This window comes from Nocardioides oleivorans (assembly GCF_004137255.1).
GTDB classification, from domain to species: Bacteria; Actinomycetota; Actinomycetes; order Propionibacteriales; family Nocardioidaceae; genus Nocardioides; species Nocardioides oleivorans.
Genome location: NZ_SDWT01000003.1, coordinates 107613 through 164609 on the forward strand (window position 1 = coordinate 107613; position 56997 = coordinate 164609).

Here is a 56997-nt window from a genome sequence, read left to right on the forward strand (position 1 = left end):
GGCTGAGCGGCACCGCGTCGACGACGGCCGAGCGGTTGATCGGTCCGTAGACGTGCGGGTAGGTGTCCTCGCCCACCGGGTCGACCCGCACCTCCGAGGTGAGGAGCGCCGGATCGATGGTGAGCAGCACGAGGTCCTCGCGCAGTGAGCGGTAGTAGCGGTCGAACACACCCTGCACCTGGTCGCGACGGCTCGCGTGGATGAAGCCCTCCTCGGCGAGCGTCCGCCCGACGGTCGAGGTGGTGTAGGTGCCGGTCTCCAGCGTCGTACGCCACTCGGACGCGGTGGCGATGTGGAAGATGCGCTCGGGCACGGCGTTGCTCATCGGGCGATGGTAGGTGGCGACTGCGAGGCCGCTCCTGCTGGCACATGGCGACGTCCCTCGGCGTGTTGCTGACCGGACGCCGCGTGTCGCGCTGGATCCTGCCTCGGAACGGCCCCCGTACCTCCCTGCCAGCCGCGTCCTCTCGGCCGCCGGTCGAGGTGCCTGAACTTCCGCTCGTAGGAGTGACCAGCTGGACCGGGCTCAGAAGAGCCGGTGCTCGGCGTCGTCCATCCCGCGGAGCGCGTCGTAGTCGACGAGGGCGCAGGCGATCCCGCGGTCGGTGGCCAGGACGCGGGCCTGCGGCTTGATCTCCTGGGCGGCGAAGATGCCGCGGACCGGGCCCCGGGTGGTGAGGAGGGAGTCGCGGTTGAGCAGCTCGAGGTAGCGGGTGAGCTGCTCGACGCCGTCGATCTCGCCTCGCCGCTTGATCTCCACGGCGACCGACAGGCCGTCGGCGTCGCGGCACATCAGGTCGACCGGACCGATGGCGGTCATGAACTCGCGGCGGACCAGGGTCAGCCCCTCGGCCAGCGTCGAGGGGTGCTCGGCCAGCAGCTCCTGGAGGTGCTTCTCCACGCCGTCCTTCTGCAGGCCCGGGTCGACGCCGAGGTCGTGCGAGGTGTCGTGGAGGACCTCGTCGATGAGGATGCGCAGGGTGTCGTCGGACTTGGTCGCCGAGACCAGCCACTCGGCGCGTCCGTCCTCGGCCACGCCCTCCCTGAACGTGCACGGCGGCGACATCCAGTTCAACGGCTTGTAGGAGCCGCCATCGGAGTGGATCAGCACGGAGCCGTCCGACTTGAGCATCAGGACCCGGGTGGCGAGCGGCAGGTGTGCCGACAACCGACCTGCGTAGTCCACCTGGCAGCGCGCGACGACCAACCTCATGAATGCAGCCTCACGCCGGGCGAATCTACAGTGGTGCCGTGACCGACCGTGCCACCCGCCACGACGTACGCCCTGCGCGGGCGCGCGACCTGCCCCTGCTGGCCGCGATCGAGGACTCCGGTGTGCCGATGTTCGAGGCCGTCCTCGGCGACCTGACCGGCGACCCGCTCTCGTCACCGGCGCCGAGCGGAGAGGAGCGCGCCGCGGAGCCGGGGTTCGTCCTCGTGGCGGGCGACCCGGTGGTCGGGTTCGCCCACGTGCGGTTCCTCGAGTCGCACGCGCACCTCGAGCAGATCTCGGTGCACCCCGACCACGGCCGGCGGGGCGTGGGCGCCGCGCTGCTGGAGGCCGCGGCCGCACGAGCGACGCTCAAGGGACATGGCTCGCTCACCCTGACGACGTACGCCGACCTGCCGTGGAACGCACCGTGGTACGCCCGGCACGGCTTCGTGGAGTTCGCCGACGACGACCCGCGCACCACCACCCAGCTGGAGATCACCGCGCAGGAGGAGCAGCTCGGGCTCGGGCGCCACGGTCGGCGGACCTGGATGCGCCGGGTGCTCCGTCCCCACCGCTCGACGTCGGACCTCACCGACTTCCTCCCGGTCCTCGACGCCGCCCCGCAGGACGTCGGCGTGGTTCGCGCCGTCATCAGCCGCCCCGGGCTGGGGGAGCGGGAGGTGCTCGACGTCGGGCACCTCGACGTCGAGCACGGCCTGGTCGGCGACACGTGGGCCGCTCGGGGGAGCCGTCGTACGCCCGACGGGTCGGCGCACCCCGACATGCAGCTCAACGTGATGAGCCACCGCCTGGTGGAGTTCCTCGCCCAGGACCCGGCTCGCGAGCAGCTCGCCGGTGACCAGATGTTCCTGGACCTCGACCTCTCCCACGACAACCTCCCGGCCTGGAGCGAGCTGCACATCGGCGGGCCGGACGGCGCCGTGGTCGTGGTGACCGACCAGCCGCACAACGGGTGCGGCAAGTTCATCGCGCGCTTCGGCAAGGACGCGATGACGTTCGTCAACGGACCGGAGGGAAAGCCCCGCCGGCTGCGCGGACTGTGCGCCAGGGTGGTGCGCCCGGGGCCGGTGCGCCCGGGCGCCGAGGTGGTCGTCGTGCGTGCTTCGGGCGCTGGCGCAACGTGACGGTTCCCACACCCTCCTGACCCGGGGTGCGTGGCAGCATGCCCCCATGACTGACACGGTTACTCGCGAGTTCGGCACCGTCGGCGTGATCGGCCTGGGCACGATGGGCGCCGGCATCACCGAGGTCTTCGCCCGCAACGGCCACCGGGTGATCGGGGTCGAGGTCAACGACGCCGGCGTCGAGCGGGGCCGCCAGCACCTCGAGCACTCGACCGGGCGGGCCGTGAAGCGCGAGAAGATGACCGAGGCGGAGCAGGCCGAGCTGCTCGGCCGGATCACCCTCACCACCGACATGCGCGACCTGGCCGAGGCCGACCTGGTCGTCGAGGCGGTCGTGGAGTCGCTGGAGGTCAAGAAGGCGATCTTCCGGACGCTGGACGACATCGTCCGTCCCGACGCGGTGCTGGCCACCAACACCTCCTCCCTCAGCGTCACCGAGATCTCCACCGCCAACTCCAGCCCCGGTCGGGTCGTCGGCGTGCACTTCTTCAACCCCGCGCCGGTGCAGGACCTCGTCGAGATCATCCGCACGGTCGTGACCGAGCCCGACGTGCTCGCCGACGTGCAGGGGCTGCTCGTCGCGCTGGGCAAGAACCCGGTCGTCTGCGGCGACAAGGCCGGCTTCATCGCCAACACCCTCCTCTTCGGCTACCTCAACCACGCGGTCTCGATGTACGAGGGCAAGTACGCCTCCCGCGAGGACATCGACGCCGCCATGCGCTTCGGCTGCGGCTACCCCATGGGACCGCTCGCCCTGCTCGACCTGATCGGGCTCGACACGGCCTACGAGATCCTCGACACGATGTACAAGCAGGGCCGCGACCGGCTCCACGCACCGGCGCCGATCCTCAAGCAGTACGTCACCGCGGGCCTGCTGGGTCGCAAGTCGGGCCGCGGCTTCTACACCTACGAGACGCCCGACTCACCCGTCGTGGTCGCCGACTCGCTCACCCCGAGCGCCGACGACCAGCCGCGGCTGCGCCACGACATCCGGCTCGTCGGCGTCGTCGGCACCGGCACGATGGCGTCGGGCATCGTCGAGGTCTTCGCCAAGGCCGGCTACGACGTGCTCTTCACCGGTCGTGGCCAGGACAAGCTCGACGGGGTGGTCGCGGCCATCACGAAGAACTTCGACAAGCAGATCCAGCGCGGCCGCGCGACGGAGGAGCAGAAGGTCGAGGTGCTCGGCCGGGTGCGGGGCACCACCTCGCTCGACGACCTCGCGGACGTCGACCTCGTGGTGGAGGCGATCGCCGAGGACCTCGCGATCAAGACGACGCTCTTCGAGAACCTCGACGAGATCTGTCGGGGCGGTCGGGGAGGGGCGGGCGCGATCCTGGCGACCACCACCTCGTCACTCCCGATCATCTCGATGGCCAGGGTGACCTCGCGTCCCCAGGACGTCATCGGCATGCACTTCTTCAACCCGGCCGCGATCATGAAGCTCGTCGAGGTGGTCTCGACCGTGGCCACCGACGACGCCGTCACCGAGACGGTGCTGGCGCTGTGCGACCAGGTCGGCAAGGTGGCCGTGAAGTGCGGCGACCGGGCCGGGTTCATCGTCAACGCGCTGCTGTTCCCCTACCTCAACGACGCGGTGAAGATGCTCGAGGCGCACTACGCGACCGCCGACGACATCGACGTCGCGATGAAGCAGGGCTGTGCCCTCCCGATGGGACCGTTCGAGCTGCTCGACGTGGTCGGCAACGACGTCTCCCTCGCGATCCAGAAGGAGCTCTACCTCGAGTTCCGCGAGCCCGGGTTCTCCCCGGCCCCGCTGCTCGAGCACCTCGTCACCGCGGGCTACCTCGGTCGCAAGACGGGCCGCGGCTTCCGGGACCACGGCGCGCGCTGAGGCCTCACCGGGAGCCGACGAGCGCGGCGGCGACCTGCTGCGCTGCGGTGTCGCCGACGAGCACCGTGTAGTGGTTGGTGTCAGGCACCTCGGCGACGGTGAGCCGCTCCGACTCGGCCCGTGCCGTGGCGACGGCGGCCTCGGGCAGCATGCCGCCGGCCTGGTCGAGCATGCCGCGCGGAGCGACCAGCAGGTGGGCGGGCACCGCCAGGTCGCGCACGGCGGCCGCGATCTCCTCGCCGCGCAGGACGAGCTCTCGCCCCGACGTGCGTACGGCGTCCTCCTGGGCGCGGGCCCGCACCCCGTCGGCGGTGACGAGGGCGTCGTAGCGCGCGTAGGCCTCGAAGTCGTCGGACCAGTACGGACCCATCGCCGGGTGTGCGCGGAAGAACTCGACGTAGGCCTGCTCGTCGGCGTAGGTCGTCCGCAGGCGCTCGATCATCGGCCCGACCGCTGCATCGAGCACGGCGTCGACCTCGACCCCGGGCGGCACCGGGAGCGGGAGACCGCCGTCCACGAGGACGAGCCGTGGGGCGGTGCCGGGGAACAGCCGGTCCACACCGAGCGCGACGTAGGCACCCAGCGAGTGGCCCGCGAGCACCTCGGCCCCGGTCGCGGCGACGACGTCGCGGGCGTCGCGCGCGAGGTCGTCGACGCCGAAGGGGGCCGGGAGGTCACGCGAGCGGCCGCGCCCCCGCAGGTCGAGCGCGACCAGGCGCCAGTCGGCCGGCAGGTGCCGGGCGACCGCCGCCCAGGACATGGCGTTGGCGGTGATGCCGTGCAGGGCGACCGCCACGCGTGGACCGGAACCCCACGTGAGCGCGTGGATCCGGCCGACGTCGACGTCGAAGTGCTCGCTCGTGGAAGAGGTCATGACGCCTGTCTAGCACCGGAGGGGGCAGCCGTCGCTGGTCAGTCGAGGCAGAACTCGTTGCCCTCGGGGTCGGCCATCACGAGGTGGCCGTGCGTCATCGGCGGCTCGGGCTCGCGCCGCTCGACCCGGGTGGCGCCGAGGGCGACCAGGCGCTCGCACTCGGTCTCGAGCGCGGCCATCCGCTCGTTGCCCTGGAGACCCGGGGCTGCGCGGAGGTCGAGGTGGACCCGGTTCTTCGCGGTCTTGCCCTCGGGCACGCGCTGGAAGAACAGGCGGGGCCCGTCGCCGTCGGGGTCCTCGGCCGCGGACGCGGAGTTCCACTCCGACTCCGGCACGCCCACCCGCTCGAGGAACGCGTGCCAGGCGTCGAAGGGGTCCTGGCCCGGCTCCAGCGTCGTCCCGGGTGGTGGCGGGTTGACGTAGCCCATGGCCTCGGCCCAGAAGCGCGAGAGCCCCTGGGGGTCGTGGGCGTCGAAGGTCACCTGGATGGTCCGGCTCATGACCGACATCCTGCCGCTGCCCACCGACAGCGGGTAGGGCGTCGCGGGCCCGGAGCTGCTCAGCGGTTGTCGACGACGAGCGCCGCGAGCCGCGCGCGGGTGTTGATGTCGAGCTTGCGGTAGATGTGGGTGAGGTGCGCGTCGACGGTGCGCGGCGAGACGAAGAGCTCCTCGGCGATCTGCCGGCTGGTCAGCCCGTGCGAGACCCGGTCGGCGACCTGCCGCTCGGCCGCGGTCAGGGTGTCGAGCACCGAGGGCGCACTCGTCGTGGCCCGGTTGAAGATCGCGGTGATGAGCGCGACGGCCTCGGCGGACAAGTCGTCGCCGTTGATCCACTCCTCCGGCGCGCGGTGTGCGGGAGCCACGTCGTAGTCGGCGGAGTAGCCCCACCGGACCGCCAGCCGCGGGGTGCGGAGGGCGAACGCCGCCGCCGCCAGCGAGCGCGCCTCGGAGAGCTCGCGCAGCCGCGCGACCCCGGCGAGGCCGTCGAGCACGTCGGCGGCGCGCAGCGGCAGCTGCATCGTGCGGGCCTGCTCGAGCGCGGTGAGGTACGTCGTGGTGGCCTGGTCGAGGTCGCCGAGGTCCACCAGTGCCCGGCCGAGCAGCAGCCGCGCCTCGACCGCGTCGCGACCCAGGCGGGCGGAGTCGGCGAGCGCGACGACGTCAGCGGCCAGTCCGGCGGCCTGTCGCGCCTCGCCGCGGACGAGCAGGTCGCGGCCGTCCTGCGCGAGCACCGGGAGCCGTACGGCCCACGGCAGCGTCTCGCGCACCACCTCGGTGGCCTGCCAGGCCGGGTCGATGCCACGCAGGAGGGTCTCGGCGAGCAGGCAGACGCGGTCCTCGGCGAGCTCGCGTGCCTCGACGACCACCGCCCGCGCACCGGCGACCGCCTCGGCGACGCGTCCCTGCTCGAGGGCGATCCGCGCCAGCACGGTGCGGGCCGAGAGGTCGATCCAGCGCTCGTCGCGGCTGGAGCGTGCGGGCATCGCGTCCCCCGCGGCCTGGGCCGCCTCGGCGAAACGGCCCTGCGAGGCGTAGACGTCGGCGAGGGTGCGGGTCGCCTGCCGGCGCATCGACCCCTCGGGGTCGAGGTCGATGGCCCGCTTCGCCTCCCGCTCGGCGCTCGCCAGGTCGCCGGCGTCGAGGTGCATCTCGGCGCGGATCGAGGCGGTCTTGGCCAGCTGCTCCTCCGGCCGCGGCGCGGCCGAGGCGTGCTCGTCGGCGCGGTCGAGCAGCCAGAGGCCCTCGTAGGTGCCGCGCATCTCGGAGGCGGCGATCCCGGCACGGCGCGCGATCTGGGCACCGATCTCGGACGGTCCGTCGCCACTGGCGAGCGCGCCCTCGAGCACCTCGAGCGCCTCGCGGGCACGCATGGAGGTGTAGAGGGAGGAGAAGATCCGGTTGGCCACCGAGTAGCCGTCGGCGCGCGTCTCGGGGTTCGCGCACGCGGTGAGCACCGCGTGCCGCATGGCCGGCAGGTCGCGCAGCCACTCGGCGTCCGCGGCGCCGTAGTTGTCGTGCTCCGGGGCGTGGCTCTCGGCCCAGGTGAGCAGCCCGGCGTCGACCGCGACTGAGTCGTCCTCGCGCGCGAGCACGCGGGCGCGTCCGCGGATGGGGGAGAGCATGTCGAACTGCCCGCGGTGGTCGACCTCGACGAGGCTGCGCCGGACGAGGTTGCCGACGAGCTCGGCCGCCTCGGGCACGGAGACCTCCAGGACCTGGGCGAGCACACCGAGGCCGGCCGGGAAGTCGAGCAGGCCGATGCGTCGCAGCGCGGTCGCGCTGGCGTCGTCGAGCAGGTCGTGGGCGGAGTCGACGGCCTGGTCGAGGCTGACGGTCGACATCGCGTTGCTGAGGCCGACCAGCGCCGACTGCACGGCCACCTGCTCGATGAGGAGCGGCAGGCCACCGGTCGCGCTCAGGAGGCGGCGTACCTCGTGGGCCTGGGCGGTGAGGTCGACCGGCTGTCCTCCTGCCGAGCGGATCCGGCGCAGGAAGAGCTCGACCGCGGGACCGTCGAGCGGCGCGCGGGAGTGCGGCACCGGCAACGGCCCGACGCGCACGACGGACTCGTGGGGCTCGCCGGCGGTCGTGCGGGCGGTGACCACCACGCGCGCGTCCGACGTGCTCTCGAGGACGGACTGCAGCACCGGGCCGGCGCCGGTCGCGTCGAGGTCGAGTCCGTCGAGCACGAGCACCAGGTCGTGCCCGTCGACCGCACGACCCAGCGCGCCGAGGAGCGAGTCGCCGGGAGCGGTCTCGGCGTCGAGGCTCGCCAGCGCCGCGACCAGCACCTCGTCGGTGCTGCGCAGGCTGCGCGCGTCGACCCAGCAGGTCGTGCCCTCGGGCGCCACGTGGCGCACGACGAGCGTCTTGCCGCTGCCCGGAGGACCGACGACGGTGACCCAGCGGGACTCCTCCAGGGCCTGCGCCAGCGCGCGCCGGACGTCGTCGCGACCGAGGCACGGGGAGAGCACGGAGATGAATCTATCCCGCTACGTAGGTGAGTTACGTAGTCCTACGGATGCTGGCCCGGACCGATTCGCGGGAGTCTTCTCGTACGCCGGGGGAGACGGGACCGCACGAGGGGATGGCCCCGCAGCCCACCGGTCGTGTCTCAGGGCAGGTCGCACGCCGTCGGGGGGTGGTGTGCGACCTGCTCTTGCACGTCCGGACGGGGTCCCGGGTTGCGGCGCGACCGTACGCTGAGGCCATGGGAATCGTGCTCCTGCTGGTCGTGCTCGGCGGTCTGACGGCGGTCGCCGTGGCCGCTGGGAAGTCCGGCAAGAAGCGCGAGCTGGCCCGGGCCGAGGCCGAGGTCGCGCCCGTGAAGAAGCTCGCCGAGGAGGACGTCACCGCCCTCGGCGTGGAGCTGCAGGACCTCGACATGGACCTCGCGGGCTCTGAGCTCGACGCCGGCGCCAACGCCGACTACCAGCGAGCGCTCGACTCCTACGAGTCGGCGAAGACCGCAGCCGCCGGGCTGACCCGCCCCGAGGACGTCCGCCACGTCACCGAGATCCTCGAGGACGGCCGCTACGCGATGGCGTGCGTCCGGGCGCGCGTCGACGGCCGCCCGCTGCCTCAGCGCCGCCCGCCGTGCTTCTTCGACCCGCGCCACGGGCTGTCCGTCGCCGACGTGCCGTGGACCCCGCCTGGTGGCAGCCAGCGCGACGTCCCGGCCTGCGCCCTCGACGTCGAGCGGGTGCGTGCGGGCGCCGAGCCCGACATCCGCAAGGTCATGGTCGGCTCGCGGCGGGTGCCCTACTGGCAGGGTGGCCGGGCCTACCAGCCCTATGCCCAGGGCTACTTCGGCGCCTTCTCGCCGATGGACTGGATGTTCATGGGCATGCTCTTCGGAGGTGGCTTCGACGGCCTGGGCGAGGGCATCGGCGACATCGGGGAGGGCCTCGGCGACATGTTCGGCGGGATCGGCGACGGCATCGGCGACCTGTTCGACGGCTTCGACTTCTGACCTGCGACCCTCGACCCGCCGGTCGACGCGCGGCTGGGAGGATGTCGCCGTGAGCCTGCACCGCACCGAGCTCGGAGAGTCCGGACCGCTCGTGGTCTTCTGCCACGGCCTGTTCGGCCAGGGCAAGAACTGGACCCGGATCGCCAAGGCGCTCAGCACCGACCACCGGGTGCTGCTGCTCGACATGCCCAACCACGGCCGGTCGCCGTGGACCGAGTCCTTCGACTACCTCGAGCTGGCCGACCTGGTCGCGGCCGAGCTGTCGTCGGGCGCGAGCGACGAGCCGGTCGAGCTGGTCGGGCACTCCATGGGCGGCAAGATCGCGATGTGCGTGGCGCTGCGGCACCCGCAGCTCGTCGAGCGGCTCGCGGTCGTCGACATCGCGCCCGTGGCCTACGACAGCGGCCGCGAGTTCATCGGCTACACGCAGACGATGCGCGCCCTCGACCTCGCCGGCCTGCAACGGCGCAGCGACGCCGACGAGGCGCTCCAGGAGGCCGTGCCCAACCCGGTCGTGCGCAGCTTCCTCCTCCAGAACCTCCGCCGCACCGAGGACGGCTGGCACTGGCAGCCCAACCTCGAGATGCTCGGCGAGCACATGTCCGCTCTGGCGGGCTGGCCCGACGAGGCGCTCGGCGAGTCGTCGTACGGCGGCCCGGTGCTGTGGGTCGGCGGGGCGAGGTCGGACTACATCGACGACGCGCACGCCGGCGAGATGGACCGCAGGTTCCCGCGCAACCGCCGGGTGCTGATCAAGGGCGCCGGGCACTGGGTGCACTCCGAGCAGCCGGCGATCTTCCTCGAGGTGCTGCGCCGGTTCCTGCGCTGAACCAGGCCGGCAGGACCGGGGAGGCCCGGGCGGATCAGGCCTTCTGGCGCGCCCGGTAGGCGGCGACGGCCTCGCGGTTGCCGCAGGTCGTCGAGCAGTAGCGCCGCGAGCGGTTGCGCGACAGGTCGAGCACGACGTCGTCGCAGTCGTCGGCGGCGCAGCGGTCGAGCCGCGACATCTCGTCGGCGCGGATCACGTCGACCATGGCCATCGCGGTCTCGACGACGACGCGCTCGTCGAGCGGGCGGTCGGGGTCGATGGCGTGGAGGTGCCAGTCGAGGGCGTCGTGGCGCTGGAGCTGGGGAAGCGCCTTCGCGCGGGCGAGCATGCCGTTGACGATCTCGACCGCGGTGTCGCGCTCGGCGAGCAGGAGCTCCTTCAGCGCGGGCCGGAGGCGTCGTACGGCCTCGAGCTCGATCGCGTCGGCGTCGATCCGGCCGGAGTAGGACCAGCCGGCCAGGAACGCCGACAGGTCGGCCTCGCTGCCGAGCGGCTCGCCGGGCTCGTCGGAGGAGTTGGCCAGGGCGACGGCCGCTTGGAGCGACGCCTCGGTGTCATGCGCGAAAAGCATGTTGACACATTACACGGCTCGTCCCTAGTGTCATGGGTGTGACGACGTTGACCCATGACACCACCTCGTCGAGGACGGCCGCCGGACTGACCCTCGCCGTGGCGTCCGCCGCCTCGTTCGGCCTCTCCGGCGCCCTCGCCCGCGGTCTGCTCGACACCGGCTGGAGCGCGGGCGCCACCGTCGCCCTCCGGATCGGCATCGCCGCCCTGGTGCTGGTCGTCCCCGGGGCCCTCGCCCTGCGCGGCCAGTGGCACCTGCTGCGCACCAACGCCGGCCTGATCGGCATCTACGGCATCGGGGCCGTGGCCGGGGCGCAGCTGTGCTTCTTCTACGCCGTCACCTACATGCAGGTCAGCGTCGCGCTGCTGCTCGAGTACACCGCTCCGGTCGCCGTCGTGGTGTGGCTGTGGCTGCGCCACGGCCAGCGCCCCTCGCGCCTGACGCTGCTCGGCGGCGCCATCGCCGCCGCCGGGCTGGTCCTCGTGCTCGACGTCGTCTCCGGCGCCGACCTCAGCACCGTCGGCGTGCTGTGGGCGCTCGCCGCGATGCTCGGCGTCACGACGTACTTCATCATCTCCGCCGACGAGGGCAACGGGCTTCCGGGGATCACGCTGGCGGCCGGTGGACTCCTGGTCGGCGGCGCGATCCTGCTGGCCGCGGGCGCCAGCGGCGTCCTGCCCTTCCACGCCTCGACCGCGGACGCGGTCTACGACGGCTTCACGGTCGACTGGTGGATCCCGGTCGTCGTGCTCGGCCTGGTCACGGCGGCCTTCTCCTACGTCACCGGGATCGCCGCCGGTCGTCGCCTCGGCAGCCGCCTGGCGTCGTTCGTGGCCCTCGGCGAGGTGCTGGCCGCCGTCGTCTGGGCCTGGCTCCTGCTGGGCGAGCTGCCCCGCCCGGTCCAGCTCGCGGGCGGGCTGCTCGTGCTCGCCGGCGTGGTGGTGGTCAAGCTCGGCGAGGGGCGTACGCCGCTCCTGGTGGAGCCGCTGCCCGACCCGGAGCCCCGGTCCGACCCTCGCGTCAGCGAGAGTCCTGCCGCTTGAGGAACACCTCGCGGTGGAGCAGGAGCAGTGCCGCCGCGACCGGAACGGCGAGCAGGGCCCCGATGATGCCCATCAGCGAACCGCCGATGAGGGCGGCGATCACGGTGACGGCGCCGGGGATGTCGACCGCACGCTTCATGATGCGCGGTGAGATCAGGTAGGACTCCACCTGCTGGTAGGCGATGTAGTAGATCGCCGCGACGAGCGCGACCGTGGGTGAGACCGTCAGGGCGAGCAGCGTCATGATCACGCCGCTGACGACGGCGCCGAGCACCGGGATCAGGCTCAGCAGGCCGACGATGAAGGCCAGCGCGAAGCTGTAGTCGCCCAGCCCCACGACCCACGTGAAGACCAACGTGCTGATGCCGGCGCAGACCGCCACGAGGAACGCGCCGGAGACGTAGGCGCCGGTGCTGCGGATGATCTTGTCGCCGAGCTCGCTCACCCGGGGACGGCGCGAGGCCGGGGCCAGGCTGTAGCCCGCGTGCTTGATGCTGGGCAGCGAGGCGAGGAAGTAGATCATCAGCACGAGCACGATGAACGTGTTGGTGACGGCCGAGAGCACGGCGAGGCCGACGCCCAGGGCGCCGCCGAAGACACGCTGGGTGAAGTCGGAGTTGGTGACGTAGTCCTGCATCTTGTCGATGACGTCGAAGCGTTCGTCGAGCTGCTGGATGTAGGTGTTGCGCTGGAGGTCGCTGAACCAGCCCGGCGCGTTGCGCGTGATGAGCGCGATCTGCTCGCTGATCACCGGGGCGACGGCGCCGATGAACAGGACCAGCACCCCGATCACGACGGTCAGCACCATCAGCACCGACAGGCCGCGGCGCACGCCCCGGCGCATGAACCACTCGACGACCGGGTTGAGCCCGATCGCCAGGAACATGGCGAGCACGAGCAGCACCAGGATGGAGGAGATGCTGAACAGCTGCTCGATCAGGAAGACCGCGAGCAGCACGCCGAGCGCGCCGAAGAAGCCGATGTTGAAGGGGGAGTGCCTCAGCAGCGAGACGTGGTGCTGGACGCGCACGGGCTGGACGTACGCCGGCGCGTCGGGGCTGACGACCAGGTCGGTCGAGTTGTCGATCTTCTCCGCGAGCGCCGCTGCCGACTCGGCGGACTCGCCCGCGTCCTCCGCGGCCTCCTGGGCGATGCCCGCGGCGTTGTCGGCACGTTCGGCGGCGTCCTCCGCGCGCTCGGCGGCCTCGACGGCCTCGACGACCTCGGGTGCTCCGACGCCCTCGTCGTCGAGGCCGCCCGTCTCGTCCGTGCTCAGGAGTCGTCCTCGCCGAACCCGGCGACGACGTCGCGCAGCGCGCCGAGCTGCGCGGTGATGGCGTCACGGCGCTTGGTGATCCGGTCGACCTCGGCCTGGATGTTGGAGAGCTCGCGCTGGGCCTCGGCGGCGCGGGTGGCGCTCACCGAGTCGGCCTGGGTGCGGGCCGAGGCGACGACCTGCTCGGCCTCGCGCCGCGCCCGGGACAGCAGGCCCTCGGCCTCGGTCTGCGCCTGCTGGCGGTGCGTGGTGGCCTGGCTGGTCGCCTCGCGGGCGCGCTGCTCGGCTGCCGTGGCCCGCTCCTCCGCCTCGGCCACGAGGCGCTGGGTCTCCGCGGTGGCGCTGGCGTGGTGCTCGGCGGCCTCGCGGGCGAGGCGCTCCTTCTCCACGGCAAGGATGCGGCGGGCCTCCTGCACCTCGCGGTCGGCGGCGGCGCGGGCCTGCTCCGCCTCCCGGATCGTGGTGACGCGCAGCTCGTTGGTCTCCTGCTGGGCGGCCAGCCGGAGCTGGTCGGCCTCCCGGCGCGCCGAGGCGAGCAGGTCCTCGGACTCGCCCTGCGCGAGCTTGCGCTCGGTCTCGGCGTCGGCCTGGATGCGCGAGCGCATCTCGTCGAGCTCCTTGAGCTGGACGAGCCTCATGTCGTCGGCCTCGCGGGACGCGTCGGCGCGGATGCTGGTGGCGTCGCGGTCGGCGCGGGCCCGGATCTCGTCGGCCTCGCGGTAGGACGCGTTGCGCACGTCGGTGGCCTCGTCCTCGGCCATCTTGAGCATCGAGGTCGCGCGACCGCCGAGCCCGGCGTAGGTGGGGTTCGCGTTCTCCTGCAGCTCCGCGCTGACGCGCTCGAGCTCGGCCTCGAGCTCGATGACGCGCTGCTCGCTGCTCGCGAGGCTGCTGGCCAGGCCGGACTTCTCGGACTGGAGCTGGCCGAGCCGCTGGTCGACGGCGGCCTTGTCGTAGCCGCCTCGGCGCACCAGCGGCAGCGCGGCCGCGACCGGAGCAGCGGACGGAGCCGGTCGCGGGGCGGCGGGGGGCGGGACCACCGGGCTCGGGCGGGTGGCCTGCGCGGGCGGTGCGGCCGGGGCCGGGGTCTGGACGGGAGCGCGCTCGGGCTCGGGCGTGGCTGCCTCGGTCACCTCGACCACCTCGGCGGCCTGGGTGGCCTCCGGATCGGGCGTCGAGTCCTTCGGCACCACCGGGAGCACCTGGGTCTCCTCGCCTGCGTCGTCACCGGACTCCGGCTCGTCGAAGATGGACAGGCCCTTGTCGGAGCTCATGCGGGGCACCCTCTCTCAGGTCGTGCGGACTGCGTCGACCCCAGTGTTGCCGATGGTCCTCCAACATCACACCCCGGCTCGCGGAGCCGGTGCGATGCACCGGGGCGGGCCGGGGTGTGACGGGTGTTCGCTGGTGGGGTTCAGACCCCGCGGAAGCGGTTGATCGCCGTCTCGTGCTCGGCGCGCATCTCGTGGTCGCGGACGCCGAGGCCCTCCTCGGGGGCCAGGCAGAGCACGCCGACCTTGCCCTGGTGGGCGTTCTGGTGGACGTCGAGCGAGGCCTGGCCGACCTCGTCGAGGGTGTAGGTCCGCGACAGGGTCGGGTGGATCCTGCCCTTGGCGATGAGGCGGTTGGCCTCCCACGACTCGCGGTAGTTGGCGAAGTGGCTGGAGATGATCTTCTTGAGGTTCATCCACAGGTAGCGGTTGTCGTACTCGTGCATGAAGCCGGAGGTCGACGCGCAGGTGGTGATGGTGCCGCCCTTGCGGGTGACGAACACGCTGGCGCCGAAGGTCTCGCGACCGGGGTGCTCGAAGACGATGTCGATGTCCTCGCCGCCCGTGAGCTCGCGGATGCGGGCACCGAACCGCTTCCACTCCTTGGGGTCCTGCTGGGTGTTCTCGTCGTTCCAGAACCGGTAGCCCTCCTCGGACCGGTTGATGATCAGCTCGGCTCCCATGCTGCGGGCGATGTTCGCCTTCTCCTCGTTGGAGACCACGCACACAGGCGTCGCGCCCCCGTTGAGGGCGTACTGCGTGGCGAACCCGCCGAGACCGCCCGAGGCGCCCCAGATCAGGACGTTGTCGCCCTGCTTCATGTCGCCGCCGTTCTTGCTGACCAGCTGGCGGTACGCCGTGCAGTTCACGAGGCCGGGCGAGGCGGCCTCCTCCCACGTGAGGTGCTCGGGCTTCGGCATCAGCTGGTTGGCCTTGACCATCGCGACGTCGGCCAGGCCGCCGAAGTTGGTCTCGAAGCCCCAGATCCGCTGCTCGGTGTCGAGCATCGTGTCGTTGTGGCCGTCGGGACCCTCGAGCTCGACGGACAGGCAGTGCGCCACGACCCGGTCGCCCGGCTTCCAGCGGGTGACGCCGGGGCCGGTCTTGAGCACGACGCCGGACAGGTCGGAGCCGACCACGTGGTAGGGCAGGTCGTGGCGCTTGGTGAGCTCGCTGTTGCGGCCGTAGCGCTCCAGGAAGCCGAAGGTGGAGACCGGCTCGAAGATCGAGGTCCACACGGTGTTGTAGTTGATCGCGCTGGCCATCACGGCCACGAACGCCTCACCGGGACCGAGCTCGGGCAGCGGCACCTCGTCGACGTGGATCGACCTGCGCGGGTCCTTCTCCTTCGACGGCACCCCCTCGAACATGTCGACCTCGTCCTTCTTCACGAAGGCGGCGCGGTAGGACTCGGGCAGCTCGAGCGAGGCGAAGTCGCCGGCGCTCGCGGAGTCGGACTGGATGGCGTCGAGGATGTTCTGCACGGGTGTCTCCTGAGCATCTGGTGAGGCATCGGTGTCACGATTCGGGTCAACGTACCGGTGGGTAACCTCGCGTGGTGGGAGGTGTGAGATACATCGCTCAGTGCGCGTGGGCGGCCGGCTCGACGAGCTCGACCAGCACGCCGCCGGCGTCCTTGGGGTGGATGAAGTTCACGCGGCTGTCGGAGGTGCCGCGGCGGGGGGCGTCGTACAGCAGGCGCAGGCCGCGCTCGCGCAGCACGCCCGCCACGTGCTCGACGTCGTCGACGCGGAACGCGAGCTGCTGGAGGCCGGGGCCGCTGCGGTCGAGGAACTTCGCGATGGTCGACTCGGGTGTCAGCGGAGCGAGGAGCTGCAGGCACGACCCCGACGGGTTCGACGAGCCGGGCCCGACGCCGACCATCGCCTCGCGCACGCCCTGCTCCTCGTTGACCTCCTCGTGGAGGACCTGCATGCCGTAGACGTCGCGGTAGAACGCCAGCGCCTCGTCGAGGTCGGGCACCGCGATCCCCACGTGGTCGATGGCGGTGAAGAGGTGCTGGACGTCGGCGGGGAGCTCGGCCGGGATCTCAGGGGGCGTCATGGGCACATGCTGCACGCCGGTGGCCCGACGCGCGAGGAGGTGTGACCGTCGCCACTCGGCGACGGGCACACCTCCCCGACGAGGACCGACGGTCAGAGGATGCTGGGCGTCGACTGGTAGCGGCCGAGCACCGCCGCGGCGTCCATGTCACCGACGAAGCCGAGCGGGCTCCCGCACGACCCGGCGTAGTCGCCGAGCAGCAGGTCCTGGCTGTCCGGCAGGTCGTAGTTGATGGCGATCGACGACGCGACGGGTGTGCCGACCTGGCGACCGTCGACCCACAGCCGCACCGAGGTGCCGTCGTAGGTCCCGACGACGGTGTGCCACTGGCCGTCCCAGAGCTGCGGCCCGGCGTCGTTGGAGAGGGTGAAGCTGCTGCCGTCGGAGACGTAGAAGCGGGCGCCGCCCTGCGCGCCGGTGTAGAGGCCGTACGACGCGGTCTCGCAGGCGAGCGAGCCCTTCGCGGCGATGTAGCGGAAGTAGCCGCCCTGGTCGCTGCGCACCCGGACCGCGAGGGTCACGCCGCTCGGCTCCAGCGACGGGGCGTCGGGGACCGTCACGCGCTGCGAGCCGCTGAACCGGAGCGCGGCGCGCTTGAAGAACAGCAGGCGCGGCAGCTGCACCCACGCCGGGTCGGCGGCGTCGGCGGCGGTGGCCGCGCCGAGGTAGCCGCGGTTGCCGTTGAAGGAGAGGTCGTAGGTGACCTGACCGGCTCCCTCGTCCATCAGCCAGAGGCCGGCGAGGCTGTCGGCCCGGGCGCTGGCAGGCGGGGCGGCGAGGACCGCGCCGAGGACGGCGGTGGTGGTCAGCGCGAGGACGGAGGTCAGGACGCGGCGGACGCGAAGCATGGTCGGCACTCCCAGTGGGTCGTGGGTGGAGCCCGAGATCCCCACCGGTTCGGTGGTGGGGCAACCACATCAGCGACGCGCGTACGCCAGGTGGCGGGCGCGGGCGACCTCCCACAATTTGGGGAACGGGAGCCTCGTCGCCGACCGGCGCCGATGTGACGTGTGCCTCACAGGTGAACGCTCATTCACCCTGCCGGAGGGACCGCGCGGGTGGGTATCGTCCGAAGCGCAGCACGTGCCGCACCCGCCCACGCAAGACCCTGGAGGAACCCCATGACCACGTCCGTGATCGTCGCAGGTGCCCGTACCCCCATCGGACGCCTGCTCGGTGGCCTCAAGGACCTGTCCGCCGCAGACCTCGGCGGCGTCGCCATCAAGGGTGCCCTCGACAAGGCGGGCGTGGCGCCCGACCAGGTCGACTACCTGATCATGGGCCAGGTCATCCTGGCCGGCGCCGGCCAGAACCCGGCCCGCTCCGCCGGTGTCGCCGCCGGCCTGCCGATGAGCATGCCCTCGATCACCATCAACAAGGTCTGCCTGTCCGGCATCAACGCCATCGCGATGGCCGACCAGCTGATCCGCGCCGGCGAGCACGACGTGGTCGTCGCGGGGGGCATGGAGTCGATGACCCAGGCGCCGCACCTGCTGCCCAAGTCGCGCGAGGGGTTCAAGTACGGCGACACCGCGCTGGTCGACTCGATGGCCTACGACGCGCTCTACGACCAGTCCACCCAGCAGGCGATGATCAACCTGACCGACGGCACCAACGCGGCCGGCGCCCACCTGACCCGCGAGGAGCAGGACGCCTTCGCGGCGAGCTCGCACCAGCGCGCGGCGCTCGCCTGGAAGAACGGCCTCTTCGACGACGAGGTCGTGCCGGTGACCATCTCGACGCGCAAGGGCGACGTCGTGGTGTCCCAGGACGAGGGCGTGCGAAGCGACACGACCGTCGAGACCCTCGCCGGCCTGCGCCCGGTCACCAAGGACGGCACCATCACGGCCGGCTCGGCCTCGCAGATCTCCGACGGCGCGTGCGCGGTGGTCGTGATGAGCAAGACGAAGGCCGAGGAGCTCGGCCTCACCTGGATCGCCGAGATCGGCGCGCACGGCCAGGTCGCCGGCCCCGACTCCACGCTCCAGCTCCAGCCGGCCCGCGCCATCGAGAAGGCAGCCGCCAAGGAGGGCATCGCCGTCTCCGACATCGACCTCTTCGAGCTCAACGAGGCCTTCGCCGCGGTCGGCATCGAGTCCGCCCGCCAGCTCGGGGCGTCGGAGGACCAGGTCAACGTGAACGGTGGCGCCATCGCCCTCGGGCACCCGGTCGGCATGTCCGGCGCCCGTATCGTGCTGACCCTCGCCCACGAGCTCAAGCGTCGCGGAGGCGGCGTCGGTGCGGCCGCCCTGTGCGGCGGTGGTGGCCAGGGCGACGCCCTGATCATCCGCGTCCCGGCGTGACCCGGCGCGGCGCGGCCGCCGTACCCGACCTCGTCGCACGCGCACGCGAGGGCGAGCCGGCCGCGGTCGCGCGCCTGATCACGCTCGTCGAGGACGCCTCGCCGCTGCTGCGAGAGGTGATGGCGGCGTTGCGTCCGCACGCCGGCCACGCCCACGTCCTCGGCATCACGGGTGCGCCCGGGGTCGGCAAGTCGACCTCGACCAGCGCGCTGGTCGCCGGGATGCGTCGTGCCGGCAGGCGCGTCGGCGTGCTCGCGATCGACCCGTCCTCGCCCTTCTCCGGCGGCGCCCTCCTCGGTGACCGCGTGCGGATGGGCGACCACGCGCTCGACACCGGCGTCTTCATCCGCTCGATGGGCGCCCGCGGGCACCTCGGCGGGCTGGCCTGGGCGACGCCCCAGGCGGTGCGGGTCCTCGACGCCGCGGGCTTCGACGTCGTCATCGTCGAGACCGTCGGGGTCGGGCAGAGCGAGGTGGAGGTGGCCGGCCTCGCCGACACGACCCTGGTGCTGCTGGCGCCCGGGATGGGAGACGGCATCCAGGCGGCGAAGGCGGGCATCCTCGAGGTCGGCGACGTCTATGCCGTCAACAAGGCCGATCGCGAGGGCGCCGACCGCACCCGGCGCGAGCTGCGGACCATGCTGTCGATGGGCGAGCGGCCCGAGGGATCGTGGCGCCCGCCGGTCGTGCGGACCGTGGCGAGCACGGGGGAGGGGATCGACGGGCTGCTGGCGGAGGTCGAGCGCCATGCTGCCTGGCTCGCGGAGACGGGCGAGCTCCACGCACGTCGTACGACCCGGGCCAGGCACGAGGTCGAGGCGATCGCGCTCGCCGCGCTGCGTGAGCGCTGGGGCGCCGACGACCGGCTGGGACTGGACGAGCTCGCCGGTCGCGTGGCGGCCGGCGAGCTCGATCCCTACGGGGCTGCGGACACGCTGCTCGACGGGCGCTGAGCAGACCGGCCCGGTCGGGTCAGACGGCGGCCGGGACGGGCAGCAGGAGCACCCGGAACTGGTCGGCGGTCTCGCGCGTCCAGGCCTCCAGGACCGCCATGCTGACCGCGTCCGCGGTGATCGAGAGCAGGTAGTGCTCGTGGTCCACCGGGATCGAGGCGATGACGGTCTGGGTCAGGCCGCAGGTCAGCTCGAGGGTCTCCACGCTGGTTCCGATGCGCCCGGCGACGGCCGCGTGGCGCGGGCCGTACGCCGCGGGCTCGGGCCGGGGCTCGGCGAACTTCTGGACGGTCAGGCGGGCCGCCGGGACCAGGTCGTGGCGGTCGTAGCCGAAGCTGACGACGGGGAACCCGTCGGCGGTGCAGATCATCGCCGACGACCGGGAGGGAAGCGCGTCGAGCACGTCGACGAGGCTCTCCCACTGCTCGGCGACCTGGCCGTCGAACGCCGGCGCGCCGGCGACGCGGCGGGCGGACTCGACCGGGCCGGTCGGCGCGGCCGGCACGGGCTGGGGTCCGCGGGAACGGACCTGAGCGCGGCGGAAGTCGGACGCGCGGCCCGACCAGGAGGGCGTGGCCGCCCATCGGTGGGAGATCCGTTCAGTCGTCACGAGTGTGCTTCCTTCCGCATGGAAGCGACGGAGCCCGAGGCGGCGCGCGTGCTGTTTGTGGAGGTCCTGTTGCCTTACGTAGGAGAAACGTAGACGGCCGTGAGGGGTTACGGCCCGATTCCCACGCGGTCTGGACCAGAACCCCCCAGAAGTACTAGCCCCACCCCCTGCGCAGGCGTTTTGCACGCGCGTGCAAACTTGCACTACAGTGCAGAACATGGCCGAAAACACGCGTGAGCAGCGCAAGAACCAGACCCGCGAGGCGCTCTCGCGGGCGGCGATCGAGATCGTCGCGGACGAGGGCATCGACGCCCTGACCGCGGACCGGATCGCCGACGCCGCCGGCGTCTCGCGACGGACCCTGTTCAACTACTTCGCGCGGGTCGAGGACGTCCTCACCGCCACCATCGAGACGGTCACCGCCGACACGATCGACGCGATCGCCGCGCGGCCCGCGGGGGAGCCGCTGCGGGTGTCCGCCCTGGCGGTGCTGGAGGGGCTGATCGACTCACCGGCCTTCGCCCAGGCGCGCGTGCTCGAGCGCGCCGCGGTCCACTCCACGGCCACCCGCCGGTTCCTCCTCGAGTTCGACGACCGCCAGCGCCAGGCCCTCGAGGAGGGCCTGCGCCGGCGACTCGGCCCCGGGATCGACCCCATCTACGCCACCAGCCTCGCCGCCGCGGCCTTCGGCGTCCTGTGCTCCGTCACCCGGCTCGCCGTCGACGCGGCCGGCGACGACGACGTACGGGCGGCGGACCTGCACCGCGCGTGGACGCGCCAGGGCTTCGAGCACCTCTTCGCCGGGTTCGACGAGGCCGCCGCCCTTCCCGACCAGGAGTCCTGACATGGCTTCCCTGCTGCACCGCCTCGGTGCCTTCTCCGCACGCCGCCCGTTCGCCGTCCTGCTCGCCTGGGTGTTCGTGCTGGCCGCCGCCGTCGGCGGCATGGCGTCGCTGTCGCGCCCGCTGAGCAACGAGTTCGAGATCCCGCACAGCGAGTTCGGCCGGGTCCTCGACGAGCTCGGCCAGGAGATCCCGCAGGTCGCCGGCGGCACCGGCACCGTGGTCGTGCACAGTCCCGACGGCTTCACCGCCGACCAGCGCCGCGCCCTGCGCGACACCATGACCGAGTGGGAGGACCTGCCCCACGTCACGGCGGTGCTCGACCCGTTCAAGCTCCAGCGCCAGCTCGACGGGTCGGGCGACCAGCTCGACCGGGGCCTGCGGAAGCTGACGAAGGGACAGGAGCAGTACGACGAGGGGCGCGCGCAGCTGATCGGCCTGGAGAACTGGCTGGCCGACCACCCCGACGACGCCACCCCGGCGCTCGAGCAGCAGCTCGCCGACGGCAAGGCGCAGCTCGCGGACGCGGGGGAGCAGCTCGACAGCGGCTGGGCGACCTACCACGCGGGCAAGACGCTGAGCGACGCCGGCGACGGCGTCTCCTTCGTGAGCGACGACGGCACGACCGCGCTCGTGCAGGTCCGCTTCGACTCCCAGACCCAGCAGCTCGACCCCGCCGTGCTCGAGCGGGTGCCCGAGACCGGTGCGGCGCTCGCCGATGCCGGCATCCGGGCCGACTACGGCCAGGAGATGACTGCCAGCCGCGAGGTGGGCGGTCCGGGTGAGGTGATCGGGGTCGCGGTCGCCGGCGTGGTCCTGCTCGTCATGCTCGGCTCGCTCGTGCTGGCCGGCCTGCCGCTGGCGATCGCGCTGGTCGGCGTCGGGGTCAGCCTCACGCTCGGCATCGCCACCACGCAGTGGATCTCGTTGCAGTCGATGGCACCCGTCCTCGGCATGATGCTCGGTCTCGCCGTCGGCATCGACTACGCCCTCTTCATCGTCAACCGCCACCGGCACCAGCTCGCCGCACTGGCCGACGAGTCCGACGAGCCCCTCGACGAGGAGCGGATCCGGGCCAGCATCGCGCTGGCCACGGGCACCGCGGGCTCGGCCGTCGTCGTGGCCGGCACGACCGTGGTGATCGCCCTGGCGGCACTGGCGGTGTCGGGCATCCCGACCCTGCTCCAGATGGGGATGCTGGCCGCCTTCACCGTCGCCGTGACCGTCATCGTCGCGCTCACCCTGACCCCGGCCCTGCTCAGCCTCGCCGGGCGTCGCGCGATCCCGCGCCGCCGTCGTACGACGAGGTCCGGACGCGCCCGCGACGGCTGGCCGCAGCGGTGGGTCGGGCTCGTCACCCGCCGCCCGCGCGCCGCGACGGCGCTGGTCACGCTCGTGATGCTCGTGCTCGCCGTCCCCGCGCTGTCGATGCGGCTGGGCCTGCCCGACGGCTCCTCGGAGCCGCAGGACTCGACCGCCTACCGGGCCTACGAGCGCGTGGCCGACGACTTCGGTCCCGGTGCCAACGGCCCGCTCCTGCTGGCCGCGGAGTACGACGCACCGGTCGCCGAGGCCGACGTGGTCGCCGCGGAGGCGAAGGTCGCCCGGGCGGTCCTCGCCGTGGACGACCGCGTGTCCGTGCTCCCGATCGGGACCAGCGACGACCGACGCACGATCGCCTTCCAGGTCGTGCCGGCGGAAGGCCCGTCGGCGGAGTCCACCGTCGAGCTCGTCCAGGGCCTGCGCCGGCTCGCCGCCGGCGACGAGCCGGTCCACCAGACCTCGTCGTGGCTGGGCCTGCAGGACGTCATCGCCGACGCCGACCCGACCGGTGACGAGCTGCTCGGCGACGGTGTCTCGCTCGGCCTCACCGGAGCGACGGTCGCCAACATCGAGGTCTCCGAGCGGCTCGCCGCCGCCCTGCCGCTCTACCTCACGATGGTGATCGGGCTGTCCCTGGTGCTCCTGACGATCGTGTTCCGCTCGATCCTCGTGCCGCTGGTCGCCACGGCCGGGTTCCTGCTCTCGGTCGCCGCCAGCTTCGGCGCGATCGTCGCGGTCTACCAGTGGGGTTGGCTCGGGGCCCTCTTCGACGTGCACGACCCGTCAGCGGTGTTCAGCTTCATGCCGACGCTGCTCATCGGCATCCTCTTCGGGCTCGCGATGGACTACCAGATGTTCCTGGTCTCCGGCATGCACGAGTCCTACGTCCACGGCAAGGACGCGCGGACCGCGGTGCGGGCGGGCTTCGCCTCCGGCGCCCGGGTCGTCGCGGCGGCGGCGCTGATCATGGTCTCGGTCTTCTCCGGCTTCATCTGGGCGGAGATGACCATGGCCCGCTCCATCGGCTTCGGCCTCGCGGTCGGCGTGCTGCTCGATGCCTTCCTGGTCCGGATGACCTTCACGCCCGCGGTGCTGTCGCTGCTCGGCGACAAGGCGTGGTGGCTGCCGGGGTGGCTCGACCGGCTCCTGCCCAACCTCGACGTCGAGGGCGCGGCGCTCGCCCAGCGGTTGGAGCGGGAGCGGACGGAGTCCGAGGCGCCCGCCGAGGAGCCCGCACGGGAGCTGACGCCCGTCAGCTGAGGCGGGTCAGCTCAGGCGCAGGGTCTGGCCGGTGATCCGCGACGCGGAGCTGCTGGCCAGGAACAGCACGGCGTCGGTGACCGCGTCGGTCGTGCGCTGCTGCGGCGTGCGGACCATGGTGCCGCCGGCGGCCCGGCTGCCACCGGCCGGTGGCTGGGTCGACCGACCGTACTGGCGCGGGACGGCCGGCCGGTGCGGGGGAGCGACGGAGTTGACCCGCACGCCCAGCCCGGCCCAGTTGTCACCGGCACGGATGGTGGAGTCGACGAAGTCGGCGTGCGCCGCCTCGGGGGTCGAGGACAGCTCCAGCCAGCGGCGTACGGACCCGGTGTTGACCACGCACCCGCCACCGAGGGCCGGGCTCTGGCCGAGCTTGAGGCGCAGCCGGGTCGTGAGGAACGTCGGGCCGAGCAACCCCGAACGGGCAGCCTCGGCGAGGAAGGAGCGTTCGTCGGCGGAGATGCCGTAGGGGAGCGTGCAGCCGGCGGCGAGGACGAGGACGTCGATCTGGTCGACCATGCCGACGAGGTGGTCGATCGACTCCTGGCGGGCCAGGTTGACCGACTCGTAGTCGAACGCCGAGAGGTCGGCGTCGTAGAGGGAGCGCAGCATCATCGTGCCGGTCACCGTCACCGAGGCGCCCGAGGCGGCGAAGGACGAGGCGATCGAGTGGCCCTCGCCGCGTGTTCCGCCGATCACCAGGACCTGGTAGCCGGTGAAGTCGTACGACCCCGAAGTCGTCATGCTGAGGCGTCCCCTCCTGTCGAGCTCAGCGACGTTTCTACCACGCGGTAGGGGAACGGTGACAGGCCCGGAGGTGCTCAGTTCGGCCACAGCCGGACCGGTCAGACCACTTCCTCCTCCGCCAGCACCTCCTCCTCGCGCAGCGGGTCCGCGAGGTCGGGTCGGCCGGTCCGGACGGCGGCGAAGGTCCAGAGCTTGTTGAGCACGAACGACATCGGCGTGACGAGCCCGATCACGATCAGCTGGGACCAGTAGAGGCGGTTGCGCAGGCCGGAGGAGTCGTCGAAGACGCTGGTCGGCAGGCTCACCGGGGAGTGGGGGTGCATGAGCAGGGTGAGGAGCGCGAGCCCGATGACCTGGCCGCCCAGGCCCACGGCGAGGAAGGGCCAGTACTCCTTCCACCAGCCCGACGCGCGGCTGCTCTGGAAGGTCCAGCTGCGGTTGAGCTGGAAGTTGGAGAGGTTCGCGACGAGGAAGGCGATCGTCGAGTAGACGTGGTACCAGCGCAGGTTGAAGTCGGAGGTGCCGAGGCCCACGACCGCCTCGTCGAAGTGCGGGCCGAGCTTGCGCAGCAGGATCAGCGTCACCATGTTGACCACGACGCCCGAGACGCCGACGACCCCGAAGCGCATCAGCAGCGTCAGGTTGCGTCGGTGGCGGGCGAGGAGCGCGCTTCCCCGAGAGGGCATGCGCACGAGGCTACCGACCCGGGCTCGCGCCCGTGGCGGTTCTCCCTAGGATTGAGCCATGACGCAGCAGCCGTTCAGCCGTCCAGGTGCCATCGACCTCTCCGGGCTGGGCAAGCCCGCCCCGCAGGCCGGTCCTCCGGCCGGAGCCCCGTCCGCTCCCGCAGCCGGCGGCGGGTCGTCGTACAGCGTCGTCGTGGACGACCAGAGCTTCCAGGGGCTGCTCGAGCAGTCGATGACGGCGCCGGTGCTGCTGGTGTTCTACTCGCGCACCCGGATGCCCGAGAGCGGACAGCTCGCCGACGACCTCGAGACCGTGGTCGCGGAGCACGACGGGCGCTACCTGCTCGGCCTGGTCGACATCGACGCCGTGCCGCAGATCGCCCAGGCGATGCAGATCCCGTCGATCCCGCTCGTGGTCGCCGTCGTCGACGGTCGCCCGACACCGCTCCTCCAGGACGCGCTGCCGATCGACGAGCTCCGCACCGCCCTCACCCAGGTCGCGCAGCAGCTCACCGCCGGTGGCGTCACCGGACGCCACCAGCCGCGGTCCAGCGTCGCTCCGGCGACCGACGGCGAGGAGGAGGTCGTCGACCCGCGCTACGCGCCCGCCCAGGACGCGCTGGCCGCCGGTGACATCGACGGCGCGGTTGCGGAGTACCAGAAGCTCGTCGCCTCCAACCCGGCCGACGTCGAGGCGGCCGGCGGCCTGGCCATCGCCAAGGTCATGCAGCGCACGCAGGGCGTCGACCTCAGCACCGCCCGCGCGGCCGCGGCCGAGAGCCCCGACGACGTCGACGCCCAGACGATGGTCGCCGACCTCGACATGCTCGGCGGCCACGTCGAGGACGCCTTCACCCGCCTGGTGAACCTCGTCGCCCGCACGACCGACAAGGACCGGGAGAAGGCGCGCGACCACCTCCTCGCGCTCTTCGCAGCCGTCGGCAACGACGACCCGCGCGTGCTCGCGGGTCGTCGCAACCTGGCGTCGGCGCTCTTCTGAGGCCGCGGTGCCCGGGGGCTAGCGCTTCTCGAGCACCGAGCGTCCGGCCTCGAGCCGGGCGACCGGCACGCGGAACGGCGAGCACGAGACGTAGTTGAGGCCGACGGCGTCGAAGAAGTGCACGGAGCGCGGGTCGCCGCCGTGCTCGCCGCAGACGCCGACCTTGAGGTCGGGCTTGGTCTCGCGGCCCTTGGCGGTGCCCATCTCGACCATGCCGCCGACGCCGCGCTGGTCGAGGGACTCGAACGGCGAGACGTCGAAGATGCCGTGCTCGAAGTAGCGCGAGAAGAACGACGACTCCACGTCGTCGCGCGAGAAGCCCCACGCCATCTGGGTGAGGTCGTTGGTGCCGAAGGAGAAGAAGTCGGCGTCGCGCGCGATCCGGTCGGCGAGGAACGCCGCGCGGGGCAGCTCGATCATGGTGCCGATGGCGATCTCGAGCTTGATCCCGCGCTCCTCCTCGACCTCGGCGATCTGCTGCTCGAGGACGGCCCGGACGATCTCGAGCTCGCGCACGCTGGCGACCAGCGGCACCATGATCTCGGGACGGGGAGCGCCGTGGACGGCCAGCCGGTCGGCGGCGGCCTCGGCGATCGCGCGGCCCTGCATCCGGAACAGGCCGGGGATCTGGATCCCGAGGCGCACGCCGCGCAGGCCGAGCATCGGGTTGGTCTCGTGCAGCCGGCGCACGTGGGTGAGCAGGGTCTTCTGGTGCCGGGCGTGCTCGCTGTCCTCGCCGCGCTCGTCGGCCAGCGCCACCTCGACGCTGAGCTCGGTGAGGTCGGGGAGGAACTCGTGCAGCGGCGGGTCCAGCAGCCGGATCGTGACGGGCAGGCCGTCCATCGCCTCGAGGATCTCGGTGAAGTCCTGCTTCTGCAGGGGGAGCAGCGCGGCGAGCGCGGCCTCCACTCCGGCCTCGTCCTCGGCCACGATGAGCTTCTCGACCAGCTCGCGGCGCTCGCCGAGGAACATGTGCTCGGTGCGGCACAGGCCGATCCCCTGGGCGCCGAAGCGGCGGGCGCGGGCAGCGTCCTCGGGGGTGTCGGCGTTGGTGCGCACCCGCAGGCGGCGCGCACCGTCGGCGTGCGCCATGATCCGGGCGACCGTCTGGGCGAGGTCGTCGTCGAGCTTCTCGCCCTCGAAGTGGCGTACGACGACGGAGTCCGCGACCGGGACCGCGCCGGCGAAGACCTCGCCGGTGCTGCCGTCGATCGAGATGACGTCGCCCTCGGCGATGGTGGCGCCGTCCCGGACGACGAACTGCTTGCCCTTGGTGTCGACGTCGAGCGACTCCGCCCCGCACACGCACGTACGGCCCATGCCGCGCGCGACCACGGCGGCGTGCGAGGTCTTCCCGCCGCGGCTGGTGAGGATGCCGCGGGCGGCGACCATGCCGCGCAGGTCGTCGGGGTTGGTCTCCTTGCGGACCAGGATCACGTCCTCGCCCCGGGCGGCCCACTCGACCGCCGTGTCGGAGTCGAAGACCGCCTTGCCGACCGCCGCGCCGGGGGAGGCGTTCATGCCCTTGGCGAGCAGGGTGCGCTCGGCGTCCTCGTCGAAGCGGGGGAACATCAGCAGCGCGAGCTGCTCGCCGGTCACCCGGAGCACGGCCTCGTCCATCTGGATCAGGCCCTCGTCGACCATGTGGACCGCGATCCGGAACGCCGCCTCGGGGGTGCGCTTGCCGACGCGGGTCTGGAGCATCCAGAGCTTGCCGCGCTCGACGGTGAACTCGATGTCGCACATGTCGCGGTAGTGCCGCTCGAGGCGGCCCATGATGTCCATCAGGTCGTCGTGGGACCGGGCGTCGATCTCGGCCATGTCGGCCAGGGACACGGTGTTGCGGATGCCGGCCACGACGTCCTCGCCCTGCGCGTTCTGCAGGTAGTCGCCGTACTCGCCCTGCGCGCCGCTGGCGGGGTCGCGGGTGAAGGCGACGCCGGAACCTGAGTCCATGCCGAAGTTGCCGAAGACCATCGCCTGCACGTTGACGGCGGTGCCGAGGTCTTCCGGGATCCGCTCCTGGCGGCGGTAGAGCCGCGCGCGGTCGGTGTTCCAGGAGTCGAAGACCGCGCGGATGGCGAGGTCCATCTGCTCGCGCGGGTCCTGCGGGAAGTCGCGGCCGGTGTGCTCCTTGATGATGGCCTTGAAGGCCTCGACGACGCCCTTGAGGTCCTCGGCGTCGAGGTCGAGGTCGGACTCGGTGCCCTTGGCCTTCTTCACCGCGTCGAGCGCGTCGGAGAACAGCTCGGACTCCACGTGCAGGACCGTGCCGCCGAACATCTGGAGCAGGCGGCGGTAGGAGTCCTGGGCGAACCGCTCGGACTCGCTGCGCGCGGCCAGGCCGCCCACGGAGGTGTCGTTGAGGCCGACGTTGAGGACCGTCTCCATCATCCCGGGCATCGAGAACTTCGCGCCCGAGCGGACCGAGACGAGCAGCGGGTCGTCGGCGTCGCCGAGCGTCTTGCCCATCGCCTCCTCGAGCGAGGCGAGGTGCTCGGTGACCTCCTCCGCGAGCCCGTCGGGCATCCCGCCCTCGGCCAGGTAGGCACGGCAGGTCTCCGTGGAGATCGTGAACCCCGGTGGCACGGGGAGGCCGAGGTTGGTCATCTCGGCCAGGTTGGCGCCCTTGCCCCCCAACAGGTCCTTCTGGTCCTTGTTGCCCTCTGCGAAGTCGTAGACCCAGCTCATGGAGGCATCCTGCCTCAGCGGCCGGACTCCGTATACGGCTGAGCGCCGCCGACGGCCGCGCGGACGCGGCGGGCGGTGAAGTCGGCGGCGAGCTCGTCGACCTCCTCGAGGGTGCAGAACCGCACGTCTCGGATCTCGCGCTCCTGCTTCACCACGGTGGCGAGCACGCCCTGGTCGAGGGTGCCGCCGTCGAAGACGAGGCACACGGCGTCGTCCCAACCACCCCACGGGGGCAGCCAGTCGGTGAGCACGAGCCCGCCCGCGGCGAGGGTGAGCCCGAGCTCCTCCTCGACCTCGCGCTCGACGGCCAGCCTCGGTGACTCACCGACCTCGACCACGCCGCCGGGCAGGTCCCAGTCCTTCTTGTACGTCAGCTGGCACAGCAGCACCCGGCCCTCCGGGTCGCGCACGAGCATCTGCGCGATCGCCCGCTTGCGGGGGAGGAAGGAGTTGAGGAGCGACCGGAAGGACTCGGGGTCGCTGAGCGGGGGGTCGGTCACGAGTCGCGCGAAGACGAGGTAGGAGGTGGCGTCCGCCCGATCACCCATCCCGGGCGTGATGCGCTGCGAGCCCTCCAGGCGCAGCCCGGCACGCGTGGCGACCCGGCGGCTGCGATCGTTGCGGGGGTCGATGCGGGCCTCGACCCGCTGCAGGCCCCAGCCGCCCTCAGCAGGGTCCGCGAACGCCCAGTCGACCAGGATGCGCACGGCGCGGGTGGCGAAGCCCCGGCCCCGGCGACCGGCGTACAGGGTCCAGCTCAGCCGTGCCCCGGCGTCGCCCTCCCGGGTCAGCTCGACGCTGCCCACGAGCCGGTCGTCGTGCGTCACCACGAAGGACGCCTGCTCGCCGGTCCGGTAGCGCTCGCGCCACCGGGCGATGGCCCGCGCATGGGCACCGGCCGTGACCGCCGCCGGGTCCCAGCCGAACCAGAGCGCCATCTCCTCGTCGTGCCCGGCGACGGCCTCGTCGACGTCGTCGTCGCGCCACGGGCGCAGGGAGATCGTGCCGTCGGTCAGGGTCGGCTGGTCGTCGGGCACGCAGCCACCCTAGCGAGCGCCCGCACGGCCCGACCCCCCGTCGCGTCCGGCGGCCGGGCGGGGGAACGGGCGCCCGCGGGTCAGGCGTCCTTGCGGAACCAGACGGTGGCCAGGGGCGGGACCACGATGTCGGCGTAGGCTGGCTGACCGTGGACGTCGCCGGCGACGGCGGTGATCGAGCCGAGGTTGCCCACGCCGGAGCCGTGGTAGGTCTCGGCGTCGGTGTTGAGGACCTCGGTCCACGTGCCCTCCGACGGCAGGCCGAGGCGGTAGCCGTCGTGGGGAGTGCCGGCGAAGTTGGCCACGCAGACGACGTCGGGGTGGCCCGGGGCCCGGCGCACGAAGGAGAACGTGCTGCGACCCGCGTCGTTGGCGTCGATCCAGGCGAACCCGGACGGGTCGTTGTCACGACCCCACAGGGCGCCGGTGGCGGAGTAGGCGTGGTTCATGTCGCGGACCATCGCGTGCACGCCCGCGTGCTCGGGGTGCTCGAGGAGCCACCAGTCGAGCTCGCGGCTCTCGGCCCACTCGGACTCCTGGCCGATCTCGCAGCCCATGAAGAGCAGCTGCTTGCCGGGGTGCGCCCACATGTAGGCGAGGTAGGCGCGGAGGTTGGCCAGCTGCTGCCACCGGTCGCCGGGCATCTTGCGCAGCAGCGAGCCCTTGCCGTGGACGACCTCGTCGTGGCTGATCGGGAGGACGTAGTTCTCCGCGAAGGCGTAGACCAGCGAGAAGGTCATCTCGCCGTGGTGGTGGCTGCGGTAGAGCGGGTCGCGGGCGACGTAGTCGAGCGAGTCGTGCATCCAGCCCATGTTCCACTTGAAGCCGAACCCGAGGCCGCCGTTGCTGGTCGGTCCGGTGACGCCCGGCCACGCGGTGGACTCCTCGGCGATCGTGACGATGCCGGGGACCCGCTTGTAGACGGTGGCGTTCATCTCCTGGAGGAACTGCACGGCCTCGAGGTTCTCGCGGCCGCCGTGCTTGTTGGGCGACCACTCGCCGGCCTCGCGGGCGTAGTCGAGGTAGAGCATCGAGGCGACGCCGTCGACGCGGAGGCCGTCGGCGTGGAACTCCTCGAGCCAGAAGACGGCGTTGGCGTAGAGGAAGTTGCGGACCTCGTTGCGGCCGAAGTTGAAGATGTGGGAGCCCCACTCCTTGTGCCAGCCGCGCTGCGGGTTGGGGTCCTCGTAGAGCGGAGTGCCGTCGAAGCGGGCCAGGGCCCACTCGTCGGTGGCGAAGTGGCCGGGCACCCAGTCGAGGATGACGCCGACGCCGGCCTGGTGCAGCCGGTCGATGAGCCGCTTGAGCCCGTCGGGGTCGCCGAAGCGCGAGTCCGCGGCGAAGTACGACGTCACGTGGTAGCCCCACGACCCGCCGAACGGGTGCTGCATCACGGGCATGAACTCCACGTGCGTGAAGCCGAGGTCGGCGACGTACGGCACGAGGGCGTCGGCGATCTCGTCCCACGAGTAGAGCTCGCCGGAGTAGTGCTTGCGCCACGACGCGAGGTGGACCTCGTAGGTCGACATCGCCTCGTCCACCGGCTGCCGGGTGCTGCGGGCCTCGATCCAGTCGTCGTCACCCCACTGGTGGCCGGACTGCCAGACCACGGAGGCGGAGCTCGGTGGCTTCTCGGCGTACTGCGCCATCGGGTCGGCGCGGTCGACCCACTGACCGTCGGCGCCGCGGATGCGGTACTTGTACTGCGCGCCGACACCGACGTCGGGCACGAAGGCGTGCCACACGCCCGGTCCGTCGAGCCGTGCCATCGGGTGGGCGGACCCGTCCCAGCCGGCCCAGTCGCCCGCGACCTGGACCTCCTGCGCGTTCGGCGCCCACACGCGGAACGACGTGCCGTCCGCGGTGACCTGGGCGCCGAGGACGGTCCAGAGCTGCTCGTGGCGGCCCTCGCCGATCAGGTGCAGGTCGAGCTCGCCGGGCGCGTGGACGGGTCCGGCGGGGGTGGCGGCGGGGGTGGCGGCGGGGGTGGCGGCGATGGTTCGGGTGGTGGTGCCAGTGGTCGTGCCAGGTGTCTCGGTCATGCGTCCCTCCCAGGATGATCGACGAGGGCGGCCAACGGGATGGAGAGCCATCCCGGACGGTTGCGTGCTTCGTAGACGGCTTCGTAGACGACCTTGTCGGCGATGTAGGCGTCGAGCAGGACCGCGGCCGTCCGGTCGAGGTCCCGGCCGCGCTGCGCGGTGTAGGCCTCGACGAAGGCGGCGCGGTTGCGCGCCGACCACTCGGCCGCCCGGTAGTCGCGCTGGCCGGCGTCGGGCGCGTCGGGGCCCAGGCCCGTCAGCGAGACCACGCGGGGTGCGTAGTCGAAGGACCGGATCATGCCGGCCACGTCGCGCCACACGGAGTCGGGCTTGAGGCGGACCGCGAGCGGCTTGGCGGGCTCGCCCTCGAAGTCGACGATCTTCCAGCCCCTGGCCGTGCGCAGCGTCTGGCCCAGGTGCAGGTCGCCGTGGACCTGCTGGACCTCGACGGCGTCGAGCGCGCGGAGGGCGGCGTACGTCGCGCGCAGCCGGTCGGCGTGGGGCGCCAGGTCGGGTACGACGACGAGGGCGGCGTCGAGCCGTTCCTCCATCGCGCCGGCCAGGCCGTCGATCGCGCCTGCGTCACGCTCCTCGACGGGGAAGTGGGCGGCCAGGTCGGTGTGCACCTCGGCGAGCGCGGTGCCGAGCCGGGCGGCCTCGCCGGCGAAGTCGCCGCCGACCTCGTCGGCGTGCAGGTCGGCCTCGGCGAAGAGGTTGCGGACGCTGGCCAGGGCCAGGTCCCAGCCGTCGCTGGCGGTGCGCAGGAACTGCTGGAGCATCGCGAGCTGGATCGTCGTGTTGGTCTCGTCGTCGACCAGGTCGAGCCAGCCGTAGAGGGCGGCGACGTGCGTCGACCCGGCCTCGGTGAGGACCTGGTGGATCGCGATGTCGGGGTTCACGCCGGGGGTCACCTTGCGGAAGACCTTCATCAGCGCGTCCTCGCCGAAGGCGACCGAGGAGTTGGACTGCTCGCCGGAGAACAGGGTCGAGTGGGCCTCGAGGTCGAGGTCGTGGCCGGGCAGCCGGTGGAACGCCAGCTCGCCGCGCGAGGCCGACTCGCCCCCCGCGAAGGCCGTCAGCCACAGGCCCATCGCCTCACGGTCGTGGACGGCGTCGTAGACCCACGAGTGGCCGAAGTCCGGGTCGTCCCACTCGCCGACGAGCGCGTGCGCGATGCGGTCCTGCGGCTCGCGGTAGTAGGCGAGCGGGACCTGGTAGAGCTCCGTCTCCGCTGTCTCCGCTGCGTGTCCTGAGCCGGTCGAGGAGTCGGTGAAGGACACCTCGGCGACCTCGATCGCCACGTGCACGCCGTCGGGCGCGTCGGGCAGCTCGCCGACACGTCGTACGCCCGTGAGCGTCCACTCGCGGCCCTTGCCGCCGAACCAGCGGGCCTCGCCGATCCACGTGGCCAGGGGAGCGAGCTCGGCACTCATCCCGGCACCTCCGAGTCCGTCGGGTCGGTGAGCCTGAGCCACAGGAAGCCGTAGCCGCCGAGGGTGAGCAGGTAGGACAGCTCGCCGATCGCGGGGAACGGCACGCCGCCCAGCAGCTCGACGGGCACCATCCCCTCCCACTGGCGCAGGTCGAGCTCGACCGGCTGCGGGAAGCGGGAGAGGTTGTTGACGCAGAGGATGACGTCGCGGCCGTCGGGTCCGGCTCCCTCGGGGGAGTGCTCGCGGACGTAGGACAGCACGCTCGGGTTCGAGCCGCCGAGGTCGTGGAACTCCCCGAGGCCGAAGGCCGGGTGCCGGCGCCGAGCGTGGACGAGCCGGCGCGTCCAGTGCAGCAGCGAGGAGGTGTTCTCGAGCTGCGCCTCGACGTTGACCGACTGGTAGCCGTAGACCGGGTCCTGGATCGCCGGCAGGTGGAGCTTGCCGGGGGTGGCGTTGGAGAAGCCCGCGTTGCGGTCGGGCGTCCACTGCATCGGCGTACGCACCCCGTCGCGGTCGCCGAGCCAGATGTTGTCGCCCATCCCGATCTCGTCGCCGTAGTAGAGGACGGGGGAGCCGGGCAGCGACAGCAGGAGCGCGGTGAAGAGCTCCATCCGGTTGACGTCGCCGTCGAGCAGCGGCGCGAGGCGCCGCCGGATGCCGATGTTGGCCTTCATCCGCGGGTCGTGGGCGTACTCCGACCACATGTAGTCGCGGTCGTCGTCGGTGACCATCTCGAGGGTGAGCTCGTCGTGGTTGCGCAGGAAGATGCCCCACTGGCAGCCGTCGGGGATCGCAGGGGTCTGCTCGAGGATCTCCGAGATGGGGAAGCGAGACTCGCGGCGCACGGCCATGAAGATGCGCGGCATCACCGGGAAGTGGAACGCCATGTGGCACTCGGTGCCGATCCAGCGGCCGTCCTCGGTCTGCTCGGGGCCGAAGTACTCGACCACGTCGGCGGGCCACTGGTTGGCCTCGCAGAGGAGCACGCGACCGGGGTAGTTCTCGTCGACGAACGTGCGGCACTTCTTCAGGAAGTCGTGGGTCTCCTTGAGGTTCTCGCCGTTGGTGCCGGGGCGCTCGTAGAGGTAGGGCACCGCGTCGAGGCGGAAGCCGTCGAGGCCCATGTCGAGCCAGAAGGCCATCGCCTCCAGCATCGCGTCGTGGACCTTCGGGTTGTCGAAGTTCAGGTCGGGCTGGTGGTGGAAGAAGCGGTGCCAGAAGTACTGCTGGCGGACCGGGTCCCACGTCCAGTTGGACGGCTCGGTGTCGACGAAGATGACGCGGGCGTCCTGGTAGAGCTCGTCGGTGTCGGACCAGACGTAGAAGTCGCCGTAGGGGCCGTCGGGGTCGCTGCGGCTGGCCTGGAACCACGGGTGGGCGTCACTCGTGTGGTTCATGACGAAGTCGATGATCACCCGGATGCCGCGCTGGTGGCACGCGTCGAGGAACTCGTGGAAGTCGTCGACCGTCCCGCACTCGGGAAGGATGTTGTTGTAGTCGGCGACGTCGTAGCCGCCGTCGCGCAGTGGCGAGGTGAAGAACGGCGGCACCCACAGGCAGTCGACACCGAGCCACTCGAGGTAGTCGAGCTTCTCGATGAGGCCCTTGAAGTCGCCGGTGCCGTCGCCGTTGGAGTCGCGGAACGAGCGGACCAGGACCTCGTAGAAGACCGCTGTCCTGAACCAGTCCGGCTCCGCGTTCAGCACGGCGGTCGCCGCTCCTGCGTCGGTCGGCATGGGCTGGTCGGTCAACGGGGGCTCCTGACGGTGATGACGTGGGCGGGCTCGTAACCGGGGTCGAGCCGGACGTAGTTGTGCTGGCTCCAGCTCCAGTCGGCGCCGGTGATCTCGTCGTGGGCCACGAACGAGTCGTGCCAGCTGAGGCCGAGGGCGGGCATGTCGAGGTGGATCATCGTCTCCCGCGCCCCGTGGGGGTCGAGGTTGATGATGGTGATGACGACGTCGGTCCCCCCGTCGGGCAGCAGCGCCCGCTTGGAGAACACGAGGACGTGGTCGTCCTCGCTCTCGTGGATCGTGACGTTGCGCAGCAGTTGCAGTGCGGGGTGCTCGCGCCGGATCTCGTTGAGCCGGGTGATGTACGGCGCCAGGGTGGTGCCGTCGGCGTCGTGCTTCTTCCAGTCGCGGATCCGGATCTGGTACTTCTCGGAGTCGAGGTACTCCTCCGAGCCCGGCTTCACCGCGACGTGCTCGAACAGCTCGTAGCCGGCGTACACGCCCCAGCTCGGCGACCCGGTGGCGGCGAGCGCGGCACGGATCTTGAACGCCGCCGGGCCGCCGTACTGCAGGAACGCGTGCAGGATGTCGGGGGTGTTGACGAAGAAGTTCGGCCGCATCAGGTGGTCGGACTCGCTCGAGACCTCGACGAGGTAGTCCTCGATCTCGCGCTTGCCCGTGCGCCACGTGAAGTAGGTGTAGCTCTGGTGGTAGCCGACGGCACCGAGGCCGTGCATCATCGCGGGCTTGGTGAACGCCTCGGAGAGGAAGAGCACGTCGGGATCGGTGCGCCGGACCTCCGCGAGCAGCCACTCCCAGAAGGCCAGCGGCTTGGTGTGCGGGTTGTCGACGCGGAAGATCCGCACGCCGTGGGCCATCCAGAGCTTCACGATCCGCAGCACCTCGCGGCAGATGCCGGCGGGGTCGTTGTCGAAGTTGACCGGGTAGATGTCCTGGTACTTCTTCGGCGGGTTCTCGGCGTAGGCGATCGTGCCGTCGGCGCGCGTGGTGAAGAACTGCGGGTGGGTGGTCACCCACGGGTGGTCGGGGGCCGCCTGCAGGGCGAGGTCGAGCGCGACCTCGAGGTCGAGCTCCCTGGCCCGCGCGACGAAGGCGTCGAAGTCGTCGAAGGTGCCGAGGTCGGGGTGGATCGCGTCGTGGCCGCCGTCCTTGCTCCCGATGGCCCACGGCGAGCCCGTGTCGTCCGGCCCCGGCGTGAGGGTGTTGTTGGGGCCCTTGCGGTTGACCTCGCCGATCGGGTGGATCGGCGGCAGGTAGAGCACGTCGAAGCCCATCTCGGCGACCCGGTCGAGCCGCTCGATGGCGGTGAGGAACGTCCCGCTGGTGACCTTGCCGGTCTTCTCGTCGACGGCGGCGCCCTCGGAGCGGGGGAAGAACTCGTACCAGCTGCCGAAGAGGGCGCGGACCCGGTCGGCCCGGAAGCGGAACGGCCCGCTCGTCGAGACCAGCTCGCGCAACGGGTGCGCCAGCAGCACGGCGCCGAGCCCGGGGTCCTGGAGCGCCGCCAGCCGCGCGGCGACCGGCCGCTCGGTGTCGGTGGCGGCCGCGATGCCGCCCTGCACGAGCGCCTTGGTCGCCTTGTCGAGCTTGTCCGGGCCCTTGCCCGCGGCGACCCGCTCGAGCAGCAGCCGGGCCTCGGTGAACATCAGCTCGACGTCCACGCCGGCCGGGATCTTGATGCCGGCGTCGTGCTGCCAGGTGGCGATCGGGTCCGACCAGGACTGGATCTCGAAGGTCCACTCGCCCTCGACGTCGGGCGTGACGTGGGCGACGTACCGGTTGGGCTCCTCGCCGTCGGCGACCATCCGCACCGGGGCGCGGCGCTTGCCGGCCGGGTCGGTGGTGACCACCTCGGCGGCGAGCTGGTCGTGGCCCTCGCGGAACACGGCCGCGCGGACCGGCATCGGCTCGCCGACCGTCGCCTTCGCCGACTGCCGACCGAGGTCCACCACGGGGGAGACGTCCATCACGGGTATGCGTCCAACCATGTCCCCACACTTGCGAACGCCGGACAGCGACGCAAGCCGCGACACCGTTCGTCCCACCCTTGTGGCCATTTTCTTGGATCGATCCAAGAAATGCCCTACGGTCGGTGACCGTGCGAGCGTTCCGACGATTCACCGTCCGTCCCGTCCTGCCCGAGCCCCTGGGTGCGCTGTCCGTCCTGGCCGGCAACCTGCGCTGGTCGTGGCACCCACCGACCCAGGACGTCTTCGCCGCGATCGACGCCCGGCTGTGGCGCGACGTGGCCGGCGACCCGGTCCGCTTCCTCGGCGCAGTCAGCCGCGAGCGGCTCGACGAGCTCGTCGAGGACGGCGACTTCCGCAACCGCCTCGACGCCGCGCACGCCGACCTCGAGCGCTACCTCACCGAGGACCGCTGGTACGCCCGCAAGGCCGGTGCCGACGCGCCCCGGGCGATCGCGTACTTCTCCTCCGAGTTCGGCATCACCGCCGTGCTCCCGCAGTACTCCGGCGGCCTGGGCATCCTCGCCGGCGACCACCTCAAGGCGTCGTCCGACCTCGGCATCCCTCTGGTGGGCGTCGGGCTCTTCTACCGCCACGGGTACTTCAAGCAGGCGCTCGACCGCGACGGCTGGCAGCAGGAGAGCTACCCGGTCCTCGACCCCGACGAGCTGCCCCTGACGGTGCTCCGCGAGCCCGACGGCTCGCGAGCCACCGTCTCGCTGGCGCTGCCGGACGGACCCGACCTCCTGGCGCGCATCCTCGTGGCCCACGTCGGCCGCGTCCCGCTGCTGCTCCTCGACACCGACATCGAGGAGAACAGCGCCCACTACCGCGACGTCACCGACCGGCTCTACGGCGGCAACTCCGAGCACCGGCTGCGCCAGGAGCTGCTCCTCGGCGTGGGCGGCGTGCGCGCGCTGCGGGTCTGGTCGCGCATCACCGGTGCCCCGGCGCCGGAGGTCTTCCACGCCAACGAGGGCCACGCCGGCTTCCTTGGCGTCGAGCGGATCCGCGAGCTCACCGTCGCCGAGGACGGCCCGCACCTCGACTTCGACACCGCGCTCGAGGTCTCGCGCGCCGGCACGGTCTTCACGACTCACACGCCGGTCCCGGCCGGCATCGACCGGTTCCCGCGCGAGCTGGTCTCGCAGTACTTCGGCGGCAGCTCGCCGACTCCCGGCGTCCCGGTGGACCGCGTGCTCGCACTCGGCGCGGAGGACTACGAGGGCGGCGACGCCGGCGTGTTCAACATGGCCGTGATGGGCTTCCGCCTGGCCCAGCGCGCCAACGGCGTCTCCCAGCTCCACGGCCACGTGTCGCGCGGGATGTTCAACGGCCTGTGGCCGGCCTTCGACGAGGCAGAGGTGCCGATCTCCTCGATCACCAACGGCGTCCACGGCCCGACCTGGATCGCCCGCGAGGTCATCGAGCTCGCCGCCAGCCGCGGTGCCGACATCGACGGCGACGACACCGACGCCCTCTGGCCGATGGTCGACCAGATCGGCGACCGCGAGATCTGGGACCTCAAGCGCGCCCTGCGTACCCGCTTCATCGACGACGCCCGCAGCCGGATGCGCCGCTCGGCCATCAAGCGGGGCCTGGCTCCTGCCGAGACCACCTGGATCGACACCGCCCTCGACCCCGACGTGCTGACGATCGGCTTCGCGCGTCGCGTGCCGACGTACAAGCGGCTCACGCTGATGCTGCGCGACCCGGCCCGCCTCAAGAAGCTGCTGCTCGACCCCGAGCGCCCGATCCAGCTCGTCATCGCCGGCAAGGCCCACCCCGCCGACGAGACCGGCAAGCGACTCATCCAGGAGATGGTGCGCTTCGCCGACGACCCGGAGATCCGGCACCGCATCGCGTTCCTGCCCAACTACGACATCGCGATGGCGCAGCCGCTCTACCCCGGCTGCGACGTGTGGCTCAACAACCCGCTGCGCCCCTACGAGGCGTGCGGCACGTCCGGCATGAAGGCCGCGCTCAACGGCGGCCTGAACCTGTCGATCCTCGACGGCTGGTGGGACGAGTGGTACGACGGCAACAACGGCTGGGCGATCCCGTCGGCCGACGGCATCGACGACCCCGACCGTCGTGACGACCTCGAGGCCAACGCGCTCTACGACCTGCTCGAGACCGACGTGGTGCCGCGCTTCTACGAGACCAACCACGAGGGCGTCCCGCCGCGCTGGCTGGAGATGGTGCGCCACACGCTGAAGTCGCTCGGCCCCAAGGTGCTGGCCACCCGCCAGGTCCGCGACTACGTCCGTGAGCTCTACGCCCCCGCCGCGCAGACCTCGCGCTCGCTCAACGCCGACTACACCGGTGCCCGCACCCTGTCCGGCTGGAAGTCCGAGGTCCGCGCCGCCTGGCCCGGCGTCCGGGTCGAGCACCTCGACTCCGAGGGTGCCGGTGACCAGGCCGAGGTCGGCGCGACGCTCGCCGTCCGCGCCTGGGTCGCGCTCGGCGCGCTCTCACCCGACGACGTGTCCGTCCAGGCCGTGCACGGCCGGATCGGCGCCGACGACGAGCTGACCGCCACCACGATCACGCCGATGACGGTCGGAGAGTCCTACGACGGCAACCGCCACCGCTTCGACGCCACCGTCCCGCTGGAGGTCTCCGGAGCCTTCGGCTACACGGTCCGCGTCGTGCCCCGCAACGCCGCGCTCGCCTCGGTCGCCGAGCTCGGGCTGGTGGCCGAGCCCGCCTGAGCCCGGGCGGGCCGGTCTCGTCAGGCGCAGCTGCCCGGCCTGCTGGCGACGGAACGACGCAGGGGCACGCGGGAGACCTTCTTGAGTCGTGTGCCGACGAGCCGGTAGGTGGTCTGCTCACCCCGGCGGCTGCTGAGGTCGAACCGGTGGACCAGCAGCCGTCCGTCCTCGCACCGGAAGCCGCCCTGGCCGCTGTCCTCCGCGAACGCCGAGAGCACCACCGGCCGGCCCTCGAGGGTGACGGGTCGCAGCTTGCCCGTGCGGTGGGTGAAGAGGGCGTACCCGCGGGCGGACATCGAGTAGACGGGGTGGCCGAAGTCGACGAGCACCTCGACCGCGACCGATCCCAGCCCGTTGCTCGCGGGCCGGGCCCGGACGCCGCTCGACGTGAAACCGGCAGGCAGCTGGCCCGTGCCCTCCACCTCGTGGCGGCCGACGGTCGTCGAGACGACGTACTCCGTCTCGGAGGTGAAGGTGACGGTCGACCCGCTCGGCGCCTCGGCCGTCGCGGGCGGCAGTCCCACGAGGCTCCAGGCGAGCACGACGACTGCGGTCAGCACGGGGGATCGATTCACGACGCTCCTCGGAGGGGGACCAGTGCACCGAGGCTAGGGAGCGGTCGCCGACCACTCCCGCCATCGCGCACGGATGTCCCTCAAACGCGCGATACGAGGACGCGCCGGCTCACCTAGCCTCGACCGATGCAGCCACGAACCGTCGCCCCGGTCCTGCTCGCGCTCGTCGCCATGTGCCTCCCGTGCGGCGGAGCAGCAGCACGCGAGGCGCCGGCTGCGGTCGAGGACCCCCGGGGAGACGTTCGGATCTACACGTCGGTGACGGGTCTGACCCGGGCCCAGCGCACGTCGATCGACCTGCGCCGGGTCATCATCACGCCGCGCGCGAGCTCGGTGCGGATCACGGTCAGGATGAAGGCCGTGCCCCGCCGCATGCCGGTCGACCAGATGGTGTTCCTGGCCCTGGCGCCGGCACCGGGTTCGAGCGGGACCGGCCGCGGCGACATCGGCCTCAGCCCGCAGAAGCCCGGCCTGTCCTACGCCGCCCTCGACACCGACGGCACCGGGACGTCCTGGGAGTCCTGCGACCCGATGCGGGTGGAGGTACGTCGCCCTGCGGGCGAGGTCCGTCTCGACGTGCCTCTCCGGTGCATCCCTGTGGGCGAGGTGACGGTCGAGGTGAGGTCGCTGACCGGCTACTTCCGATCCGACTCCGCGCGCCCGTGGTCGAGCGACCGGGTGAGGTTTCCGGACCCGGTCGTGATGCGGTGACTGGCCGCCCGACGCTGGGGATCTCCGGACGCGCGGGCGGGAGCCGTCGTACGGTCACGTCGTGATGACCTCCCGGGCGCTCCGTGTCGCAGCAGCCGTCCTCGTCTACGCCGGGGTGGGCCTGAGCCTCGCGGAGCGCTCGGACGCCTCGCCCGAGGGCGTGGCGTCGCGGTCGGTGACGGCCCCGCGAGCGGACCGGCTGGTCTGGGCGGCGTCGGGAACAGGGCTGCGCAACCTCCACGTCCGCTCGTCGCGCACGGACGGGACCAGGGTCCGCCAGGTGTACGACAACGCCCGCGGCTTCACGATGAGACTGGTGCCCAGCCCGAACGGTCGGCGGGTCGCGTTCGTGACCTGCTGCCGCGACGACCTGCCGCTGCTCGTGGTCGCGCCGACCAGTGGCGGACCCCACCTCGCCCCGCTGGAGGACCATCCCGAGCTCGAGGCAGCGGACGGCATCGGATGGTCGTTCGACGGTCGGAGCCTGGCCTTCACGGCGATCGTCCAGGAGGGAGAGCAGCGGATCGCCTCGCTCTGGACGATCCGGTTGGACGGCTCGGACCTCCAGCACGTGCTCACGCTGGGCGACGTGCTGGGTGAGGACGCACCCAGTCTTCTCGACACTGTGGTGTGGACCGACGAGGGGATCCTCTTCTCGAACGTCGGGAAGCTGATGCTGGCCCACGACGGCACGTCGAGCCCGGTGATGGGTGGTGTGTGGTCGGTGAGCTCATCCGCCGACGGGCGGCGCCTGGTCCTGCTCCGGGGCACGCGGTGGCGACACGAGGTGTGGCTGTCCCGGGCTGACGGGAGCGGTGCCACGAAGGTGGCGCAGTGGCGACTCCGCGAGCCGACCACCTACGTCGAGGTCGCTGCGAACCACGACGGGTCACGGCTGCTGGCGTTGCGATCCGACGGATACTCGTACTCGCCCGAGAGCGCGTGGGTCGCGTGGGACGTCAGGAAGGGGCTGCGCTCGGCCGAGGTGCTTCCGGTGCCTGACGACACGTCCGTCCTGGCGTGGCACTGACCTAGCCGAAGGTCAGCACGAGCCCGATCGCCGTCGGGACCACCCCGAGGAGCAACCAGGGCGACAGCACCGGCTTGCCGTGGATCGCGCGACCGGCGGCGACCGCGGCGGCGCCGAAGATCCCGGCGATCACGTTGAGCCCGACCTTCGAGGACGTGGGGGAGTCGTCCAGCATCACTGCCGCCACCACGAGGCCGACCACGAGGTGCAGGATCGTCGTCACGGCGAGCGTCGACATCACCCACTTCTGCACCCGGGCGAGGTCGCGGGCGTCCTTCTCGGGGTCCTTGATGACCTGACGCGGCGCGTTCATGTCGAGGAGGTGGCCGCGCCCCTTCTCGGTACGTCGTGCGGGAACGCTGCTGGCCATGTCCCCATCCTCTCAGTTCGGGCGCACTCACGGCGACTCGGTGCAGACTGCGCAAGTGCGATCAAGCGGGCGGGCACCGGCGGCACGAGGGTGGTGGACATGACGACAGCGGCCGACACCTTCGCCGCGTTCCTCGACACCCTGGCCGAGACGCTCGACCTGGGCAGCGAGGAGCGGGCGCGGCGGCTCCACCTCTCCCGCTTCCACCTCGACCGCGTGGTGTCGGCGACCGGGGGCGAGCCACCGGAGCGGATGCGACGCCGCCTGCTGCTCGAGCGCGCGGCGTACCGCCTCGTGACGGGCGACGCACAGGTGGTCGACATCGCGTTCGAGGCGGGCTTCGGGTCCCACGAGGCGTTCACGAGGGCGTTCACGCGGGAGTACGGCACCGCCCCGAGCCGCTGGCGCCAGCACCCCACCCGGACCCAGATCACGGGTCCGAGCGGCGTGCACTTCCACCCGCCGGGCAGCCTGCGGCTGCCCACCGCACGAAAGGTGACACCGATGGACCTGATGACGCGCATGATCGAGCACCACCTCTGGCTGACCGGCGAGATGATCGACCGCGCCGGGGGCCTGACCGACGAGCAGCTCGACGCCCCCATCGAGGTGCCGATCGGCACCATCGACGACGACATGACGATCCGCTCGGTGCTCGGCCGGCTCGTCGGCCAGCTCGCCCAGTGGAACGCCGCCGTCGCGCAGCGCCGCTACGACTGGGACCAGGAGCGCGGCAAGTCGCTGAGCACCCTGCGCCGCGAGCTCGCGGACGAGGGGTCGGCCTTCCTCGCCCAGGTGCGCACGACGATCGACGAGGGCCGTCTCGACGACACCTTCGTCGACGTCACGTGCGACCCGCCCAAGGTCTACACCTACGGCGGGATGGTCGCCCACGTGCTTACCTTCGCCGCCGTGCGCCGGCTCGTGGTCCTCGGTGCCTTCGAGACGCTCGGCATCACCGACCTCGACGCCGGCGACCCGATGGAGTGGGTCGCCGAGCCCGCGTGAGCGCTCAGGTCTCGCGGAGCACCAGCACGGAGCGGGACTGGAGCGGGAGCGACTCTCCCGCGACCACGGTCGTCCCGAGCGCCAGGGCCGGGTTGGTCGAGAGCACGACCTCGCCGTGGTGCACCCACTGGTTCTCGGGCAGCACCAGCTCGACGTCGTCGCCGGAGTTGAGCCAGATCATGAAGGACTTGTCGCGGACCTGGGCGCCGCGCCGGTCGGGGGAGCGCAGGGGAGCGCCGTTGAGGAACATCCCGACCGTGCGGACCGAGTCGTCGTTCCAGTCGGCGGTCGTCATCTCCCGGCCGGCGGGGTGCACCCAGAGCAGGTCCTTGATGCCGCCCTTGATGGTCGGGCGCCCCTCGAACCAGTGCCGCTGGCGCAGCACCGGGTGCTCGCGACGCAAACGCAGCGCGGCCTTGGTGATCTCGTAGACGTCGAGCCAGGCGTCGTCGGGGCGCCAGTCGATCCACGACGTCTCGTTGTCCTGTCCGTAGGCGTTGTTGTTGCCGCCCTGCGTGCGCCCGCGCTCGTCGCCGGCGGTCAGCATCGGCACGCCGCTGGAGAAGCACAGCGTCGCCATCAGGTTCGCGGCCTGGCGACGACGCAGGGCGATGATCGACTCGTCGTCGGTCTCGCCCTCGACGCCGTAGTTCCACGACCGGTTGTTGTCGGTCCCGTCGCGGTTGTCCTCGCCGTTGGCCTCGTTGTGCTTGGAGTTGTACGACACCAGGTCCCGCAGCGTGAAGCCGTCGTGCGCGGTGACGAAGTTGACCGAGGCGTAGGGCGAGCGACCGTCGTCGGCGTACAGGTCGCTCGAGCCGGCGAGTCGCGTCGCGACGGTGCGGACGCCGGCGGACTGGCCGCGCCAGAAGTCGCGCATCGTGTCGCGGAACTGGTCGTTCCACTCGATCCAGGGCGGGGGGAACTCGCCGACCCGGTAGCCGTCCATCGAGGCGTCCCACGGCTCGGCGATGAGCTTCACGTGGCGCAGCACGGGGTCCTGGCCGATCGCGGTGAGCAGGTGGCTGCCCATGTCGACGACCTGGTCGGTGCGGGTGATGGCGCTCATCAGGTCGAAGCGGAAGCCGTCGACGTGCATCTCGTTGACCCAGTAGCGCAGCGAGTCGAGGATCAGGCGCAGGCTCTGGGTGTGGGTGGAGTCGACCGTGTTGCCGCAGCCGGTGACGTCCCAGTAGGTGACGGGCATCGGCTCCTCGCCGGCCACCGGCGGCGGCGGCACGACCCGCTGGTAGTAGCCGCGGTCGTCGAGGCCGCGGAAGCTCAGCGTCGGCCCGCGCGGTCCCGCCTCGGCCGTGTGGTTGTAGACGACGTCGAGGATGACCTCGAGGCCGGCCTCGTGGAAGGCCTTCACCATCTGCTTGAACTCGGTGACCTGCTGGCCGCGGTCACCCGCCTGCGAGTACGCGTTGTGCGGGGCGAAGAAGCACAGCGAGTTGTAGCCCCAGTAGTTCGCCAGTCCCCGTTCGGAGAGCGCCGGCTCGGAGAAGAACTGGTGGATCGGCAGCAGCTCGATCGCGGTCACCCCGAGGTCCCGGAGGTAGTCCGTCACCGCGGGCGTCGCGAGCCCGGCGTAGGTCCCGCGGAGCTCCTCGGGCACCCGGTCGTGCAACGCGGTCATGCCCTTGACGTGCGCCTCGTAGATGACGGTGTCGCGCCAGCGTCGCCGCGGCGAGGTGTCCCCGCCCCACTGGAAGTCGTCGTAGACCACGACGCTGCGCGGCATGAAGGGCGCGGAGTCGAGGTCGCTCATCGTCGCGGGGTCGCCGATGACGTAGCCGAAGATGGCGTCGTCGACGACGAGGTCGCCCGAGACGGCCTTGCCGTAGGGGTCGAGCAGGAGCTTGGCGGCGTTGAACCGCAGGCCGGCCGCGGGATCCCACGGACCGGCGGCGCGGTAGCCGTACCGGGTCCCGGGCGCGACGCCGGGCAGCGCCCCGTGCCACACCCCCAGCGAGCGCTCGGTGAGGCGGTGGCGCACCTCGTTGCCGTCGTCGTCGAAGACGCACACCCACACCGACTCCGCTGCGGGTGCGTAGACCGCGAAGTTGGTCGCCTCCCGCGCCCAGGTGGCGCCCAGGGGGTAGTTGCGTCCCGGCCAGACCGTCATGGTCTCGCCGTCGTGGTTCCAGACGGTGGTGGTCTCGGGAGGCGGAGTCACCGGGTCATTGTGGTGGACGTCTCCGGGCACGGCACAATGCGGCACGCGCACCATGACGGTGCCCACACCGTGTGCCTGCCGCACCCGAGGAAGAGGAGCCACCATGGAGTTCGTCTCGATCGACGTGACCGACGGAGTCGCCGTCCTGCGACTGGACCGTCCCAAGATGAACGCGATCAGCCTCCAGGTGCAGGCCGACCTCCGCGAGGCCGCGGCCGAGCTGACCGAGCGCGACGACGTGCGCGCCGTGGTGGTCTGGGGCGGCGAGCGCGTCTTCGCGGCGGGCAACGACGTCAAGGAGATGGTCGACTGGACCTACGCCGACATGGTGAGGGCCTCGGCGTCGGTCAGCTCCGCGACCACCGCGATCGCGCGGATCCCCAAGCCGGTCGTCGCCGCCGTCAACGGGTACGCCCTGGGCGGGGGCTGTGAGCTGGCGCTGGCCGCCGACTGGCGCTTCGTGGCCGAGGACGCGGTGCTCGGCCAGCCCGAGGTGCTGCTCGGGATCATCCCGGGCGCCGGCGGCACGCAGCGCCTGACGCGGCTCGTCGGGACCGCGAAGGCGAAGGACATCATCTTCACGGGCCGCTTCGTCAAGGCCGACGAGGCCCTGCGCATCGGCCTCGCCGACCGCGTCGTGCCGGCCGAGCAGGTGCTCGCCGAGGCAGTGGCGTACGCCGGCCAGTTCAGCAACGCGGCCGCGCTCGCGATCCGCGCCGCCAAGGAGTGCATCGACCGGGGGAGCGAGGTCGACCTCGACACCGGCCTGGAGATCGAGCGCCAGCAGTTCGCCGGCGTCTTCGCGACCGAGGACCGTGTCCTCGGCATAGCCTCCTTCGTTGAGAGCGGGCCGGGCAAGGCCACGTTCGTGGGCCGCTGACGATGCCCGACACGAAGAAGGAGAGATCGACTGTGGCTACCAAGATCCGGGCGACGCTCGCCCAGCTCCTGTGGCTGGTGTGCGCCCTGGCGGCGTTGGTGCTGGCGCTGGGCGCGCTGCTGATCGCCCTCGACGCCAACCGCTCGAACGCGCTGGTGGGCTGGATCCTCGACGCCGCCGACTTCGTCGACCTCGGGGTCTTCTCGCGGGTCGACGGGATCAAGCAGTTCCGCGGCGACGGAGCCGGCATCAAGAACGCGCTGTTCAACTGGGGCCTGGGTGCGATCGCGTGGCTGGTCGTCGGGCGGCTCCTGGACCGCATCATCAAGCCCTGAGGCCGGCCAGCCCGCGTCCGCACAGCGGACGTCCGGATGCTGGACGCGGTGTATCTCGATGTGTAACTCCATGTCACGTTTGTGGCGGTCGTCACCCGGGAGGGGTACGGCCTGACATGAAGTTCTCTTGGGAGGAACCCGCATGAAGCTCAAGTCCAGCCTTGCCCTGCTCGGGACGCTCGCCGTCACGACGACCGCGCTCACCGCGCTCGCCGCTCCGGCGGGCGCCGCATCCGGCGCCCTCGCCTATGCCTGCAAGGACCCGCTCAACCGTGACTTCACCTTCACGGTCGAGGCCGACACGAACGCTCCCGCAGCGGTGAAGGTCGGGCAGTCGTTCACCCCCACGGTCACCGCCAAGGTGACCGTTCCCAGTGCGCTGCGCGAGACCCTCGCCGGCCTGGGCGCTGCCACGGTCGAGGGCGGCACCAACGCGGCCGGCGAGTCGACGTCCTTCGGGTTCGCCGTCGACGGTGCGGCAGGCCAGCTGCCCGCGACGGTTCCCGTCACCCCGGTCCCCGCCTCGGGCGACCTGGTGGTGCCGGCGACCGCCGTCGGCACGGCGATCACGCCCGCGGCCGTGGGCACCGTGAAGCTCACCGCCGGCAACTTCACAGCGGTGCTGGCCGGCAAGACCACGAGCGGTGGCGCCAGCACCCTGTCGCCCTACAAGGTGACGTGCACGCTCAACCCGGGCCAGGACGCCACGGTGGACACCGTGGCCGTGACCGCTGACGGCACCGTGCCGCCGACCGCGGCGCAGGAGACGACCACGAAGGTGAAGGCGTCCTACGCCAAGAAGGCGAAGAAGATCGTCGCCACCGTGAAGGTCGGCTCCGACGACAAGGCCGCCACCGGCAAGGCCAAGGTCCTGGTGAAGCTGGGGAAGAAGACGGTCAAGAAGCTGACCGTCTCGGTCAAGGGCGGCAAGGCCAGGGCCGTCGTGAAGAACGTGACGAAGCCCGGCACCTACAAGGTCACCGTCTCCTACGCCGGTGACGACACGCACGAGAAGTCGAAGGGCAAGGCGACCGTCAAGGTCTCCTGAGCTGCCTCGAACGCCCCGCCGGGTCCTGCACCCGGCGGGGCGTTCGTCTGCCCCCGGGCGGGCGGGCACGTAGCCTTGGAGCCATGTCGGCACTCTCTCGGTCGCTCGTCGCGGTGTCCCTCGCGGCAGCCCTCACGGTCGCCGGCGCCAGGGCGACGCCGGCCTCGGCCGACGGCCCGACAGGTGCCCGGCCGAGCGCGCGGGTGGCGACCTCCACGACCTCGGTCGTCCTCAGCACGACCCGCTCGGCCTACGGCCAGACGGTCACCGCCACCGCCGCGGTGGCCACGTCGACCGGTCGTGCCGACGGCGACGTCTACGTCTCCGTCGACGGCGTGGCCAGCAAGGTCAACCTCAGTGCCACCGGCAGCGCCACCGTGGTCCTGCCCGACGCACCCGTCGGCGACCACGCCGTCACCGCCACGTTCGTGCCGCAGTTCCCGGTGGACCAGCAGGGCAGCACCTCGCCCGCGCAGGCGTGGACCGTCGGCCAGGTCCGCACCCGGCTGTTCGTCGACGTGCAGGGCCGTGGCCTGCGGATCCCGACCGTCGTCCGGGTCGAGGCAGGCGGCGAGTACGGCAGCACGCCCACGGGCCGCGTCACGATCACCCTGGAGCGGATCGGCACGGGCCGTACGACCGTCCGCACCAAGGTGCTGCCGCGCGAGGGTGTCGTCGAGGCCCGCTACGGCAGGCTGCCGAGGGGCGGATACCGCAGCGTGGTGACGTACGCCGGCGACGCGGAGCACCTGCCGGAGAAGCGGGTGCAGCGGTTCCGCGTGCGTCAGCGCTAGGCGTCGGCCGGGCAACGGTGCGACCCTGACAGTGTCACTGTGAGGATCCCCACCCCGGACCCCGTTCCGGTGGGGGCTGACTCGCTAGTAACGTCACGAGCACACCCGAGTGCACAGGAGGGGCCGCGAGGCCACACCACCATGAACATTGTTGTCTGTGTGAAGTACGTGCCGGACGCCACGGCCGACCGCAAGTTCGAGGACGACAACACCGTCGACCGCGTCGGGGTCGACGGCCTGCTGTCCGAGCTCGACGAGTACGCCGTGGAGCAGGCGCTCCAGTTCCGTGAGAAGCGCGAGGGTGAGGAGATCACCGTGACCGCGCTGACCGTCGGCCCCGAGAAGGCCGTGGACGCGGTCCGCAAGTCGCTGCAGATGGGTGCCGACGCCGGCGTCCACGTGCTCGACGACGCGATCGCGGGCTCCGACTACCTCGGGACGTCGCTGGTCCTGGCCAAGGCGATCGAGAAGATCAAGGCCGACACCGGCGCCGACCTGGTGATCTGCGGGATGGCCTCGACCGACGCCTCCGGCTCGGTCGTGCCGGCCATGGTCGCCGAGCGCCTCGGCCTGCCGCAGGTCACGCTGGCCTCCGTGGTGGAGTCGCAGGGCGACCAGGTCCGGATCAAGCGCGACAACGAGGGCTCGACCGAGGTCATCGGCGCGACCCTGCCGATCGTGCTGTCCGTGACCGACCAGTCCGGCGAGGCCCGCTACCCCTCCTTCAAGGGCATCATGGCCGCGAAGAAGAAGCCGCTCGAGACCTGGTCGCTGTCCGACCTGGGTGTCGACGCCGGCGAGGTCGGCCTGTCGGTCGCGTTCTCGCAGGTCGAGGACACCACCGCCCGCCCGCCGCGCACGGCCGGCGAGGTCGTCACCGACGAGGACGGCTCGGGCGCCGGTGCGCTGGTCGAGTTCCTCGCGTCCAAGAAGTTCATCTGAGCAGGATTGGGGAGCCGACTGATGTCTGAGGTTCTTGTTGTCATCGACCACGCCGAGGGCGAGGTCAAGAAGCCGACCTACGAGCTGCTGACGATCGCGCGCCGCCTCGGCGAGCCGTCCGCGGTGTTCTTCGGCTCGCCCGAGCAGGGCGACGCCGTGGCGGAGAAGGTCAAGAAGTACGGCGCCGCGAAGGTCTACGTCGTCGACGACGCCCAGATCAAGGGCTTCCTCGTCGCGCCGAAGGCCGAGGCGCTGCAGCAGCTGGCCGAGAAGACCAGCCCGGCCGCGATCCTGCTGCCCTCCACGTTCGAGAACAAGGAGGTCGGCGCCCGGCTGGCGATCAAGATCGGCTCGGGCCTGATCACCGACGCCGTCGACGTCACTGATGGCGGCGTGACCACGCAGAGCGTGTTCGCGGGCAACTTCACGGTGCAGGCCAAGGTCACGACCGGCACGCCGATCATCACCGTCAAGCCGAACTCGGCCGCCCCGGAGGAGTCCGAGGGAGCCGGTACGGTCGAGGCGTTCGCCGTGACCGTGTCCGACGCCGCGAAGGGTGCGCAGATCGTGGCCACCCAGCCGCGCCAGTCGACCGGTCGCCCGGAGCTGACCGAGGCCGCGATCGTGGTCTCCGGCGGTCGTGGGACCGGCGGCAACTTCGAGCCCGTCGAGGGCTTCGCCGACTCGATCGGCGCCGCCGTGGGAGCCTCGCGTGCCGCGGTCGACTCGGGCTGGATGCCGCACGCGTTCCAGGTGGGGCAGACCGGCAAGACGGTCTCGCCGCAGCTCTACGTCGCCAACGGCATCTCGGGTGCGATCCAGCACCGTGCCGGCATGCAGACCTCGAAGACCATCGTCGCGGTCAACAAGGACCCCGAGGCGCCGATCTTCGAGCTCGTCGACTTCGGTGTCGTGGGCGACCTGCACACCGTGCTGCCCGCCGCCACCGAGCAGATCGCTGCTCGCAAGGGCTGATCACGCACGACCACGACGGCCCGGCAGCGACGCTGCCGGGCCGTCGTCGTGTCACCAGCGGCTGCGGCGCGCGGTCCACGTGTCGCCGGTCCGCACGATCCGGACGGCGTAGCCCCGGCCGTTGCGGCCGAGCACGGCGAACCGGTAGGGCACGTCGAACGTCGAGGCCGTCGCCTTTCGGCACGCGACGTCCGGTGTCGGCAGTCCGGCGCGCGACAGCCGCGTCCAGCCGCTCGCCGACGAGTGCTGCAGGACGGTCGGCCAGCCCCGATGACGGCTCGCAGCCGTGAGCAGCACGGCGCCGTCGGGTCCGTCGGGCACGACCACGTCGCACCGGCCGGTCACCCCGCCGGGCAGGGTCACCACCCCGCGCTCGGGGGAGATGACGTGGGTCCGGGTGCGGCCGGGGACGGCGACGTAGCGCGCGTCCGGCGACAGGCCGACCGGGTGCCTCCCGGACCTCAGCACCTGCCAGGCGACGCCGTCGCGTGTGGTGAGCACCAGGCCGCGCCCGCTGCACCGCAGCCGGACCGCCACCACGGCCATCGGGTCGGCCGTCCAGTTGTCACCCCAGCTGCATCGCCCGGGTGGGTCCAGCACGACGGCGGGCGCGCCCCAGGACTGCGCGACGGGGTCGTACAGCTGGGCCTGGAGCACGCCACCCGGGCCGCCGGCCACCGCGATGAGGGGGACCCCCGGCGCGGTGAAGAAGTCGCGGTAGAGCCCGTGCTCGTGGTCGACGAGCCCGGGGGCCGAGCTCGGCGCGACCTCGGTCACGGCCCACGGTGCCGTGTCGTCGGGCCGGGAGATGACCGCGCGACCGGCAGGGCCGGAGAGGTCGCCGAACCAGGCCGTGGTCGAGTCGACGTTGGCGAGGCTGCTGTCGGTGCAGGCGTCGGCGAGGGGCACGTCCTGGCGCACCGGCGCCGCGTCGCCGGTCTGCGTCAGCACGACCAGTCCGCACTTCCTGCGCGACACCGCGGCGCCGTACATGAACGACACCTGCTCCGCGTCGCTGATGGTCGCCGTGACCGTGTACTCCTGGCCCTCGGCGTCGAGCCTGTGGGCGGCGAAGCCCGCAGGGGTGCGCGTGAGGTACCCGCCGTGCTGGGGCCACACGGCCTTGAGGCCGTCGGGGGAGATGCCGGGCTCCTCGTAGGCCTCACCCTCCAGCTGCCGCGACGTCCACGTGACCGCGTCGGCGGACCAGATCGCGCGGGACGCAGTCGGCGCCTGGTCCTCGTAGTACCCGTAGCGGTCGCACTTCGCGATGACGGCGACGGCACCGTTCGCCGTCCGGGCATCGACGTCGCCGCAGAAGAGGTGGCGACGCTGGAGCACGACGGTGCGGGTGCCCCAGGCGCCGGTGGCCGCGTCGCGGCGCTTGGCCCAGACGGTGCGGTAGCGCTTCGCGGCCCACACGCGCAGCAGGTCGCCGTCGACCAGCGTCAGCTCGACGCCCCCGCGGATCTCCCGCGGGAGCGCGGCAGCCGACCCCGGCGCCGACCCCACCACCGACGGAGTACTGGCGGAGGCCGTCGGTGGCGTGGCCAGGACCGCTGCCGTCAGTGCCGCTGTCGTGACCGCCGAGAGCAGCGCACCGAGGAACCCCGTCGTCCGAGCCATGCCGTCACGACACTCCGCGGAAGAAGGTCGGCGGCTCGACGATGTCGCCGATCGGCGCGGCCTTGACCCACCGGTCCGCGCCCTTGCCGCCGATGCGGATGCGGCGGTCCGCGACGTTGTTGGTGGTGTCGGACTCGGTGAGGTTGCGCTCGGGGTTGCCCTCGACGCGGATGTAGTAGACCCCGTTGGGCAGGTCGCCGATCTTGAAGGCCTGGCCCGCGCGGTACTGCGCGTAGGTGTCGCCGGAGCCGGAGGCGAGCACCTCGCGGATCGAGAGGGCGCCCTCGTCGCCGCAGGCGGTGGCGAGGTCGGTGTTCTCGGGCTGCCAGTCCGCGCCCGGGACGGTGTAGTCGACCGCGTCGGTGTTGGCCAGGCAGAACGACTGCTTGCGGGACTTGGAGACGTACTTCTTGTTCGCGTCGAGCAGGTCGTAGCGCGCGAAGTCCTCGAAGTGCCAGTGGTTGTGGTTGGCGTGGTGGAACTCCATGGTCCCGACCTGCTGGTAGCCGGTCTGGTTGCCGTCGGTGTCGAAGAAGTACTGGTAGGCGTCCATGACCTCGGCGTCACGACGACGGAAGCCGTCGATCACGAGCGGGCTGCTGCCGGCGTTCCAGACCGTGGCGGAGAAGCGCAGGGTCGTGGCCTTGCGGTTGAGCTCGATCCCGAAGGCCGGCAGCGACCGGAGGTCGGGCACCGCACCGGCGGCGCTGCCGCCGGCCTTCTCGGTCGGGCGCGCACCGGGTCGTCCGTAGCGACCCAGGTGGCCGGGCTCCGACGCGTGTCCGCCGGCCCTGCCGCAGTCCTGGCACCCCTCGGCCTCGACCACGTTCATCCGGGTCGAGGTGGTGGCGGTCGCGGCGGTGAGGCCGAAGGCCGACCAGTACCGCTTGGCCACCCGGGACTCGACGACGTACGTGCCGGGGCCGATCGGGAGCGGGCGGAGGCCGGAGGACTCGAACACGTTGGCGGCCCAGCCCTGCTGCACGCCCATCACCGACCCGAGCGTGAAGGGGCTGTAGGGGCAGTAGCGCGGGTACGGCGACGTGGCGGGCGCGTCCGGGCGGGCGCGCTCGCCGGTGGCGGCGAGGCACGCGTCGAGGCTGCGGTGCACGACCTTCCTGCTGGAGCCCACCTTGCGGACGTCCAGGACGATGAAGCCGTCGATGCCGGTGAAGTCCTTCATCGACCCCGCCGGGAGCCGCGTGGTGCCGGTGGGCGTGCGGACCTCGGAGACGATCGGGTCTTCGAAGGACGCGCGGTGCGACCAGACCTCGACGTTCGAGTCGGGCGCGATGACCCGCAGGCCGAAGGGCGGGTAGGTCCGACCCCCCTCGCTGAAGGCCTCCACACGGTCCGGGGCCCACAGCTGGATCCTCGCCTGGGCGTCGGCGGCGCGGGCCGAGGACGCGGCGGTGGTGGTGGCGGTGGGCGCGGCGGTGGCGGTGGTCGCGGCGGCGACGCCGGTGGCGGCGAGGCCGACGACGAGCAGGCCGGATCCGAGGCTCGAGAGCAGGGCACGGGGTGTCATGTCTCTGTAGACGTCCACTGGGGGTGGATTGGTTGCGTCTCGCCCTACGCTCATCCGCATGAGCAGCGAGGAATCCGTCCGCGAGGTCGCCGTGCGTGCCCGGACCGCGAGCCACGAGCTCGCCCTGGCGACGCGTGCCACCAAGGACGCCGCCCTGCACGCGATGGCCGACTCCCTGCTGTCAGGTGCGCCCGCGATCCTGGCCGCGAACGCCGAGGACGTCGCCCGCGCCGAGGGTGCCGGCACGCCAACCAACATCGTCGACCGCCTGCGCCTCGACGACGACCGGCTCACCGGGATGGCCCAGGGCCTGCGCGACGTCGCCGGCCTGCCCGACCCGGTGGGGGAGGTGCTGCGGGGCAGCACCCTGGCCAACGGCCTCGAGCTGCGGCAGGTGCGGGTCCCGTTCGGAGTCGTCGGGATGATCTACGAGGCCCGCCCCAACGTCACCGCGGACGCCGCCGGCATCTGCCTCAAGGCCGGCAACGCCGTGCTGCTGCGCGGGTCGTCGAGCGCGCGCTCGAGCAACGCCGCGATCGTCGACGCCATGCGCGGGGCCGTCGCCGCCAGCGGCCTGCCCGCGGACGTCGTCCAGCTCGTGCCGGGGGACACCCACGACAGCGTGAAGGCGCTGATGCGTGCGCGCGGCCTCGTCGACGTGCTGATCCCGCGCGGCGGGGCGGGCCTGATCCGCAGCGTCGTGGAGGAGTCGACGGTGCCCGTCATCGAGACCGGCGTGGGCAACTGCCACGTCTACGTCGACGCGTCGGCGGACATCGAGGAGGCGCTCGCGATCGTGATGAACTCCAAGACCCACCGCACCAGCGTCTGCAACGCGGCCGAGTCCCTGCTGGTCCACGAGGACGTCGCCGACGAGTTCGTGCCGCTCGTGGTCGAGGCGCTGCAGGCCGCAGGGGTGCTCGTCCACGGCGACCACACGTTCGCGGAGTACGACGACGTGGTGCCGGCGACCGACGAGGACCACGCGGCCGAGTTCCTGGGCCTGGAGATCTCGGCCGCCGTCGTCGCCGACGTCGAGGGCGCGATCGACCACATCCGCCGGTTCTCCTCGGGCCACACCGAGGCGATCCTCGCCCGCGACCAGGCCACGATCCGCCGCTTCGTGGCGGCCGTGGACTCGGCCGCGGTGATGGTCAACGCCTCCACGCGCTTCACCGACGGCGGCGAGCTCGGCTTCGGTGCGGAGATCGGGATCTCGACCCAGAAGCTGCACGCGCGCGGCCCGATGGGACTGCCCGAGATGACCTCGAGCAAGTACGTCGTGGTCGGCGCGGGCCACGTCCGGTGATGCCGGTAGGCTGAGGTCCATGCTGAGCACCGTCATCACGCTGGCCGCCGAGGCGGAGTCCGAGCCCGCCATCTCCCCCTACGCCGTGGGTGGCATCGCCCTGGCCCTGCTCGTCGTGCTCCTCCTGGCCGTGATCTCCTTCGGCGGCGGGCGCGAGCACAGCTGACCCCCGGTGGTGACGATGCGTCGCGTCGGCGTGATGGGTGGCACCTTCGACCCCATCCACCACGGCCACCTCGTGGCAGCCTCCGAGGTCCAGGCGTGGTTCGACCTCGACGAGGTGCTGTTCGTGCCGACCGGCGACCCGTGGCAGAAGAGCGACCGCGAGGTCACCGGTGCCGAGCACCGCTACCTGATGACCGTGGTGGCCACAGCGGCCAACCCGCGCTTCAACGTCTCCCGCGTCGACATCGACCGCGAGGGCAAGACCTACACGATCGACACGCTGCGCGACCTCCGCGCCGAGATGCCCGACGCGGAGCTCTTCTTCATCACCGGCGCGGACGCGCTCGCCGACATCTTCACCTGGCGTGACGCCGACGAGCTCTTCGAGCTCGCGAACTTCGTCGGCGTCACCCGGCCCGGCTACGCGATGGACCCCGAGGCGCTGGCCAAGATCCCGTCCGAGAGGGTGACCATGGTCGAGATCCCGGCCCTGGCCATCTCCTCCACCGACTGTCGCGACCGCAAGCGGCGCGGCGAACCCGTCTGGTACCTCGTGCCCGACGGCGTCGTGCAGTACATCGCCAAGCACGACCTCTACACGGCGCCCACCACCAGCGCCGGCACCTCCACCAGCAAGGACTCTGCATGACTGCCACCGACCACGCCCTCGACCTCGTCGCCGTCGCGGCCCAGGCCGCCCACGACAAGAAGGCCGAGCAGGTCCTGGCCTTCGACGTGAGCGACCAGCTCGCGATCACCGACGCCTTCGTGCTCGCCAGCGCCAACAACGAGCGCGCGGTCGGCGCCATCGTCGACGAGGTCGAGGACAAGCTCCGCGAGCACGGCGCCAAGCCGATCCGCCGCGAGGGCCACAAGGAGGGCCGTTGGGTGCTGCTCGACTACGGCGAGATCGTCGTGCACGTCCAGCACGAGGAGGAGCGCTCGTTCTACGCCCTCGAGCGGCTCTGGAGCGACTGCCCGCTCATCCCGCTGACGCTCACGTGACCCGGCCGTGAGCCGCCGGCTCGTCCTGCTGCGCCACGGCCGGACCGAGTGGAACCACGCCCTGCGCGCCCAGGGCCACTCCGACGTGCCCCTCGACGCCGAGGGGGAGGCGCAGGCCAAGGCCGTGGCGCCCGTCCTGGCCGCGATGGACCCGGTCGCGGTCTGGACCTCCGACCTGGCCCGCGCCTCCGGCACCGCGCGTGCGGTCGCCGACCAGGCCGGGCTCGAGCCGGTCCACGACGCCCGGCTGCGCGAGTTCTCGATGGGCACCAACCGCGTCGGCCTCACGCTCCAGGAGTACGCCGACCAGCACCCCGTCGAGCACGCCGCGCTCGTCGCCGGCGACATCGGCGCGATCCCCGGCCGGGAGAGCGACGAGCAGGTGCTCGCGCGGTTCCTGCCCGCCCTGACGTCGTACGCCGACGAGCTCGCCGACGGCGAGACCGGGATCCTCGTCTCCCACGGAGCGGCGATCCGGGTCGCCGTGCCCGCGTTCCTCGGCTGGCCGGCCGGCGTCGACCAGTCCCTCGGCGTGCTCGCCAACTGCGGCTGGGTCGAGCTCGAGCACTCGGTCGGCACCTGGACCCCCTCGGACGCGCGGTGGCGGCTGAGGGCCTGGAACCGCGTGGTGTCGTGAGCGAGCGCGCCCGCGAGGTCGACGTACGCCTCAGCCGACAGGTGGCACGGGTGATGGACGACGCCGTCACCGTCCCGGGCACCCGCGTCGGCCTCGGTCTCGACGCGCTGATCGGGCTGGTGCCCGGCATCGGCGACGCCCTGGGCAGTGCGCTGTCGGGCGTGATCGTGCGTGACGCGATCCGCGCCCGGGTGCCGATGACCGTCCTCGCCCGGATGGGCCTCAACCTCGTCCTCGACGCCCTCCTGGGGCTCGTGCCCGGGATCGGAGACCTCCTCGACGTCGCCCACCGGGCCAACCGCAAGAACCTCCGCCTCCTGCTCCGCGAGGTCGAGCGGGAGCCGCTGCGCGAGCCGCCGAGCACGGCGTACGTCGCCGGCGCCGTGGCCCTCATGCTCGTCC

General features: G+C 71.9%; 51 protein-coding genes (2 of these 51 running past the window's edge). 26 read left to right on the plus strand and 25 right to left on the minus strand.

The features are described 5' to 3' along the window. Positions 1-325 carry the 5' portion of a DUF952 domain-containing protein gene (locus EUA93_RS19180; protein ID WP_129401949.1) on the minus strand. 125 nt of this gene lie to the left of the window's left edge, so 325 of the gene's 450 nt are visible here — the first part of the coding sequence; its start codon is at positions 323-325; its stop codon lies beyond the left edge, outside the window. Between the two features lie 201 nt (positions 326-526). Further along, positions 527-1213, minus strand: coding sequence for an endonuclease NucS (gene nucS, locus EUA93_RS19185; RefSeq protein WP_129401950.1), 687 nt, complete (start codon positions 1211-1213; stop codon positions 527-529). 38 nt (positions 1214-1251) lie between these two features. Here nucS and EUA93_RS21880 point away from each other — a divergent pair, with 38 nt between their 5' ends. Next, positions 1252-2358, plus strand: coding sequence for a GNAT family N-acetyltransferase (locus EUA93_RS21880; RefSeq protein ID WP_207208864.1), 1107 nt, complete (start codon positions 1252-1254; stop codon positions 2356-2358). A 46-nt stretch (positions 2359-2404) separates the two neighbouring features. Further along, positions 2405-4213, plus strand: coding sequence for a 3-hydroxyacyl-CoA dehydrogenase family protein (locus tag EUA93_RS19200; RefSeq protein ID WP_129401951.1), 1809 nt, complete (start codon positions 2405-2407; stop codon positions 4211-4213). Between the two features lie 4 nt (positions 4214-4217). Here the strand turns inward: EUA93_RS19200 and EUA93_RS19205 are convergent, their stop codons facing one another. The 3 genes from EUA93_RS19205 to EUA93_RS19215 are packed head-to-tail and all read right to left on the minus strand — an operon-like array spanning position 4218 to position 8064. After that, a complete protein-coding gene (locus EUA93_RS19205; protein ID WP_129401952.1) occupies positions 4218-5087 on the minus strand; it encodes an alpha/beta hydrolase in 870 nt (289 codons plus the stop codon). 38 nt (positions 5088-5125) lie between these two features. Then, positions 5126-5587 carry a VOC family protein gene (locus EUA93_RS19210; protein ID WP_129401953.1) on the minus strand — a complete coding sequence of 154 codons (462 nt, stop codon included), beginning with the start codon at positions 5585-5587 and terminating at the stop codon, positions 5126-5128. A gap of 59 nt (positions 5588-5646) precedes the next feature. Then, positions 5647-8064 (minus strand): LuxR family transcriptional regulator, encoded by a 2418-nt coding sequence (locus EUA93_RS19215; protein WP_129401954.1) that lies wholly within the window; start codon positions 8062-8064, stop codon positions 5647-5649. A 236-nt stretch (positions 8065-8300) separates the two neighbouring features. Here EUA93_RS19215 and EUA93_RS19220 point away from each other — a divergent pair, with 236 nt between their 5' ends. Both EUA93_RS19220 and EUA93_RS19225 read left to right on the plus strand, forming a co-directional pair. Then, the gene (locus EUA93_RS19220; protein ID WP_129401955.1) at positions 8301-9062 is read left to right on the plus strand and encodes a hypothetical protein; all 762 of its coding nucleotides are present in this window, start codon (positions 8301-8303) and stop codon (positions 9060-9062) included. Between the two features lie 49 nt (positions 9063-9111). Beyond that, positions 9112-9891, plus strand: coding sequence for an alpha/beta fold hydrolase (locus tag EUA93_RS19225; protein ID WP_129401956.1), 780 nt, complete (start codon positions 9112-9114; stop codon positions 9889-9891). A 34-nt stretch (positions 9892-9925) separates the two neighbouring features. Here the strand turns inward: EUA93_RS19225 and EUA93_RS19230 are convergent, their stop codons facing one another. Further along, complete coding sequence (locus EUA93_RS19230; protein ID WP_129401957.1) at positions 9926-10462, minus strand: CGNR zinc finger domain-containing protein; 537 nt, start codon at positions 10460-10462, stop codon at positions 9926-9928. A gap of 38 nt (positions 10463-10500) precedes the next feature. Between EUA93_RS19230 and EUA93_RS19235 the strand changes: the two genes are divergently transcribed. Then, positions 10501-11505 (plus strand): EamA family transporter, encoded by a 1005-nt coding sequence (locus tag EUA93_RS19235; protein ID WP_242497520.1) that lies wholly within the window; start codon positions 10501-10503, stop codon positions 11503-11505. Here EUA93_RS19235 and EUA93_RS19240 read toward each other — a convergent pair. The 5 genes from EUA93_RS19240 to EUA93_RS19260 form a co-directional block, all read right to left on the minus strand. After that, positions 11483-12535: an AI-2E family transporter gene (locus tag EUA93_RS19240; RefSeq protein ID WP_165355237.1), complete on the minus strand. Its 1053-nt coding sequence runs from the start codon at positions 12533-12535 to the stop codon at positions 11483-11485. The two genes, EUA93_RS19235 and EUA93_RS19240, sit on opposite strands and share 23 nt — an antisense overlap. A 242-nt stretch (positions 12536-12777) precedes the next feature. After that, entirely contained in the window at positions 12778-14055 is a 1278-nt protein-coding gene (locus tag EUA93_RS19245; protein WP_129401960.1) for a coiled-coil domain-containing protein, read from the minus strand. A gap of 140 nt (positions 14056-14195) precedes the next feature. Then, positions 14196-15536, minus strand: coding sequence for a crotonyl-CoA carboxylase/reductase (ccrA, locus tag EUA93_RS19250; protein ID WP_129401961.1), 1341 nt, complete (start codon positions 15534-15536; stop codon positions 14196-14198). Between the two features lie 97 nt (positions 15537-15633). After that, positions 15634-16116 (minus strand): methylmalonyl-CoA epimerase, encoded by a 483-nt coding sequence (gene mce, locus EUA93_RS19255; protein ID WP_129401962.1) that lies wholly within the window; start codon positions 16114-16116, stop codon positions 15634-15636. Between the two features lie 92 nt (positions 16117-16208). Then, complete coding sequence (locus EUA93_RS19260) at positions 16209-16964, minus strand: LamG domain-containing protein (protein WP_129401963.1); 756 nt, start codon at positions 16962-16964, stop codon at positions 16209-16211. 273 nt (positions 16965-17237) lie between these two features. On the opposite strand from EUA93_RS19260, the gene EUA93_RS19265 reads away from it, so the two are divergent. Both EUA93_RS19265 and meaB read left to right on the plus strand, forming a co-directional pair. Beyond that, on the plus strand, positions 17238-18419 hold the full coding sequence (locus EUA93_RS19265; protein WP_129401964.1) for an acetyl-CoA C-acetyltransferase: 1182 nt from the start codon (positions 17238-17240) through the stop codon (positions 18417-18419). Then, on the plus strand, positions 18416-19372 hold the full coding sequence (meaB, locus tag EUA93_RS19270) for a methylmalonyl Co-A mutase-associated GTPase MeaB (RefSeq protein ID WP_129401965.1): 957 nt from the start codon (positions 18416-18418) through the stop codon (positions 19370-19372). Before EUA93_RS19265 ends, meaB begins: the two co-directional genes overlap by 4 nt. Positions 19373-19391: 19 nt before the next feature. On the opposite strand, the gene EUA93_RS19275 is transcribed toward meaB, so the two are convergent. Beyond that, positions 19392-19982 carry a hypothetical protein gene (locus EUA93_RS19275; RefSeq protein WP_129401966.1) on the minus strand — a complete coding sequence of 197 codons (591 nt, stop codon included), beginning with the start codon at positions 19980-19982 and terminating at the stop codon, positions 19392-19394. 217 nt (positions 19983-20199) lie between these two features. Between EUA93_RS19275 and EUA93_RS19280 the strand changes: the two genes are divergently transcribed. Together EUA93_RS19280 and EUA93_RS19285 are read left to right on the plus strand one after the other, a co-directional pair. Beyond that, entirely contained in the window at positions 20200-20826 is a 627-nt protein-coding gene (locus EUA93_RS19280) for a TetR/AcrR family transcriptional regulator (RefSeq protein ID WP_129401967.1), read from the plus strand. A 1-nt stretch (position 20827) separates the two neighbouring features. Beyond that, complete coding sequence (locus EUA93_RS19285) at positions 20828-23407, plus strand: MMPL family transporter (protein ID WP_129401968.1); 2580 nt, start codon at positions 20828-20830, stop codon at positions 23405-23407. 6 nt (positions 23408-23413) lie between these two features. Here the strand turns inward: EUA93_RS19285 and EUA93_RS19290 are convergent, their stop codons facing one another. Together EUA93_RS19290 and EUA93_RS19295 are read right to left on the minus strand one after the other, a co-directional pair. Further along, positions 23414-24151: an SDR family oxidoreductase gene (locus EUA93_RS19290; protein ID WP_129401969.1), complete on the minus strand. Its 738-nt coding sequence runs from the start codon at positions 24149-24151 to the stop codon at positions 23414-23416. Between the two features lie 101 nt (positions 24152-24252). Then, on the minus strand, positions 24253-24840 hold the full coding sequence (locus EUA93_RS19295) for a GtrA family protein (protein ID WP_129401970.1): 588 nt from the start codon (positions 24838-24840) through the stop codon (positions 24253-24255). 58 nt (positions 24841-24898) lie between these two features. On the opposite strand from EUA93_RS19295, the gene EUA93_RS19300 reads away from it, so the two are divergent. Further along, the gene (locus EUA93_RS19300; RefSeq protein WP_129401971.1) at positions 24899-25840 is read left to right on the plus strand and encodes a co-chaperone YbbN; all 942 of its coding nucleotides are present in this window, start codon (positions 24899-24901) and stop codon (positions 25838-25840) included. A gap of 18 nt (positions 25841-25858) precedes the next feature. Here the strand turns inward: EUA93_RS19300 and ppdK are convergent, their stop codons facing one another. From ppdK to EUA93_RS19330, 6 genes are all read right to left on the minus strand, one after another. Then, positions 25859-28531, minus strand: a complete 2673-nt coding sequence (gene ppdK / locus EUA93_RS19305; RefSeq protein WP_129401972.1) for a pyruvate, phosphate dikinase — start codon at positions 28529-28531, stop codon at positions 25859-25861. A 14-nt stretch (positions 28532-28545) separates the two neighbouring features. Then, on the minus strand, positions 28546-29568 hold the full coding sequence (locus EUA93_RS19310; RefSeq protein WP_129401973.1) for an NUDIX hydrolase: 1023 nt from the start codon (positions 29566-29568) through the stop codon (positions 28546-28548). A gap of 80 nt (positions 29569-29648) precedes the next feature. Then, the gene (glgB, locus tag EUA93_RS19315; RefSeq protein WP_242497521.1) at positions 29649-31610 is read right to left on the minus strand and encodes a 1,4-alpha-glucan branching protein GlgB; all 1962 of its coding nucleotides are present in this window, start codon (positions 31608-31610) and stop codon (positions 29649-29651) included. Then, entirely contained in the window at positions 31607-33043 is a 1437-nt protein-coding gene (locus EUA93_RS19320; protein WP_129401975.1) for a maltokinase N-terminal cap-like domain-containing protein, read from the minus strand. The genes glgB and EUA93_RS19320 overlap by 4 nt, the downstream gene beginning before the upstream one ends. After that, on the minus strand, positions 33040-34779 hold the full coding sequence (gene treS / locus EUA93_RS19325) for a maltose alpha-D-glucosyltransferase (RefSeq protein ID WP_129402060.1): 1740 nt from the start codon (positions 34777-34779) through the stop codon (positions 33040-33042). Before treS ends, EUA93_RS19320 begins: the two co-directional genes overlap by 4 nt. A gap of 11 nt (positions 34780-34790) precedes the next feature. Continuing rightward, entirely contained in the window at positions 34791-36785 is a 1995-nt protein-coding gene (locus EUA93_RS19330) for an alpha-1,4-glucan--maltose-1-phosphate maltosyltransferase (protein WP_129401976.1), read from the minus strand. A gap of 110 nt (positions 36786-36895) precedes the next feature. Between EUA93_RS19330 and glgP the strand changes: the two genes are divergently transcribed. Then, on the plus strand, positions 36896-39478 hold the full coding sequence (glgP, locus tag EUA93_RS19335) for an alpha-glucan family phosphorylase (RefSeq protein WP_129401977.1): 2583 nt from the start codon (positions 36896-36898) through the stop codon (positions 39476-39478). 20 nt (positions 39479-39498) lie between these two features. On the opposite strand, the gene EUA93_RS19340 is transcribed toward glgP, so the two are convergent. Next, positions 39499-40053, minus strand: coding sequence for a hypothetical protein (locus tag EUA93_RS19340; RefSeq protein WP_129401978.1), 555 nt, complete (start codon positions 40051-40053; stop codon positions 39499-39501). Positions 40054-40179: 126 nt separating this feature from the next. Here EUA93_RS19340 and EUA93_RS19345 point away from each other — a divergent pair, with 126 nt between their 5' ends. Further along, positions 40180-40764: a hypothetical protein gene (locus tag EUA93_RS19345; protein WP_129401979.1), complete on the plus strand. Its 585-nt coding sequence runs from the start codon at positions 40180-40182 to the stop codon at positions 40762-40764. A gap of 61 nt (positions 40765-40825) precedes the next feature. After that, entirely contained in the window at positions 40826-41794 is a 969-nt protein-coding gene (locus tag EUA93_RS19350) for a hypothetical protein (protein WP_129401980.1), read from the plus strand. A 1-nt stretch (position 41795) separates the two neighbouring features. On the opposite strand, the gene EUA93_RS19355 is transcribed toward EUA93_RS19350, so the two are convergent. Next, complete coding sequence (locus EUA93_RS19355) at positions 41796-42164, minus strand: hypothetical protein (RefSeq protein WP_129401981.1); 369 nt, start codon at positions 42162-42164, stop codon at positions 41796-41798. Positions 42165-42263: 99 nt separating this feature from the next. Between EUA93_RS19355 and EUA93_RS19360 the strand changes: the two genes are divergently transcribed. Then, positions 42264-43172, plus strand: coding sequence for a helix-turn-helix transcriptional regulator (locus EUA93_RS19360; protein ID WP_129401982.1), 909 nt, complete (start codon positions 42264-42266; stop codon positions 43170-43172). Positions 43173-43176: 4 nt separating this feature from the next. Here EUA93_RS19360 and glgX read toward each other — a convergent pair whose 3' ends face one another. Then, complete coding sequence (gene glgX, locus EUA93_RS19365; RefSeq protein ID WP_242497522.1) at positions 43177-45351, minus strand: glycogen debranching protein GlgX; 2175 nt, start codon at positions 45349-45351, stop codon at positions 43177-43179. 103 nt (positions 45352-45454) lie between these two features. Between glgX and EUA93_RS19370 the strand changes: the two genes are divergently transcribed. The 6 genes from EUA93_RS19370 (at position 45455) to EUA93_RS19395 (ending at position 50325) form a co-directional block, all read left to right on the plus strand. Next, entirely contained in the window at positions 45455-46231 is a 777-nt protein-coding gene (locus tag EUA93_RS19370; RefSeq protein ID WP_129401983.1) for an enoyl-CoA hydratase/isomerase family protein, read from the plus strand. A 32-nt stretch (positions 46232-46263) separates the two neighbouring features. Next, positions 46264-46566: a hypothetical protein gene (locus EUA93_RS19375; protein ID WP_242497523.1), complete on the plus strand. Its 303-nt coding sequence runs from the start codon at positions 46264-46266 to the stop codon at positions 46564-46566. Between the two features lie 142 nt (positions 46567-46708). Beyond that, entirely contained in the window at positions 46709-47614 is a 906-nt protein-coding gene (locus EUA93_RS19380; protein WP_129401985.1) for a DUF6801 domain-containing protein, read from the plus strand. Positions 47615-47697: 83 nt separating this feature from the next. Beyond that, positions 47698-48408, plus strand: coding sequence for an Ig-like domain repeat protein (locus EUA93_RS19385; protein ID WP_129401986.1), 711 nt, complete (start codon positions 47698-47700; stop codon positions 48406-48408). A 159-nt stretch (positions 48409-48567) separates the two neighbouring features. Further along, the gene (locus EUA93_RS19390; protein ID WP_242497524.1) at positions 48568-49350 is read left to right on the plus strand and encodes an electron transfer flavoprotein subunit beta/FixA family protein; all 783 of its coding nucleotides are present in this window, start codon (positions 48568-48570) and stop codon (positions 49348-49350) included. Positions 49351-49371: 21 nt separating this feature from the next. Continuing rightward, positions 49372-50325 (plus strand): electron transfer flavoprotein subunit alpha/FixB family protein, encoded by a 954-nt coding sequence (locus tag EUA93_RS19395; RefSeq protein ID WP_129401988.1) that lies wholly within the window; start codon positions 49372-49374, stop codon positions 50323-50325. A gap of 51 nt (positions 50326-50376) precedes the next feature. Here EUA93_RS19395 and EUA93_RS19400 read toward each other — a convergent pair whose 3' ends face one another. Together EUA93_RS19400 and EUA93_RS19405 are read right to left on the minus strand one after the other, a co-directional pair. Beyond that, on the minus strand, positions 50377-51951 hold the full coding sequence (locus EUA93_RS19400) for a hypothetical protein (RefSeq protein ID WP_129401989.1): 1575 nt from the start codon (positions 51949-51951) through the stop codon (positions 50377-50379). Positions 51952-51955: 4 nt separating this feature from the next. Then, entirely contained in the window at positions 51956-53479 is a 1524-nt protein-coding gene (locus tag EUA93_RS19405) for a lysyl oxidase family protein (protein WP_129401990.1), read from the minus strand. 58 nt (positions 53480-53537) lie between these two features. Between EUA93_RS19405 and EUA93_RS19410 the strand changes: the two genes are divergently transcribed. The 6 genes in view from EUA93_RS19410 to EUA93_RS19430 are tightly spaced (at most 19 nt apart) and all read left to right on the plus strand, a layout consistent with a single transcriptional unit that may run on beyond the window. Next, on the plus strand, positions 53538-54788 hold the full coding sequence (locus EUA93_RS19410; protein ID WP_129401991.1) for a glutamate-5-semialdehyde dehydrogenase: 1251 nt from the start codon (positions 53538-53540) through the stop codon (positions 54786-54788). A 19-nt stretch (positions 54789-54807) separates the two neighbouring features. Then, a complete protein-coding gene (locus tag EUA93_RS21690; RefSeq protein ID WP_165355238.1) occupies positions 54808-54954 on the plus strand; it encodes a hypothetical protein in 147 nt (48 codons plus the stop codon). A gap of 15 nt (positions 54955-54969) precedes the next feature. Then, positions 54970-55602 carry a nicotinate-nucleotide adenylyltransferase gene (gene nadD, locus EUA93_RS19415; RefSeq protein WP_129402062.1) on the plus strand — a complete coding sequence of 211 codons (633 nt, stop codon included), beginning with the start codon at positions 54970-54972 and terminating at the stop codon, positions 55600-55602. Further along, positions 55599-55958 (plus strand): ribosome silencing factor, encoded by a 360-nt coding sequence (gene rsfS / locus EUA93_RS19420; RefSeq protein ID WP_129401992.1) that lies wholly within the window; start codon positions 55599-55601, stop codon positions 55956-55958. The genes nadD and rsfS overlap by 4 nt, the downstream gene beginning before the upstream one ends. 7 nt (positions 55959-55965) lie before the next feature. Continuing rightward, on the plus strand, positions 55966-56595 hold the full coding sequence (locus tag EUA93_RS19425; protein WP_129401993.1) for a histidine phosphatase family protein: 630 nt from the start codon (positions 55966-55968) through the stop codon (positions 56593-56595). Next, positions 56592-56997, plus strand: the 5' portion of a protein-coding gene (locus EUA93_RS19430; protein ID WP_207208865.1) for a DUF4112 domain-containing protein. Its footprint extends 65 nt past the window's final position; 406 of the gene's 471 nt are visible here — the first part of the coding sequence; it begins with the start codon at positions 56592-56594; the stop codon falls past the right edge of the window. The genes EUA93_RS19425 and EUA93_RS19430 overlap by 4 nt, the downstream gene beginning before the upstream one ends.

Coding starts and splice junctions, on each gene's coding strand:
- nucS (WP_129401950.1), bottom strand. CDS start 1,213: ATGAGGTTGGTCGTCGCGCGCTGCCAGGTGGACTACGCAGGTCGGTTG.
- EUA93_RS19200 (WP_129401951.1), top strand. CDS start 2,405: ATGACTGACACGGTTACTCGCGAGTTCGGCACCGTCGGCGTGATCGGC.
- EUA93_RS19205 (WP_129401952.1), bottom strand. CDS start 5,087: ATGACCTCTTCCACGAGCGAGCACTTCGACGTCGACGTCGGCCGGATC.
- EUA93_RS19210 (WP_129401953.1), bottom strand. CDS start 5,587: ATGAGCCGGACCATCCAGGTGACCTTCGACGCCCACGACCCCCAGGGG.
- EUA93_RS19220 (WP_129401955.1), top strand. CDS start 8,301: ATGGGAATCGTGCTCCTGCTGGTCGTGCTCGGCGGTCTGACGGCGGTC.
- EUA93_RS19230 (WP_129401957.1), bottom strand. CDS start 10,462: ATGCTTTTCGCGCATGACACCGAGGCGTCGCTCCAAGCGGCCGTCGCC.
- EUA93_RS19245 (WP_129401960.1), bottom strand. CDS start 14,055: ATGAGCTCCGACAAGGGCCTGTCCATCTTCGACGAGCCGGAGTCCGGT.
- mce (WP_129401962.1), bottom strand. CDS start 16,116: ATGACGCCCCCTGAGATCCCGGCCGAGCTCCCCGCCGACGTCCAGCAC.
- EUA93_RS19260 (WP_129401963.1), bottom strand. CDS start 16,964: ATGCTTCGCGTCCGCCGCGTCCTGACCTCCGTCCTCGCGCTGACCACC.
- EUA93_RS19265 (WP_129401964.1), top strand. CDS start 17,238: ATGACCACGTCCGTGATCGTCGCAGGTGCCCGTACCCCCATCGGACGC.
- EUA93_RS19280 (WP_129401967.1), top strand. CDS start 20,200: ATGGCCGAAAACACGCGTGAGCAGCGCAAGAACCAGACCCGCGAGGCG.
- EUA93_RS19285 (WP_129401968.1), top strand. CDS start 20,828: ATGGCTTCCCTGCTGCACCGCCTCGGTGCCTTCTCCGCACGCCGCCCG.
- EUA93_RS19290 (WP_129401969.1), bottom strand. CDS start 24,151: ATGACGACTTCGGGGTCGTACGACTTCACCGGCTACCAGGTCCTGGTG.
- EUA93_RS19295 (WP_129401970.1), bottom strand. CDS start 24,840: ATGCCCTCTCGGGGAAGCGCGCTCCTCGCCCGCCACCGACGCAACCTG.
- EUA93_RS19300 (WP_129401971.1), top strand. CDS start 24,899: ATGACGCAGCAGCCGTTCAGCCGTCCAGGTGCCATCGACCTCTCCGGG.
- ppdK (WP_129401972.1), bottom strand. CDS start 28,531: ATGAGCTGGGTCTACGACTTCGCAGAGGGCAACAAGGACCAGAAGGAC.
- glgB (WP_242497521.1), bottom strand. CDS start 31,610: ATGACCGAGACACCTGGCACGACCACTGGCACCACCACCCGAACCATC.
- EUA93_RS19320 (WP_129401975.1), bottom strand. CDS start 33,043: ATGAGTGCCGAGCTCGCTCCCCTGGCCACGTGGATCGGCGAGGCCCGC.
- treS (WP_129402060.1), bottom strand. CDS start 34,779: ATGCCGACCGACGCAGGAGCGGCGACCGCCGTGCTGAACGCGGAGCCG.
- EUA93_RS19330 (WP_129401976.1), bottom strand. CDS start 36,785: ATGGTTGGACGCATACCCGTGATGGACGTCTCCCCCGTGGTGGACCTC.
- EUA93_RS19345 (WP_129401979.1), top strand. CDS start 40,180: ATGCAGCCACGAACCGTCGCCCCGGTCCTGCTCGCGCTCGTCGCCATG.
- EUA93_RS19355 (WP_129401981.1), bottom strand. CDS start 42,164: ATGGCCAGCAGCGTTCCCGCACGACGTACCGAGAAGGGGCGCGGCCAC.
- EUA93_RS19360 (WP_129401982.1), top strand. CDS start 42,264: ATGACGACAGCGGCCGACACCTTCGCCGCGTTCCTCGACACCCTGGCC.
- EUA93_RS19370 (WP_129401983.1), top strand. CDS start 45,455: ATGGAGTTCGTCTCGATCGACGTGACCGACGGAGTCGCCGTCCTGCGA.
- EUA93_RS19380 (WP_129401985.1), top strand. CDS start 46,709: ATGAAGCTCAAGTCCAGCCTTGCCCTGCTCGGGACGCTCGCCGTCACG.
- EUA93_RS19385 (WP_129401986.1), top strand. CDS start 47,698: ATGTCGGCACTCTCTCGGTCGCTCGTCGCGGTGTCCCTCGCGGCAGCC.
- EUA93_RS19395 (WP_129401988.1), top strand. CDS start 49,372: ATGTCTGAGGTTCTTGTTGTCATCGACCACGCCGAGGGCGAGGTCAAG.
- EUA93_RS19400 (WP_129401989.1), bottom strand. CDS start 51,951: ATGGCTCGGACGACGGGGTTCCTCGGTGCGCTGCTCTCGGCGGTCACG.
- EUA93_RS19405 (WP_129401990.1), bottom strand. CDS start 53,479: ATGACACCCCGTGCCCTGCTCTCGAGCCTCGGATCCGGCCTGCTCGTC.
- EUA93_RS19410 (WP_129401991.1), top strand. CDS start 53,538: ATGAGCAGCGAGGAATCCGTCCGCGAGGTCGCCGTGCGTGCCCGGACC.
- EUA93_RS21690 (WP_165355238.1), top strand. CDS start 54,808: ATGCTGAGCACCGTCATCACGCTGGCCGCCGAGGCGGAGTCCGAGCCC.
- nadD (WP_129402062.1), top strand. CDS start 54,970: ATGCGTCGCGTCGGCGTGATGGGTGGCACCTTCGACCCCATCCACCAC.
- rsfS (WP_129401992.1), top strand. CDS start 55,599: ATGACTGCCACCGACCACGCCCTCGACCTCGTCGCCGTCGCGGCCCAG.